Source organism: Nocardioides sp. SR21 (assembly GCF_022761125.1).
In the GTDB taxonomy this organism is placed as follows: Bacteria; Actinomycetota; Actinomycetes; order Propionibacteriales; family Nocardioidaceae; genus Nocardioides.
The window spans coordinates 1-57,671 of the sequence record NZ_JAKWJR010000009.1 but is presented as its reverse complement, the minus strand read 5'-3'; the positions used below and the strand labels follow the sequence as shown (position 1 = coordinate 57,671).

Here is a 57,671-nt window from a genome sequence, read left to right as displayed (position 1 = left end):
TCCGGTTGACGTCGCGCACGTGGCAGGCGTACTCGAGGGTCGACCAGGTCGCCGGGTCCGGCCGGACCGCGGCGTCGCCGAGGGTGAGGACCGCCTGCCAGGTCCGGGCGTTCTCACGCACGACCGTGGCGATGCCGTCCCGCGTGACCGTCGTGGCCTCGAACCCGCACTCCGGGCAGGGCTCGCTCAGGACCCAGGTCCAGTCCTTGTCGTCAGGAACGATCGCGGTCTCGCTGGTCATGGCGTCATCCTGTCAGCCGGTCCCGGACGGTCGCGCGCGAGTTCTCGCCAGCCTGCGTCGAGATGGCGCCACGCCTACACGCCGGTGAGGCGTCGCACGGCGGCGAGCCCGTCGGGTGTGCCGGGCCAGTGCCGCTCCAGGGTCTCGGGGCCGAGGCGGCGCGCGAGGTAGCGCAACGCGAACGCGATGACGACCACCTCGTCGGCCAGCCCGATGACCGGGATGAAGTCCGGGACGACGTCGATCGGGAGCACGACGTACGCGAGCAGGAGCCAGAGGCCGACGCGGATCCGGCGGGGTACGGCGGGGTCGGCCGCGACCCGGCGCAGCAGCCGGACAACGTCCGGCACCAGGCGGACCGCGTCGCGCAGCGACATCCGGCGGCCGGTGCGGCGCGCACCGACGTACAGCGCGACGACGAGCAGCAGCCACAGCACGAGCAGCCCGACCGCGGCCGCGACGAGGACGTCCCAGCCCATGTCAGCGGGGTCAGCGCAGGTCGGTCAGGAACGCGGCCACGTCGTCGACGCTGAGCGTCAGCTCGCGGACCCTGATCGGGTAGCCGAGGACCCGCCCCCGCGTCGTCGGCTCGATCCTGATCCGGACCAGCGGGCCGGATGCGTTGTTGACCAGCCACCGGCCGCGCCAGCCGTGCGCGCCGATGCTGTGGCGGCGCCACGGGACCGAGTCGACGGCCTGGATCGCGCCGCGCGGGACCGCGACCCGGAAGGACCAGCCGAGCGAGACGACCAGGACCGCGCGGGTGACGTCGATGCGCGGGCGGACGAACAGGAGCGTGAGCAGCACGCGGATGACGGGGTTGCCCCGGGGCATGCGGTGGCTGCTCATGGCAGCAGCAGCTTGTCGAGGCGGCGGCGGGCGATGAGCAGGCCGACGACACCCATCACGACCAGGTAGACGACCGAAACCAGCGACGCCCACGAGACCGTCCCGGTCGTGAGCTCGCGGCACAGCACGACGCCACGGTAGAGCGGGGTCACCTCGACGACCCAGCGCGCGACCGCCGGCAGCGCATCGATCGGGAAGAACGTCGCCGAGAACAGGAACAGCGGCATCAGCGCGAGCGTCACCCACTCGAAGTCCTGCCAGCTGCGCATGTACGTCGTCAGCGCCATGCCGAGCGCGCCGAAGCCGAGCCCGATCAGCAGCGAGGCGGGTACGGCGAGGACCGCCCACCACGACGACACCAGGCCCATCGCGACCATCACGACGAGGAAGCCCGCGGAGTAGATGCCACCGCGCAGCAGCGACCAGGTGAGCTCACCGCGCGCGATGTCCATCGTGGTCAGCGGGGTGGCCAGCATCTGGTCGAACAGCTTGTTGTACTTCAGCTTGAAGAAGAAGTTGAAGGTGCTGTCGAGCACCGAGCCGTTCATCGCCGATGCGGCGAGCATGCCCGGCGCGACGAACTCGGCGTACGGGATCTGCTCGCCGTTGAACTCGAAGCCGGTCACCAGCGAGCCGACGCCGACGCCGATCGAGAACAGGTAGAAGACCGGCTCCAGGAAGCCGGAGGCGAAGATGTACCAGGCGCGGCGGTAGGCCAGGTAGTTGCGGTAGACGAGCAGCCCGGTGGCCTCGCCGGCGGCGAGCGGGCGCGCGGCGGCGCGGGTGGCGGAGGTGGCGACGACGCTCATGAGGACATCCGCTTCGTGAGGCGACGTACGGCCCAGAACCAGCCGGCGATCGCGAGCGCGGCGAGGTAGGCCACGTGCACGAGGGCGGTGGTCAGGTCGACCGTGTCGAGGGTGAGCATCCGGGTCAGGTCGACGCCGTGCCAGAGCGGGGTGACCTTCGCGAACACCTCCATCGGGCGGTCGAGGTTCTCGATCGGGAAGAACGCCCCGGAGAACAGGAACAGCGGGATCATCCCGAGCCGGAACACCAGCGAGAACGGCGACTCGTCCTTGAGCCCGGCCGAGAACGCGTAGATCGGGGTCGCGAACGCCAGGGCGACGAGGAACTGCACGAGGAACGCGAGCACCGCGCCCCACACGGTCGAGAAGACGCCGAACGGCGCCATCACGAGCGTGAAGACCCCGCACGTCAGGCCGACGCGGAACAGCACGAAGCCGAGGTGGCCGAGGATCACCTCGCGCACGCTGAGGGGCGTGGCGGTCATCCCGAAGTAGGTCTTCTGCCACTTGATCATGCCCATGACCGGGTAGGTCACCTCGCCGAAGACCGTCTGCATCGCCTGCGCGGCGAGCAGCCCGGGCGCGATGAAGACGAGGTACGACGACGCCCCTTCGAGCTGCGCCGGGTCGTCGGTGACGTAGTCGCCGAGCAGCACGCCCATCGCGAGCACGTAGAAGAGCGGCGTGACGAACGAGGAGATCGCCGAGCCCTTCCAGGTGCGGCGGTAGACGGTCGCCCAGTAGTCGACCAGCCGGGTGGCGCCGGCGAAGGGGTTGGCGGGCGCGGTCGCCCGGTGATCGAGCTTGTCGAGATCCATCAGTCCACCAGCGTCCGGCCGGTCAGCCGCAGGAAGACGTCCTCCAGCGTGGAGCGGCGTACCAGCGTGGCGGCGGGCTGGAGCCCGCGCTCGTGGACCTTGGCGATGGTCTCCTCGCCGTCGCTGGTGTAGAGGAGGAGCCGGTCCGGCAGGATCTCGACGCGGTCGGCGAGGTCCTCGACCTTGCCGGCGTGCTGCTCGTTCTCGCCTACCCCGAAGCGCAGCTCGGCGACCTCGCGGGTGGAGTGCTCGGCGATCAGCGCGGCGGGCGAGCCCTCGGCGACGATCACGCCCTTGTCCATGACGACCAGGCGGTCGGTCAGCTGCTCGGCCTCGTCCATGTAGTGCGTGGTGAGCACCAGCGTCACGCCCTGCTGCTTGAGCCGGAACAGCCGGTCCCACACCACGTGCCGCGCCTGCGGGTCGAGGCCGGTCGTCGGCTCGTCGAGCAGCAGGACCTCGGGCCGGTTGATCAGGCTGCGCGCGATCGTCAGTCGGCGCTTCATGCCGCCGGAGAGGTCCTCGACACTGGCGTTCGCCTTCTCGGTCAGCTGGACGAACTCCAGGAGCTCGTCGACGCGCTCCTTGACCTCCTTGCGCGGCAGCCCGAAGTAGCGGCCGTAGACGAAGAGGTTGTCGCGCACCGTGATCTCGGTGTCGAGGGTGTCCTCCTGCGGGCACACGCCGATGCGCGCCCGGATCTGCGGGCCGTCGGTGGCGGGGTCCATGCCGAGGATCCGCAGCGTGCCGTCGGTCACCGGCGAGACCGCCGCGACCATCCGCATCGTGCTCGATTTGCCGGCGCCGTTCGGGCCCAGGAAGCCGAACGCCTCGCCGCGGCGCACGTCGACGTCGATGCCGCGCACGGCCTCGAAGCTTCCGAACGACTTGCGCAGCCCCGAGGCATAGATCATCGAGTCTTGGTCCACAGCAACGTCCACGAGGTGGAACCCTATGCCGGACCACCGACAGGCTCATCTGGTTTGCTCCTCGCATGACGCGCACCTCAGCCCGGTCGGGCTCCCCGTTCGAGTCCACCATCGGCTTCAGCCGCGCGGTCCGCGTCGGCAACACGGTCGCCGTCAGCGGTACTGCGCCGGTGTGGCCGGACGGCAGCTGCGACCCGGATCCCGCCGCCCAGGCTCGGCGCTGCTGGGAGATCATGCTGACCGCGCTCGAGGAGCTCGGCGGGTCGGTGTCCGACGTCATCCGCACCCGGCAGTACCTCGTCGATCCGGCGGACGCCGACGCCGTCGGCCTGGTCCACGGCGACGTCTTCCAGGGTGTCCAGCCGGCCAGCACCATGGTCGTCGTCAAGGAGCTCCTCGACCCGCGCTGGAAGGTCGAGATGGAGCTCGACGCGGTGATCCCGTGAGCAAGCCGGTCCTCGAGGGCATCACCGTCCTCGCCGACGACGTCGCCGGGCTCGCCGCGTTCTACCGCGACGCCGTCGGGCTGGTGCCCGAGGTCGTCGAGGAGCAGTACGTCGCGTTCGGCGGCGAGGGCATCCGCTTCGCGATCTTCTCCCGCCCGGGCATGGGACCCAACACCCACGACCACCCCGACTACCGGTCGCCACGCACCGGCCAGGCGTTCGAGCTGAACTTCCAGTGCGCCAGCCCGGGCGAGGTCGACGCTCGCTTCGCCCTGCTCGCGTCGCGCGGCGCCACCCCGGTCGCCGCCCCGGTCGAGACCGACTGGGGCCACTACGCCGGGTTCTTCGCCGATCCCGAGGGCAACATCCACTCCCTGTTCGCGGTCCTCGACGACTGACCACGTTGAATCGGTACTTTCCGTCCGTTCAATCGGGACTTCCGGTCACGCGGTCGGCAGAAACTCCCGATTCAAGGGACGGAAACTCACGATTCGACCGTCAGAAGTCCCGACCCACCATGGACGATGGAGGCATGCGCCGCCGTACCCCTGCCCTCGTCGCCCTGCTCGTCGCGGCCACGACGCTCGTCCCCGGCACCGCGACCGCTGGTACCGCGACGGTCGGCATCGCGACGGCCGGAACGGCGACAGCCGGCGCCGAGACCGTCCACCTGCGGCTGCGCGCGGCGATCAAGCAGCTCGACGTCGCGGCCGAGAAGCCGGCCGGCTACGACCGCGACGAGTTCAAGCACTGGGTGGACGCGGACGACGACTGCCAGGAAACCCGCGAGGAGGTGCTGGTCGCGGAGTCGCAGGTTCCGCTGGGCGGCTGCACCGTGACCACCGGCGGGTGGTTCTCCTACTACGACCACCTCACCTGGACGCAGTCCTCGGACGTGGACATCGACCACATGGTGCCGCTCAAGGAGGCCTGGGACTCGGGTGCCCACGCCTGGGACGACGACGCCCGCGAGCGCTATGCCAACGACCTCGGTGACCCGCGCTCGCTCGTCGCGGTCACCGACAACGAGAACCAGTCGAAGTCCGACCGCGACCCGGCGGAGTGGCTGCCGGACTTCGAGGTGTGCCGGTACGTCGCGGAGTGGGCGGCGGTGAAGACCCGGTGGGGACTCAGCGTCGACCGCACCGAGAAGCGCACGCTGCGCGGTCTCGCCGGCGACTGCCCCAACCGGTGGCTGACGGTCGGAATCGCCTGACGACCTGACTGTCGGTGCCGTGAGCAAGGATGGTCGGGTGACCCACCCGCTCGACGCGTTCAGCGAGCCGACGCGCACCTGGTTCGGTGCGGCGTTCGCCGAGCCGACCCCTGCCCAGGCCGGCGCCTGGGCGGCGATCGGCGCCGGCCGGCACGCGCTGGTGGTCGCGCCGACCGGGTCGGGCAAGACGCTGAGCGCGTTCCTCTGGAGCCTCGACAGGCTGCTCTCCGGCGAGCGCCCGAAGGACAAGCAGAAGCGCACCCGGGTCCTCTACATCTCCCCGCTCAAGGCGCTCGGCGTCGACGTCGAGCGCAACCTGCGCGCGCCGCTCGCCGGCATCCGGCACACCGCCGACCGCCTCGGCACACCTGTCCCGGAGCTGAGCGTCGGCGTCCGCTCCGGCGACACCCCCGCCGCCGACCGGCGCAAGCTGATCACCAGCCCGCCCGACATCCTGATCACCACGCCCGAGTCGCTGTTCCTGATGCTCACCAGCCAGGCTCGCGAGAGCCTCCGCGGGGTCGAGACCGTGATCGTCGACGAGGTGCACGCGGTCGCGGGCGGCAAGCGCGGCGCCCACCTCGCAGTGACCCTCGAGCGCCTCGATGCGCTGCTCGACCGCCCCGTCCAGCGCATCGGCCTGTCCGCGACGGTCCGCCCCCTCGAGGAGGTCGCCCGCTTCCTCGGCGGCAGCGCGCCGGTGGAGATCGTGGCGCCGCCGAGCGAGAAGGAGTGGGACCTCAAGGTCGTCGTTCCCGTCGAGGACATGACCGCCCCGGAGGAGTACGACGAGGACGACGGCGACCCGCAGCGCTCGCAGAGCATCTGGCCGCACGTCGAGGAGCGGGTCGTCGACCTGATCGAGCAGCACCGCTCGACGATCGTGTTCGCGAACTCCCGGCGCCTCGCGGAGCGCCTGACCGCGCGGCTCAACGAGATCGCGACGAACCGCGCCGAAGGGGTGTCGACCGGCTCGACCGACGGATCGCCCCCGGCCGAGGTGATGGCGCAGTCCGGCCAGTCCCACGGCGCCGCCGCGGTGATCGCGAAGGCGCACCACGGCTCGGTGTCGAAGGAGCAGCGCGCGCTGATCGAGGACGACCTCAAGCGCGGCCGGCTGCCCTGCGTGGTCGCGACCAGCAGCCTCGAGCTCGGCATCGACATGGGCGCGGTCGACCTGGTCGTGCAGATCGAGTCGCCGCCCAGCGTCGCCAGCGCCCTACAGCGCGTCGGTCGCGCCGGTCACCAGGTCGGCGAGGTCTCCCGCGGGGTGCTCTTCCCGAAGCACCGCGGCGACCTCGCCCAGACCGCGGTCGCGGTCGGGCGGATGCGCACCGGCGCGATCGAGTCGCTGCGCGTGCCGACCAACCCGCTCGACGTGCTCGCCCAGCAGGTCGTGGCCGCCACCGCTCTCGACGCGTGGTCCGTCGACGACCTGTTCGACCTCGTGAAGCGCAGCGCGCCGTTCACGAACCTCCCCCGCAGCGCGTACGACGCCACCCTCGACCTGCTCAGCGGCCGCTACCCCTCCGACGAGTTCGCCGAGCTCCGCCCCCGCATCGTCTGGGACCGGGTCACCGGCACCCTCACCGGCCGCCCCGGCGCCCAGCGGCTCGCGGTCACGAGCGGCGGGACGATCCCCGACCGCGGGCTCTTCGGCGTGTTCCTCGTCGGCGGCGAGGGCCCGGGGCGCCGCGTCGGTGAGCTCGACGAGGAGATGGTCTACGAGTCCCGCGTCGGCGACATCTTCGCGCTGGGCGCCACCAGCTGGCGGATCGAGGACATCACCCACGACCGCGTGCTCGTCACGCCCGCGCCCGGCATCCCCGGCCGGCTGCCGTTCTGGAAGGGCGACGCGCTCGGCCGCCCGGCCGAGCTCGGCCAGGCGATCGGTGCGTTCACCCGCGAGCTCGGCGCCCTGCCCCGCGAGCGAGCCCAGGCCCGGGCCCAGGAGGACGGCCTCGACGAGTGGGCCGCCGGCAACCTCGTCGCGTACCTCCACGAGCAGCTCGACGCCACCAACCTGCTCCCCAGCGACCAGACGCTGGTGGTCGAGCGGTTCCGCGACGAGCTCGGCGACTGGCGGCTGGTGGTGCACTCGCCGTACGGCACCCCCGTCCACGCGCCGTGGGCGCTGGCGATCAACGCCCGGCTGCGCGAGCGGTACGGCGTCGACGGCCAGGCCGTCGCCTCCGACGACGGCATCGTGGTCCGCATCCCCGACACCGACGCGGAGCCGCCCGCCGGCGACGTGATCGTGTTCGAGCCCGACGAGATCGAGTCGGTGGTGACCGACGAGGTCGGCGGGTCGGCGCTGTTCGCCGCCCGGTTCCGCGAGTGCGCGGCCCGGGCGCTGCTGCTCCCCCGCCGCGACCCCGGTCGCCGTTCGCCGCTGTGGCAGCAGCGCCAGCGCTCGGCGGTGCTGCTCGAGGTCGCCTCGAAGTACCCGTCCTTCCCGATCGTCCTCGAGGCCGTGCGCGAGTGCCTCCAGGACGTCTACGACCTGCCGGCGCTGGTCGCGCTGATGCGCGGCGTGGACCGGCGCGAGGTCCAGGTCGTCGACGTCTCGACCACGCAGCCGTCGCCGTTCGCGCGGAGCATGCTGTTCGGCTACGTCGCCCAGTTCATGTACGAAGGCGACTCCCCCATCGCCGAGCGTCGGGCCGCCGCCCTGTCGCTCGACCAAGGCCTGCTCGCCGAGCTGCTCGGTCGCGCCGAGCTGCGCGAGCTGCTCGACCCCGACGTGCTCGCCGAGGTGGAGGCCGAGCTCCAGCGCACCGCACCGGACCGGAAGGCCCGCGACGCCGAGGGCGTCGCCGACCTGCTCCGGCTCCTCGGGCCCCTGACGAACGACGAGATCGCGGCCCGCTCGCTCACCGCCGATCTCGCCCCCCTGGTGACGAGCCGCCGGGTCGTCGAGGTCCGGATGGCCGGCGAGGAGCGCTGGGCCGCGATCGAGGACGTCGGCCGACTCCGCGACGGGCTCGGCGTCCCGGTCCCGCCCGGGACCCCCGACGCGTTCACCGACCCGGTCGACGACCCGCTGGCCGACCTGGTCGCCCGCTTCGCGCGCACCCATGGCCCGTTCACCACCGACGACGTCGCCGCGAGGCTCGGCCTCGGCGCGGCCGTGGTCCGGCACACCCTGCAGCGGTTGGCCTCCCAGGGGCGGGTGCTCGACGGCGAGTTCCGGCCGTCCGGCTCGGGCACGGAGTGGTGCGACGCCGAGGTGCTCCGCAAGCTGCGCCGGCGCTCGCTGGCCAAGCTGCGCCAGGAGATCGAGCCGGTCGAGCCGGACACCCTGGGCCGGTTCATCCCGGCCTGGCAGCACGTCGGCGGGAAGCACCGCGGCATCGACGGCGTGCTCACCGTGATCGACCAGCTCGCCGGCTGTGCCGTCCCGGCGAGCGCGCTCGAGCCGCTGGTGCTGGCCAGCCGGGTCCGCGACTACGAGCCGTCGTACCTCGACGAGCTCACCGCCTCCGGCGAGGTCATCTGGGCCGGGCACGCCGCACTGCCCGGCTCCGACGGCTGGGTGTCGCTGCACCTCGCCGACCAGGCCCACCTGACCCTCCCCGATCCCGTGCCCTTCGAGCACTCGGAGCTCCACCAGGCGGTGCTCGACGCCCTGGCGCCCGGCGGCGCGTGGTTCTTCCGCCAGCTGTCCGACTCGGTCGGCTCGACCGACGACCGCGCTCTCTCGGCCGCTCTCTGGGAGCTGGTGTGGGCGGGCCGGATCAGCAACGACACGCTCACCCCGCTGCGCGCGCTGACCCGCAGCGGCACCCCCGCCCACCGCACCCGCCGCCCGCCGCCGCGGCTCGGCCGCCGCCCGGGCAGCGGGGTCGCCCGCACCGGTCCACCGGAGACCGCCGGCCGCTGGGCGCTGCTGCCCGAGGTCGACACCGACACCACCCGGCGGGCGCACGCCTTCGCCGAGCGGCTCCTCGACCGGCACGGCGTGGTGACGCGCGGCGCGGTCATGAACGAGCGCGTCCCCGGTGGCTTCGCCGCGGTCTACAAGGTGCTCTCCGCCTTCGAGGACTCCGGGCGCTGCCGCCGCGGCTACTTCGTCGCCGGCCTCGGCGCCGCCCAGTTCGGCACCGCCGGGGCGGTCGACCGGCTGCGCACGTTCTCCGAGGTGCCGGCGGGCGCGAAGCCGGCCGCGCTCGCGCTGGCGGCCACCGACCCGGCCAACCCCTACGGCGCCGCCCTCCCCTGGCCCGAGACCAGCGGGCACCGGCCCGGACGCAAGGCCGGGTCGATCGTCGTCCTGGTCGACGGCGAGCTGACGATGTACGTCGAGCGCGGCGGCCGCACGCTCCTGACCTGGACCGAGGACCCCGACCTGCTCGGTCCCTCGGCCGCGTCGCTCGCCGAGGCCGCCCGGCGCGGCAGCCTCGGCCGGATGACGGTCGAGAAGGCCGACGGCGAGCAGCTGCTCGGCTCCGGCCCGACCCCGCTGCGCGAGGCGCTGCAGGCGGCCGGCTTCGTGGCGACGCCGAAGGGCCTGCGGCTCAGGACCGCCCCGTGATGAGGCGACGTGCCTGAGGGCGACGCCGTACGCCGCACGGCGCGGCGGCTCGCACGGGTGCTGGACGGCCGGGTGCTGACCCGCACCGACTTCCGGGTCCCGCAGCACGCCACCGCCGACCTCGCCGGCGCGACCGTGCTCGAGACCGTGTCGCGTGGCAAGCACCTGCTCACCCGGCTCGACACCGCCGACGGACCCGTCACGCTGCACACCCACCTGAAGATGGAGGGGTCGTGGCGGACGTTCGAGCGCAGCGGGCGGTGGAACCCGCGCTCCCACGAGATCAGGGTGGTGCTCGAGACCGACGGGCCGACCGCGGTCGGCTACCGGCTCGGGATCGTCGAGCTGCTGCCGACCTCTCGGGAGGGCGACACGGTGGGCCACCTGGGGCCGGACCTGCTCGGTCCCGACTGGGACGAGGACGAAGCACTGCGCCGGCTGCGCGACCACGCCGACGAGCCGGTCTTCGAGGCGCTGCGCGACCAGACCAGCCTGGCGGGCATCGGCACCATCTACGCGGCCGAGGTGCTGTTCGTCATGGGCGTGGCGCCGACGACCCGGGTCGGTGACGTGCCGGACCTGCCCCGGATGCTGCGCCGGGTGCGCCAGATGCTCGACCAGGACTGGTCGCGGTCCAACCGGATGTGGGTCTACCGGCAGCGGCTGTGCCGGCGCTGCGGCACGCAGGTGCGGGTGGACCAGCTCGGCCCGCCCGGCATGGAGCGGCCGGCGTACTGGTGCCCGTCCTGCCAGGCGTGACTCAGGCGGCGGAGTTGACGACGCTCGCGGGCGCCGCGACCGGAAGCCGGGTGAGGCCGGCGGCGGCCTCCTCGAGCGCCACCGCGCTGGACACGTCGCGCAGCACCTCGGAGAGCGGCACGTCGAGGGCCGAGCACAGCGAGGCGAGCAGCTCCGAGGAGGCTTCCTTCTGGCCGCGCTCGATCTCGGAGATGTAGCCCAGGCTGACCCGGGCGTCGGCGGAGAGCTCGCGCAGGGTCATGCCGCGCTGCATCCGCAGGTCACGGAGCACGTCGCCGAGAAGTCGACGAAACAGCACCATGCGCGTCCCCCTTCGAGATCGAATCTCCGAGTTGTCCTGCCCCAACGCTACCGGAGCGAGGAATCTTCCCGACGCAAGACCGCCTCGAACGCCTCGAACGCCTCGCGACAGGTGCGGTCCTGGATCTGACCGCGCTTGCCCGTCAGCTCCAGCGCCACGACCTCGAGGAGCCCTGGTCCGGCAATGCCGACGAACACCGTGCCCGGCGGCTTTCCTTCCTGATCGGCAGGTCCGGCGACTCCTGTAGTCGAAATGCCGTACGTCGCCCCCATGACCGCCCGCACGCCCGAGGCCATCGCCTTGGCGCACTCCGGCGAGACGACGCCGTGCCGCTCGATGATGCCCTGCTCGACGTCGAGCACCGAGGCCTTGACCTCGGTCGCGTAGCTGACCACGCCCCCGAGGTACGTCTCCGACGCACCAGGAACGTCGGTCAGCGCCACCGCCAGCCGGCCACCCGTGAGGGACTCGGCCGTCGCGACGGTGCTCCCGCCGGCCCGCAGCAGCAGGTGGACACGCTTGAGCAGGTCGGTCACCTGGGCAAGGCTAGCCCGTGCCCGGGTGACCGTCGTGCCTACTTCTTCCTGCCCTTGTTGGACACCACGTGGAGGGTGTACTCCGCCGTCGCCGACGTCGTCCGGTCGTCACCGCCGTAGCTGACGGCGATGACCTTCTCACCGGTCCGCTGGAACTGGTCCAGCTTGAACACGGCCCGACCACGGTCGTCGATCCGCACCGTCTGGCGACCCTGTCCCGGGACGTCGATGGTGACCTTGCCGCCCGGGGTGAAGCCGTCGGCGCCGACCTTGACGACGAGCTGGGCCCGCGTCTTGTCGACCTTGACCTTCCCCGGGGTGTGCGAGACCGCCAGGACCGGCTCGGCCTTCGACACCTTCACCGACGTCGAGGCCCTCGAGTCGGCGACCTGGTCGTCGCCGGAGTAGCTGACGCGGATCGGCTTCGTCCCGGGCTTCGCGAACGGTCCGACGACGAACGACGCACCGCCGTCGACGAGCGACTTCGAGACCTGGTTGCCGTTCACCGTGAGGGTGACCGTGCCGGTCGGCGTGACGTCGTCCGCGGAGACGGACACACTCACCGTCGCCGTTCCCTTCGCCACCACGACCTGGCCGGGCTCGACCGTCACCGAGGTCGTCGACGGCGTCAGGCTCCCGTCGCCCTCGAACACCTCCACCTCGAGGCTGGCCCCCGACGGGTCGCTGTCCTCGTCTCCGAGGTACGACGCCGTCAGCGTGTGCGTGCCCACCGCGAGCGCCCCGGCCGGGATCGTGATCGTCGCGCTCGCCTGGGCCACCTGGGCGCGCTTGCCCGCGGCACCGGACAGCTGGCCGGTGCCGATCAGGGTGCCGCCCTCGCGCAGCTCGACGGTCCCGGTCACCGGAGGAGCTCCGGTCACCGTGATGGTGTACGACGCCGCGACCTCGATGTCGATGACGGACGGCCCGCTCACCGACGTGGTCGTCTCGGTGTCCTCGACCGGCGGGGCCGTGACGGTCACCGTGCAGGTCGTGGTCGACGAGGCGTGGCCCCCGTCACCGAGGTAGTCCACCGTCAGGGTGTGCGTGCCCACGACCAGCGCCGTGCCGTCGATCGCGATCGACGCGCTGCCACCGGTCAGGGTGCCGCTGCCGAGCAGGGTCGCGCCGGCGCGGACCTGGACCGCACCGGCAGCCGAGGCCGGCGTCACGGACACCTGAGCCGACCACCCGGTGCCGAAGGTGACCGCAGGACAGGTCGCCGCGACGGTCGTGGGAGACGGCGAGGAACCGGTGACCGTGACCGAGACCGTCGACGTGGAGGCCGCGTGGGTGGCGTCCCCGGCGTAGTTCACCGTCAGCGAGTGCGTACCGATCGGGAGCGCGTTGCCGGCGATCGAGACCGAGCCCGTCCCGCCACCGAGGGTCGCCGTACCGAGCGAGCTCGCGCCGTTCAGGACCTCGACCTGGCCCGTTGCGGTGGCCGGGGACACCGTCACCTGGGACGTCCACGACGTCCCGACCTGGAACGTGCCGCCGGTCCCGGAGACGGTCGTGCCGCGCTTGTTGACGGTCACGTCGAACGTGTCGCTGGAGGACTCGTGGCCGCCGTCACCGGCGTACGTCACCGTGAGGGTGTGGGTGCCCGGCTGCAGCGCCGTACCGCCGATCGCGACAGTGGCTCCGCCGTCGGTCAAGGTTGCGGTGCCCAGGGACGTCGCCCCGTCCAGCACCTCCACCTCGCCGGTGGCGGTGTCCGGGTCGACCGTGACCACGGCTCCCCAGCTCGTGCCGTACGTCGCCGGTCCCCCGGTGGCGGAGACCGAGGTCTCGGCCGCCACCACGGTGACCGTGGTCGTGGTCGAGCCGGACGCGGTCTCGCTGTCTCCGGAGTAGGCGATCGTCACGGTCTTGTCGCCGGCGGTCGAGAACGGTCCGACGCTGAGGGTCGCCGCCCCGCCGGCCAGGGTCGCCGAGTCGACCTCGACGCCGCCGACGGAGGCCGTCACGGTGCCGCTCGGGTCACCCGTGGCGGCCGAACCGACCGTCACGGTGATGTCGGACGTGCCGCTGTGAGCGGTGACCGACGCCGGGGTCGGCGTGGCCTCGATCGTGGCCGCGGCCTTCTCGACCGTGACCGTGACCGTGCCCTCCGAGCCGCTGTGGGTCGCGTCGCCGGAGTAGGCGAGCGTCAGCTCGTGGTCGCCCACCGACAGGCCGGCGGCGAACGGGATCGAGCCCGCGCCGTCGCTCAGCGTGGTCTGCCCGAGCTGGGTCTCACCGTCCAGGAGCGTGACGGTGCCCGTGGCCCCGGCAGGGTCGACGGCGACGGGGACGTTGCCGCCCGCGCCGTAGCCGACGGTCTGGTCGTCACCTGTCACCGTCGTGTCCGTGCGCCCGTCGCTGGTCTTCACGGGCACCTTGATCTCGGTGCCGGTGTTGTTGCCGACGAGGGTGAAGACGGTCGTGCCGTCCGGGACCTCCGGCACGGTGACGGTCACCGCCGCCTTGCCGAAGTTGTCGAACAGCTCGGTGCTGAGGTCGTTGTTGACGGTGAACGGACCGCCCACCGCGACATCGCCGAGCATCAACGTGACCTGGGTGTCCACGTCGTCGCCGACCCCGGTCATCGCCAGGGAGGAGGCGTTGAACGCCAAGGCGTCACCCGGCTCGTACACCGACGGCGCGCCACCCGGGAAGGCGATGCCCACCTGGTGCTGCCCGTAGTCGACCTCGAGAAGCTTCTCGCCGTGCTTGCCGAACGCGTCGAGGTACTCGACGACGGCCTGCAGGTCGGTGAACCCGGTGTCCTGGACGTTCTCGCCCTCGGCGAGCTCCCAGAAGTTGTCGCCGGCCCCGGCCAGGAAGGACGTCGCCGACACTCGGTACGTCGCCTCGCGGTCGAGCGGAGCGCCGTCGAGCCACATCCCGGTGATCCGCGAGCCCTCCGGCTTGGACGCGTCGAACGTCGACGTGAAGCCCGCGGACGTGCCCAGTCGCAGGAACGGACGCGACGGGATGTTGCCGTCGGCGTCGCGCTGCCACTGCTGCTCCAGGAGCTCCTCGATCTGGGCGCCCGTGAGGTCCATCGTCACCAGCGTGTTCGCGAACGGCTGGGTGTTCGCCGCCTGCCGGTAGGTCACCTCGCGCAGGTCGACGCCGTTGCCCAGCAGGTCGGCGCGCAGGCCGCCCGGGTTCATGAACCCGATGTCGGCGCCGGTCTTCCAGCGCTGCATCTCGGCGATCAGGTTGCCCAGCGTGGACTCGGCCCCGCGGCTCTCCGAGATCTGGCCGTCGTCCCCCGTGCGGCGCGCGCGCATGAACGGCCCGTCGGTGTCGCCGAGGACCTTCGCGCCCTCGGTCTCGGCGAACGCGACCGCGGCGTCCACGATGACCTGGGTGTCCGGGTCGGCGTCGTAGTCCTTGAGCTGGAGCACGGTCTGCCGGATGTTGACCAGGTCCCCGTCGCCGGGGGCGAACTCGAACTGCAGCCGGTTGAGGTTGGCGCCGTACTGGCCGGCCGAGACCACCGGACGCTCGGTGACAGCGCGGCCCTCGGTCTCCCAAGCCGGCACCGGCACCCGGTGGTTGTAGGCGAGGTGGGTGTGGCCGGAGACGATCGCGTCGACGTTCTCGTTGGCACCCGCCACGATCTTGCCGAATGTCGAGTCGTCGGTCACCGCGGCGTACGCCGTGCTGGCCGCGCCCTCGTGCACCAGCTCGATCACCAGGTCGGCCGAGACTCCCTCGTCACAGCCGTCCGGGCCCTTGAGCTCGTCGGCGTGCTCATTGACCGCGTCCACGATGCTCGTCACGACGATGTCCTCGATGGCCGACGCCGAGACGAGGGTGTCCAGGTCCTCGGTGACCGCCCCGACGAAGCCGACGACGCGGCCGTTCGGCAGGGTCTCGCACCAGGTCTCGGGCAGCGCCGGGTCGCCGGCCTCGTGCCCGTGCTCGGTGTCCTTGAACTCGACGTTCGCGCCGAGGTACTCCCAGCTCGTCAGCGGCATCACCCGGGTGACCAGGTCGTTGTACCCCTTGTCGAACTCGTGGTTGCCGACCGACGACACCTCGAGCCCTGCCTCGTTGAGCGAAGCGATGGTCGGCTCGTCGTTCTGGAGGAACGACTCGAACGTCGACGCGCCGATCAGGTCACCGGCCGCCGCGAAGATCGTGTTGGCGTTCTCGAGGCGCAGCTCCTTGACCGCTCCGGCCATCGAGGCGGCACCGGCCGCTGCGCTGCCGGGGTCGTCGACCAGCCGGCCGTGGAAGTCGTTGGTGGCCAGGATCTGCACGGTGTCGACGTCCGGGTCCGCCGTGAGCTCGCCGACGTCGATGCCGATGATCTCCGGGTTGTGGTCGGAGCTGCGGAACGGGTTGACCGAGTAGAGGTTGGTCGCGTTCGCGTTGAAGCGGCTGTACTCGTAGTACACCGACTCCCCCGCGTTGATGCTCCAGACGTCCTCACCCGTCACCATCCCGAGCGCGGCCGGGTTGGCGAAGACGTGGTCGAGCGAGCCCGCGAGGCCGCCGAAGCTGTAGGTCGTCTCCCCGTTGGTCGGCTGCAGGTTCTTGTACCCCGCTGCCTCGATCACCTGGACCGGGTCCTCCTCGGAGTAGGAGTTGAAGTCACCGGTGAAGAAGACCGGGGCGATGTTCTTGTCCGCGGAGACCTGGTTGGCGAAGGCCACCAGGGCAGCGGCCTGGCGCTTCCGGTCGCCGTTGTAGAAGCCCGCGCCGTCACCCTGGTCGACGTTGTCGCCGTTGACCGTCGCCGGAGCGGTCGGACCGCCCTTGGACTTGAAGTGGTTCACGATGACGATGAAGGCGTCCTCGCGGCCGCCGCCCAGCGGCTTGAACGACTGGGCGAGCGGCTCCCGCGCGTTGCGGAAGGGCGCGGAGTTGACCAGCACCTGCGACCGGCCGACGGTCTCGACCTTGCTCGGGTTGTAGATGAACGCCGAGCGGATCGCGTCCTGCTCGGCGACCGTCGGCAGCGCCTCCGGGCGCGGCGACACGACGTAGGCCCACCGGTCACCGACGTACGCCGGATGGTTCGTCGCCCAGTGCTCGTTCAGCTTGAGCACCAGCCGCTTCAGCGCGTCGTCGCGGTCCTTGTCGGCACCGTTGGGGCCGTCGATGGCCGCGTCGTAGAGCTTGATCGAGTTCTCGACCTCCTCCAGCGACATCACGTCGGCGTCGATGGCGTTGATCGCCTCGAGCTCCTTGGCCTCCTGCCGCAGGAAGTTCGCCTCGTTGGCGGCACCGCGCGGGCCGAGCAGCTGGACCTTCAGACCGGTCAGCGGATCGATCGCGTCCTGGATGCAGGTGTCGTTGCTGATCCGCGCCGCAGTTCCGGTCGCTGGCGGCACCGGTCCGCGGTCGGTGTAGAACGAGCAGCGACGCGGGTTGGTGAGGCTGAAGGCGGACGTGTCCGAGCCGGTCGCGTTTCCGTCGCTCGCCGCCCACGCCTCGCCGTAGGTGTTGAAGTAGTTGAGCATGTTGAACGTGGCGATCTTGAGGTCGCCGTCGTCGCCGAGCACGTCCGCCGGCGCGTCCGTCCGGGTGTTCTCGATGGCGACGCGGTCCTGGCCGTCCTCGCCTGCAGCGACCTTGGTCTGCGGCTGGAGGCGCCAGAAGTCGAAGTCGAAGCGCAGCACGACCGGCTTGGGGAAGGTCACCGGCGCACCCACCCGCACCGGATGGGTCGGAGTCAGCCACGGGAACGACTGGTCCTCGAACGTGTTGGAGGAGTAGTCGATGTCCGCACCGTCGTCGAGGATCAGCTGGTGCGCCAGGTTGTAGGCCTGCCGCGCGGCGAGACCGGTGGCGTCCGACTGGTCGATGGTCTCGGTCGGGATCATGAGCGGGATGTCGCTCTCGGCGGCCAGACCGATCTCACCCTGCATCGCGAAGCCGCGGCTGCCGCTCTGGGTGAACGGGCTGCCGTCGTACGAGTCGGTGACGGTGTAGTCGCCGGTGGGCTGGAACAGCTCGCCCTCGACCTCCTCACGCGCTTCCTCCAGGTCAGCACCCTTCAGACAGTCCGTGCCCGGCAGGGCGCAGTCGGTCCCTGGAACGACGTCGTTGGGGATCACAGCAGGCTGCGCCGTCGCCAGGACGGTGATGGTGTTGGCGGCGGTCGAGGCGTTGAGCTGGGTCGAACCGAAACGCTCCCCTGCCACGCCGCGCACCTCGACGGTCGCGCCGATCGCCGGTGCGGTCTTGCTTCCCGAGAACACGAAGATCGCGTCCGAGGCACCCGGGGTGTCGTAGTCGACTCCCTCCTCGCCGCCGGTCTGCAGGAAGAAGCCGGCGAGGTTGCCATCGCCGCTCGGGTACCGCGCCGTGACCACGCCCTGGGTGATGACCGTCTTGCCGTTCTCGGGCGTGGTGGCGCTGTTGCCCTGGATCTGGGCAATCGTTCGCTGCTGCGGCGCCGGATCCACGGTGATGGTGAACTCGACCGTCGAGGTGCCTGCCGTCGGCGTCGCGGAGTCGGTGACCGTCGCGGACACCGTCGAGGTGCCGACCACGGTCGGGGTGCCGCCGACCACGCCGTCGCTGGTCTCGGTGATGCCGGTGGGCAGGCTTGTGACGTTCCAGCTGTACGGCGGGGTGCCGCCGCTGGCCTGCAGCGTGATGTTTGGGATCGCAGTGTCGACGAAGGTTGTCATGTCGGCGGGATCGGTGGCTGCCAGCGGCACCGGGTCGCCGCCTTCGATGGTGCTCGAGTTCAGGGGGCTGGGCGTTTGCGCCGTGAAGTCGGCGGCGTTGTTGTTGCTGTCAGCGTGGTTGGTGCGGGAGTACGAATGCGCGACGTCGCTGCTCGCCGTGATCTTCGTGCCCTCGTAGGTGGCGCCGGTGCCGACCGCGTCGATGACACTCGGGTTGGTCGCCAGGTTGCCCGTCCCGGTGAAACCGCTGACCGTAGAGAGGATCATGACGCCGTTGAGGCCGGCGGTGCCGGAGACGTCGAACGTGAGCGTCTGGTCGGGCGCAGGGGTGAGGGGCTTCGGCGGCGTCGAGACGGCTCCAGCGCCCGCAACCAGGAAGTAGCCGTGCGCCGGAATGGTGCCCGTCAGTGCTTCGGACTTCACACCGCCATCGGTCGCATTCCTCTTGATGAGGTACAGCTGGGGGCTGGCCAGGTTGATCGCGGTGGAGGTCGGGTTGAAGAGCTCGACGTAGCGAGAGTCATACACCCGGCCGCCGGATCCGCCGCCGGCATACACCTCGTTGATGACCAGTCCGGTTCCGTCGGCGTTGGCCTGCGCCGGGGACGACGGGACGAGGAGCAGCGAGCTCGCGACGAGGGTGACGGCCGCGGCCGGACCCACCAGTCGCTTCCAGGAATTGCGCATGTCAGACGTCTCCAGGGCAGGGTTCGATGCGGGTTCGGGCTGGCGCCATCGAATCGCCCAAGGCGGAGGGCCAGGTCGCCGCTCGAGGCAGCGGGGCACTCCGGGGAAACCAAGCGCGATGCAAGATGCTCTCTCGGCCGAGATCCGAGATGCAGGGAACCTAACCCTGAAACGATCGTCTCAGGAAGAGAATCCGACAACATCGTGTAACAACTCGGCGAATATTTCGGCTCGGGGCTCAAGTCAGCGGCGGGGCCTGCCGATGGACAGGCCCCGCCGCAGACGGTCGATCGCTAGGTCAGAACAGCTTGATCACCCGGACCGCGGCCGTGGTGCTCGACGGCTCCGTCGCCTCGTCCCCGGCGTAGGCGACCTGGACCTGGTAGGTGCCAGCAGTGCGGAACGTGCCGAGGTTGACCGCGGCGTAGCCCTGCCGCAGCGCGACGACGCGCGACTTGCCGTCCCACGTCACCGTGACGCTCCCCGTCGGCGTGACGTCGCCCTCGGCCTGGACCTGCACGACGAGCAGCACGGGCAGGATCTTGGCGAGCGTCACCGGCGGCAGCGCGTAGGCGGTGACGCTCGACGCGGCCTTGGCGGGCGTGCCGGCGTCCACCCCGACGATCACGGGGTCGTGGTCCGACGAGCGGTAGGGACCCTCTTGGTAGAAGTCGGTCGCGTGGTAGTTGAAGCGGCTGTACTCCATCGCCACGGACTCGACCGCGTTGATGTTCCAGACGTCGGCGCCGGTGAACCGCTCCAACGCCGAGGCGTTCGCCAGGACGTGGTCGAGCGAGCCGGACAGGCCGGAGAACGAGTAGGAGTACTCGTCGTTGCCCGAGGCGACCTCGAGGTTGGTGTAGCCCTCGTCGTACAGGAGCCGCATCGGGTCCTCCTGGGCGTAGGAGTTGAAGTCGCCCATCAGGAAGACGTCCTCGACGTCACCCTGGATCGTCGGGACCCAGTCGGCCAGCGCCTGCGCCTGCCGCGTGCGCGACTCGTTCGACGTGCCCTGACCATCACCGGCGTCGACGTCGCCCGGCCAGGGGCCGACCGAGCCCTTCGACTTGAAGTGGTTGACGACGACGAGGAACGGGTCACCACCGTCCCGCGGGCTGAAGGCCTGGGCGATCGGCTCCCGCGCGTTGCCGAAGGCCTGGTCGTCGCCGCTCTGCGAGCCGAGCGCACGCGCCTCGCCGACCCGCTCGACCGCGGCCGGCTTGTAGATGATCGCGTTGGTGATCACGTCCATGCCGTCCGCGGGCAGCTCGGACGACGACGGGTTCGCCGCCCAGGTGCCGGCACCCGCCTCGGCGTTGAGGGCCGCGACGAGCGCGTTGACGGCCTCGTCGGGAGCCTCGCCGAGCTGGCGCGAGTTCTCGATCTCCATCAGGCCGACCACGTCGGCACCGAGCGCATTGATCGCGTCGACGATCTTGGCCTGCTGGCGGGCGAGGTCCTGCGGGTCCCAGGCACCCCGGAAGTCACACCCGTCCCGGACCGTGTTGCCGTCGTCGTCACGGTCGTAGAACGCCAGGCAGCCGCCGTCCGGGACGTTGTCGTCGTCGGGGTCGCCGAGGCTGGTGAAGTAGTTGAGCACGTTGAACGACGCGATCCGGACCACCGGGTCACCCTCGGCCGAGATCAGGTCCTCGTCGGGGGTCGCCGTGCGCGTGTTCTCGAACGTCGCCGGAGCAGCCGCGTTGTCCGGCCCGACGACCTGCTCCACCGGCTGGAACCGGTAGGTCGGGGCGCTCGGGCTACCACCCTCGGTCAGGATCACCGGGTCCTGGAAGGTGCCCGTGGCTCCCACCCGGACCGGGTCCTCGTTCGAGATGTACGGCGGGGTCAGGTGGCCGTTGAAGAGGCACGGCGCCGGCCGCGGGCTGCACGTGGTGGCGCTGCTCGACGAGGCGATGAAGTTGGTCGAGGAGCCGTCGTCGAGCGTGATCGCGCGCGCCAGGTTGTCCGCCGCCTGGGCCGCGGCCTCGGGCGAGCCCGGCGCGCCGACCTGCGTCGGCTGGATCAGCGGCTGGTCCCCCACGGCCAGCCCGAGCTCGCCGTACTGGTTGGTCGCGAAGTTGTTCGACACCGTGAACTCGCCCTGGGGCGCGAACAGCATGCCCTCGAGGCTCTCCTTCTCGGCGTCGGTGTCCGGCCAGGCGGTCACCGCCGGGGTCGGCGCCGCCACCGCCTCGCCCAGCTCCACGATGCTGCCGGCGTTCGGGATCGTGATCTGCGTGGCGCCGGCGAACTCGCTGACGGCGCCGGTGACCTGCACGTGGTCACCTCGGGCGACGGTCACCGGGATCGTGCCCTGGTAGACGAAGATGCCGTCGGACGCCGTGTGGGTCGCCAGGTCGACCGCCCCGCCGGTCCCGGGGGTCTGGAGGTAGAACCCGTTCAGGCCGCCGGCGGGGTACGCCGCCGTCACGACGCCGCTGGTCCGCTGGGTGCCGGTCAGGGCCGCGGTCTCACCGGTTCCTTGGATCTCGGCGATCGGCACGGTCTCCAGCGCGGTGACGGCGAACGCGAACTCGGCTGCGGCCGAGTCGCCCGCAGCGTCCGTGACGGTCGCCGTGACGGCGTAGTCGCCCGCAGTCGTGGGCGTGCCCGACACGACGCCGTCCTCGCCCACCTCGATGCCGGGCGGCACTCCGGTGGCCGACCATGTGTAGGGAGCCTCGCCGCCGGTCGCCGCCAGCGTGAATCCGGTGATCGGCTCGCCCACGAGGCCGGTCTTGTCGCCGGGGTCCGCGGCGCCGAGCTCGGCCGGCTCGCCATCGTCGGTGTAGCCGTTCGGCACGCCCTTGGTGTTCGCGGCGGGAGCCGCCCACGTGTCGTCGGCGCCGCGCTGCAGCGACTGGCCGACGGGGGTGGTGTCGGGCTCCAGCACCCCGATGTCGGTGGCCGTCTGGCCACTCGCGGGACCGTTCGTCGCAGTCAGGGGGCCTTCGTAGGAGAGGAACTCCACCACGGTGCCGTTGTTCACCAGGGCCAGCCCGTCCGGCGCGCCGTTCTGGATCCCGTTCGCCGGGTAGTCCACGACCGCGGTGCCCCAGCCGTCCTGCTGATCCGCGACCACGCCCGCGAGGGCGTCGGTGTCGTACGACGCACCGGTGGCGCCGTTGTAGAGCACCACCTGGTAGCCCGTGAGGTCGGTGCCGGCCGGCGCCGTCACCTCGACGAACTCGCCGCTGTCGGTGCTGACGTTGTCGTAGTGCAGCTCGCTGATGAACACGCCCGTGGCGGCGTTCGCAGGAGCGGGCGGAGCGAGGGCGAGGCCTGTGACCGCCACGGCGAGACCGGCGAGAGTCGCCAGCACCCGTCGCGACGCCCGAGAAGACGTGGACATGGTGGAGTCCTTCCGAGAATGCAGTTGTGGGGGGAACCGCGTCGGGGCCCGCCTTGCGGCGGGCCCCGACGTGGGTGCTACTTCTTGACGACCTTGATCGTCACCGAAGTGCTTGACGGCTCGGTCTCAGCGTTGCCGAGGTACTTCACCTTCACCGTCTTCTTCCCGGTGCTGGTGAACTTCTTCAACGTCACGCTCGCCTTGCCGTTCGCCAGCGTGGCCTTGTAGGTGTTGCCACCCACGCTGATCTCGACCTTGCCGGCCGCGGGCTCACCGGCCGCCTTCACCGTGACCTTGACGGTCGCCTTCGTCTTGTTGACGACCACCTTGTCCGGGCTGACGGTCGCCGTCGTCTTCGACGTCGCGCTCGCAGCACCGACCGTGAACGGCACGGTGACGACCGTGCCCGTCGTCGCACCGGTGAGGGTCAGGGTGTGCTCCCCCACCGCCAGGTCGTCCGGCAGCGCGACGCTGACCGAGGCGGTGCCGGACTCGTCGTACGGCGTTCCCTCCGCGACCGTGTTGTCCACCGGCGTGGTGCCGACGTCCGTGCCGTCGAGCTCGATGGCCAGCTCGGTGTCCTGGTCGTCGCCCGCACCGGTCATCGCCAGGGACGACACGTCGAAGGCCAGCGTCGATCCCGGCGCGTACGTGGCCGGCGCACCCGTCGGGAACTCGACCCCGACGGCGTGCTGCGCGAAGTCGACGGGCAGCGGAGACGTCTCGGTGCCGAACTCCGCGAGGTAGTCGACCATCGCCTCGAGGTCGATCTTGCCGGTGTCGCGGCGACCGGTCCCGTTGGCGAACTCGAAGAAGTTGTCGCCGCCGGTGGAGAGGAACGAGTTGACCGTGACCGAGTAGGACTCGGTCGGCGAGATCGGCTCATCGTCGAGCCACATCCCGGTGACCTTCTTCGCGGTGGGGTCGTACGTGTACCGGAAGCCGGCGGAGGTGCCCAGTCGCAGGAACGGGCGGGAGGAGCCCTCCGGCTGCCACTGCTGCTCGAGCACGGTCTGGATCTGCGCACCCGTCAGCTGCATGTTGACCAGCGTGTTGGCGAACGGCTGGACGTCGGCCGCCTGCTTGTAGGTGAGGTCGGAGGGGTAGCTCTCCGGCGTGCTGCCCACCATGTCCTTGCGGAGACCGCCGGGGTTCATGAAGGCGATCTGCGCCCCGCCTGCGGTCTCCGACTCGGTCGCCCAGCGCTGGACCTCGGCGACCAGGTTCCCCAGGGTGGACTCGCCGCCCCGGTTCTCCTCGCTGCCGCCGCCGACCTTGCCGCGCGCGGCGCGCTTGAAGCCGTCAGCGATCTCGCCGAGCTTGGCGGCGCCCTTGACCTCGGCGTCCGCGACGGCGGCGTCGACGATGGGCTTGACCGTCGCATCGGCCGGGTAGACCGGCGCGAAGACCGCGCTCGAGGTGCCGCACGCCGAGACGCACTCGGTCAGCGACACCAGGTTCTGGGAGATGTTGAGGATCTTGTTGTCGTCGGGCGAGATCGTGAACCCGAGCCGGTTCAGGTTGTAGCCGTACTGCCCGGCGGAGACCACGGGGCGCTCCTTGACCGGGTGGTTCGCGTCGCCCTGCCAGGCGGCGACCGGGAACTTGCAGTTGTAGGCCAGGTGCGTGTGCCCGGACACGATCGCGTCGACGTTGGCGTTGGCGCCGGTCACGATGCTGCCGAAGTCGGAGGTCGGGTCGTCGTCCATCGTGTCGCAGTTGGTCGAGGGCGCACCCTCGTGGACCAGCATCACGACCGCGTCGACTCCGTCGGCCTTGAGCGCGTCGGCCTCGGTGTTGACCGAGTCGACGATGTCGGTGACCTCGATGTCCTCGATCCCGGCCGGCGTGACCAGCTCGGGGAGGTGCTCGGTGACCGCGCCCACGAAGCCCACCTTGACCTCGTTGGCCGCGCCCTCGTTGAAGGTCCGCACGAAGGTCGGCTCGAGAGCGGGGTCCGTGGTGTCCTTCATGACGACGTTCGCCGCGATGTACTCCCACTCGGCGCCGCCGAAGGGGTTCGTGGTGGCGTCGTAGGGCGCCATGACGCGGTTGACGAGGTCGTCGTACCCCTTGTCGAACTCGTGGTTGCCCGCAGCGGACACCTCGAGGCCGGCTGCGTTCAGGGCGTCGATCGTCGGCTTGTCCTGGTTGATGAACGACTCGAAGGTCGAGGCGCCGATCAGGTCACCGGCCGCCGCGAACACGGTGTTCGGCCAGGTCTCCCTCATCTGGTTCACCGCGCCGGCCATCACGGCCGCTCCGGCCTCGACGCCGTTCGACTTGATGCGGCCGTGGAAGTCGTTGGTGGCGACGACGTTGACGTAGACGTTGGGTGTCGCCGACTGCGCCGGGGCGCCGATCAGCGTGGTGGACGTCGCGACGACGGCGAGCCCGGTGGTGGCGACGAGGGAGCGTACGCCCCTACGTGCCCGAGAGATGGGAGGCACTGGAAGACCTTTCGGCGAAACGAGCAACGGTCGCCAAAACCTAACCCCGAAACAGCCGTCTCAGGCAAGAGCTTCGCTGAACCAGATGTTGCGACCGCCCAGACTTTTGCCGAACGATCAGGAACGCAGGGCCTTGCGCTGCTTCCAGACGTCGCGGAAGAACTCGTAGCCGGACCACAGTGTGAGCGCGACCGCGATCGCCAGGCACGCCTGCGCGAGGTAGAACACGACCTCCCCCGGCGTCTGCAGCCAGTCGGCGAGGTCCGGGTCGCGCAGCGGCAGGCACAGCGTCGCCAGGGCGATGGCCTGGAAGGTCGTCTTGAGCTTGCCGAGGTCCTTGGCCGCGATCACGACCTTCTTGAGCACCGACAGCCGGAGCAGCGTGACGCTCCACTCGCGCAGCAGCACCACGATCGTGACCCACCACCAGATGTCGCCGACGATCGAGAGGCCGATGAAGGCCATGCCGGTGACCGCCTTGTCGGCGATCGGGTCGGCGATCTTGCCGAAGTTCGTGATCAGGTTGTGCTTGCGCGCGAGGTCGCCGTCGATCTTGTCGGTGATCATCGCGGCCACGAAGATCGCGAACGAGACGCAGCGCCAGGTGATCGACTCGCCGCCGTCGATGAGCAGCGCCCACGCGAAGAACGGCACCGACGCGATGCGCAGCGTGGTGAGGACGTTCGGGACGTTCCAGTTGCTGGGCTTCGTCTCGACGGTGTCCATCACAGCTCCCGAGCGTAGAGGTCCGCGCCCTCGGCATCGACGACCGCCGCACGGACGAGATCACCGACCCGGGCGTCCGAGTCCACGAGGTACGTCGAGCCGTCGACCTCCGGGCCCTGGTGGGCAGCGCGGCCCTCGACCTCACCGTCCTCGACCCGCTCGACCAGGACGTCGACGTGCTCACCGACCCGCTCGAGCGCGCGCTGGGACGTCAGCTCCTCCACCAGCGCGGACACGTGCTCGGCGCGCGCCCGCACCTCGTCCTCGTCCAGCTTGCCGTCGTACGTCGCCGCCTCGGTGCCGTCCTCGTCGGAGTAGCCGAACACGCCGGTCACGTCGAGCCGCGCCGCGACCAGGAAGTCACACAGGGTCTCGAGGTCCTGCTCGGTCTCCCCCGGGAACCCGACGATCACGTTGCTGCGCACGCCGGCGGCGGGCGCGAAGCCGCGGATCTGCTCGAGCAGCGCCAGGAAGCTCTCGGGGTCGCCGAAGCGGCGCATCCGGCGCAGCAGCGGCCCGCTGGCGTGCTGGAAGGAGAGGTCGAAGTACGGCGTGACGCCGGGGGTGCTCGCGATCGCCTCCACCAGGCCGGGCCGGGTCTCGGCGGGCTGCAGGTAGGAGACCCGGACCCGCTCGACGCCGTCGACGGCGACCAGCTCGGGCAGCATCGTCTCCAGCAGGCGCAGGTCACCGAGGTCCTTGCCGTACGACGTGGAGTTCTCGCTCACGAGGAACAGCTCACGCACCCCCTGGGTGCCCAGCCACTGGGCCTCCTGCAGCACGTCGCTCGGGCGGCGGCTGACGAACGAGCCGCGGAAGGCCGGGATCGCGCAGAACGAGCAGCGCCGGTCGCAGCCGCTGGCCAGCTTCAGCGAGGCGGTCGGGCCGGAGTCGAGCCGGCGGCGCAGCGACGCCGGGCCGGACGCGTGCCCGGGCACGGCGGCGGTCGACAGCGACCGCTCGACCGGCGAGATCGGGAGCAGCCGGCGGCGGTCCTGAGGGGTGTGCGCCTCGTGGGTCTCGCCCGCGATGATCGAGCGCAGCCGGGCCGAGATGTCCGGGTAGTCGTCGAAGCCGAGCACCGCATCGGCCTCGGGCAGCGACTCCGCGAGCTCCTTGCCGTACCGCTCGGCCATGCAGCCGACCGCGACGACGGCCTGGGTGCGACCAGTGTCCTTGAGGTCGGCGGCCGCGAGCAGCGTGTCGACGGAGTCCTTCTTGGCCGACTCGACGAACCCGCAGGTGTTGACCACCACGGTGTCGGCGTCGGCCGGGTCGTCGACGAGGAGGAAGCCGTCCGCCTCGAGCCGGCCGGCGAGCTCCTCGGAGTCGACCTCGTTGCGGGCACATCCGAGGGTGACCATGGCCACCGACAGCAGGTTCTGGGAAGTCATAACCGATCGAGTATCCCAACCCACCCTGCGCTGGGCCTAAACGGCTACTCCGGGCCGGCGAACGTGTTCGACGCCGGCTGGCCCTCGGTGCCGAGCGGACCCTGGTCCTTGCCGTCGATCGTCACGCCGAGCGAGCCGTCCGACGACTGCACCTGCACCGGCGGCGTCGCCTTGATGGTGCGGGTGTCGCCGTACGCCAGGTCGCCGTTGAACACGACCTGGCCGGTGCCGTCGTGGACCACCACGTGCGCGCCACCGGTGGACGCGTCGAGCAGCACCGGGACCGGCGGGCCGAGCTTGGCCGGGCTGGACGGCGAGCCGTTGAGCACCGGGCGCTCGTCGAGCTGGATCGGGCTGTCCATGATCAGCCGGGCGATCGACCAGGCGAGCACGACAGCCATCACGGCTGCGACCAGCACCGACCAGTTCGGGCCGCCGCGGGTGCCGCGGATCGGACCGTCGGCGTGGGTCGCGAGCTCGGCCTCGAACACCCGACGGGCGTCGATGGGGGCGTCGGCGTACAGCTCGTCGTACGACGCCAGCAGCGGCGCGGCGTCCACGCCGACCACGCGGGCGAGGGTGCGCAGGTGGCCGCGGGCGTAGAAGTCACCGCCGCAGGGCGCGAAGTCGTCGGCCTCGATCGACTCGATGACGTGCGGCCGGATCCGGGTGCGCTCGGCCAGCTGGTCGACGGTGAGGTTCAGGCGGACGCGGGCCGCGGCCAGCTCGGAGCCGATCACCGGGTCCGCCACCGGCTGGACGAGCAGGTCCTCGTCGGCCGACCAGCGCAGCTCGCTCGCCTCGGGCAGCTCCGGCCTGATCTCGGCCTCGGCGTCCGCGTGGTCGAGGGCGTACGCCGCCGCCCCGTCGAACCGGACCTCGGCGCGGGTGCCGGTCACCGGCTCGCGCAGCGGGAGCGGCGTCGCGGAGGCGACGATCGGGAGCGCCTGCGTCGGCTCGGGCTCGTCGTGCTCGCTCTCCAGCACCGGCTCGTCGGCACGGTGCCGCAGGGTCAGGCGGTCGGCGAGGAAGCCGATCCCCCGGGCCAGCGTGGGGCGGGGGTCGTGCAGCACCGGGTGCTCCGAGGCGTCCCCGTCCTGCTCCTGCTCCCAGGACTGGTCCTCGTGCTCGTGGTGCTCGTCGTACTCGTCGGCGTACTCATCGGCGGCCTCGTCGTGCTCTGCGACGATCTCCACGACCCGGCCGGGCTCGCCGGCCAGGTCCTCGAGCGCGGCGGTCAGGTCACCGTCCGCGCCGACCACCCGGGTGGCCAGCGACAGCCGCACCGAGCGGACCTCGGCGTCCTCGTCGACCGGTACGAGCGTCACGCGGCCGTCGCGGAGCAGTCCGTGGCGCGGCTCGTGCTCGACGCACTCGATCTCGCGCCAGGGCAGGCCGTGCCAGGTCCGGCCGCTGCGCAGCCGGACCCCGTGCTCGTCCACGACGAGCAGCGGCACCCGCGCGTCGACGAGTGACTGGAGGTGGGCGGCCGCGATGGCGCCCGTCACGAGCACCAACGCCCACTCCAGCCACCCGCCGTCGCCGATCGCGCGCGCGAGGTACGCGATCGAGACGATCGAGGCGACGCCGCCGACAGCCGCCGCCAGGCGGGCGTCGGTGCGGATCTCGACCGACCCGAGCTCGTGGGTGGTCTCCTGCACGTCTGCACTGAGGTTGCTCACATCTCCCCCTGGAGGGTTGCGATCACGGCATCGATCTCGTCGGGCTTGACCAGGACGTCGCGTGCCTTGGACCCCTCGCTCGGCCCGACGACGCCGCGGCTCTCGAGGATGTCCATCAGCCGTCCGGCCTTCGCGAAGCCGACCCGGAGCTTGCGCTGCAGCATCGAGGTCGAGCCGAACTGCGTGGACACCACGAGCTCGACGGCCTGGATGACCAGGTCCATGTCGTCGCCGATGTCGTCGTCCAGCTCGCGCTTGGCGGCCGCCGGTGCGGTGACGTCCTCGCGGTACGTCGGCTCCAGCTGCCCCTTGCAGTGCTTGACCACCGTGGCGATCTCGGCCTCGGTGACCCAGGAGCCCTGGATACGCGCGGGCTTCGAGGCACCCATCGGCAGGAACAGCCCGTCACCCTGGCCGACCAGCTTCTCCGCACCCGGCTGGTCGAGGATGACCCGGCTGTCGGCGAGGCTCGAGGTCGCGAACGCCAGCCGCGACGGCACGTTGGCCTTGATCAGGCCGGTGACGACGTCGACCGACGGACGCTGGGTCGCGAGCACCAGGTGGATGCCCGCGGCCCGGGCCAGCTGGGTGATCCGGACGACCGCGTCCTCGACGTCGCGCGGGGCGACCATCATCAGGTCGGCGAGCTCGTCGACGATCACCAGCAGGTACGGGTACGGCGTGAGCTCGCGCTCGCTGCCCGGTGGCACCTGCACCTTGCCGGCGCGCACCGCCTTGTTGAAGTCGTCGACGTGGCGGAAGCCGAAGTTCGCGAGGTCGTCGTAGCGCAGGTCCATCTCGCGCACGACCCACGCCAGCGCCTCGGCGGCCTTCTTCGGGTTCGTGATGATCGGGGTGATCAGGTGCGGGACGCCCTCGTAGGCGTTCAGCTCGACCCGCTTGGGGTCGACCATGATCATCCGCACCTCGTCGGGCGTGGAGCGCATCAGGATCGACGTGATCATCGAGTTGATGAACGACGACTTTCCGGAGCCGGTCGCGCCCGCGACCAGCAGGTGCGGCATCTTCGCGAGGTTGGCGACCACGAAGCCGCCCTCCACGTCCTTGCCGAGCCCGGCCACCATCGGGTGGTGGTCGGAGCGCGCGGTGTTCGACCGGAGCACGTCGCCGAGGGAGACGATCTCCTTGTCCAGGTTGGGGATCTCGATGCCGATCGCGGACTTGCCGGGGATCGGGCTGAGGATCCGGACGTCGGCCGAGGCGACGGCGTACGCGATGTTCTTCGACAGCGCGGTGACCTTCTCGACCTTGACCGCCGGCCCGAGCTCGACCTCGTAGCGGGTGACCGTCGGGCCGCGGGTGTAGCCCGTGACCTGCGCGTCGATGCCGAACTCCTCCATCACCTGGGTGAGTCGCTCGACCACGTCGTCGCTGGCCTTCGAGCGGGCCTTGTGCGGCGAGCCGGGCTTGAGGGTCTCGTTCGGCGGCAGGGAGTACGCGACGTCGCCGGACAGCGCGAGCTGCTCGACGCGCGGCGGGAGCGGGGTGTGCGGCGGCGGCTCGAGCTCGACCTTCTCCTCGACGACCTCCGCCACGACCGGAGCGGCGACCTCGGTCGGGGCGTCGGGCGCGAAGATGTCGAGGCCGTCGTCGGTGGTCTCGAGACGCTTCTTGCGCTTGCGCAGCTCACGGTCGGCGAGGACCGGGCTGTCGTACGCCGGGTCGCCCATCTCGGGATCGATGTCGTCAGGGTTGACCGTCTTGCGCTTGCGGCTGCTCTTGACCGCCGGGATCGCCTGCGTGGCGTCCGGGTCCTCGTCCTCGTCGTCGTGGCCGCGGGTCAGTCCGAGCTTCTCCGGCACCTGGTAGAGCGGCGTACCGGTGATGATGAGGACGCCGAAGAACGAGAGCAGCGTGAGCAGCGGGACCACGACCCACGGCGACCGGAGCAGGTCGAGCAGCAGGCTGGCGACGACGTAGCCGATCGCACCGCCGGCGGTGCGCAGGTCGGTGGTGTCCCCCAGCACCGGTTGCGGGTTGTCCGCCGCGATCTGCACGAGGCCGAGCAGGCCGAACGAGAGCGATGCCCAGCCGACGACCTGGCGACCGGCCGGCCCGGCGTTCTCGGGGTTGCGCATGGTGCGCCAGCCGACGTACACGAGCGCCAGCGGCACGAGGAAGCCGACCTTGCCGACCGAGCCCTCGACGACCGTGCGGGCGGCGTCCATGACGGCGCCCGGCAGCTGCCACCAGACCGCGGCGGCCACGATGATCGCGCCGCCGATGAGGAACAGCCCGGCGCCGTCGCGGCGGTGCTCGGGCTCGAGCTCCTCCGCGGAGTGACCGATGCCGCGCGCCAGGGCGCCGAGGCCGTGCGCGATGCCGAGCCAGATCGCGGACACGCCGCGCCACAGCGCGGCGAAGGTGCGCGCGATCGGCCCGGGGCCGTTGCGCACCGCGCGCGGAGCGGGCCGGCGGGCGGCCGGCTTGCGCGCTGCGGGCTTGCGCTTGGTGGTCGACTTCTTCGGGGCAGGCTTGCGCCGGGGGCTGGTACTCCGGGATCGGGTGCTCGAGCTCGCCCTGGATGTGCTCCGTGACGTGCTCTTGCTCCGCGACCCCGGCGGGGAAGACGTACGGGTCGCCATGCTGTCCACCCTAGGCGTCGGTCACTCCCGTCACACGCATCACAGGAGTGCGTGTCTCGGCGCGTGTCTCCCCGCGTCCCCCCGGGCGTGGCCCGGCCACCCTTCCGGATGAAAGACCTGCGGAGGGCCGTGCGGAGGGTTCCGCGAATTCTCCCGCGTCTCTGGACCTGGACCGCGATGTGTTCCTAGGGTGCCCGAGATGGCCTCGCTTCTCGTGGACGGGCCGCACCGATCTCGGAGGAATAGTGAAACTGTTCAGTACAGGTGTCAGCCTCGCACTCGTGGCTGCCGGGCTGGCGGCGATCCCCGCACTCCAGGCCCAGGCGGCGAGCACGCCGATCAAGACGGACCGCTCCGTCGCCCAGCGCATGGAGGCCGAAGCCTCCGACGGCGCACGGTTCAAGACCGACCGCACGACCGGCAAGGTCGGGTTCGTCCGGGCCGCCGGCCAGGGCGACCTGATGCCCTCGAAGCAGGCCGAGGACCGCGCCGGCGCGGCCGCCAAGGCCACGGCGTACGTCGGCAAGTACGCCGCCGCGTTCGGCGCCAGCGCCGAGCAGCTCACCCAGGTCGGCGTCACCGCCACCGACCTGGGCTGGACCGTTCGCTACGACCAGAGCTACCAGGGCGTGCCGGTCTTCGGCGCCCGGCTGCTCGCGAACCTCGACCAGGACGGCGACCTGACCTCGGTCAACGGCTTCGTCGCCCCGGACGTGGACCTCAGCGTCTCCCCGCGGTTCTCCCAGGCCGAAGCCGCGGCCCGCGCGGTCTCCGCGGTCACGGCGAACCCGCCCGGCGCCGACGGCAACGCGGACGTCACCGGCATCAAGGCCGCCTCGACCACGCTCAGCGTCTACCGGCTGGGCGCGATCCGTGGCCAGAAGGGCGACAACATCCTCGCCTGGGTCGTCGAGGTGACCAACCAGAAGAACGTGCGCGACATGGTCTTCATCGACGCGAACACCGGCAAGGTCGTCAACCGCTACTCGATGATCGCCCACGCCCTGGACCGCGAGGTCTACGAGGAGTCCCCCGACCCGGCCGACCTGGTCTGGCAGGAGGGTGACGCGTTCCCCGGCACGCTCAACCAGTCCCAACAGGACCTGGTGGAGGGCACCGGCGAGGCGTACTGGCTGTTCAAGAACACCTTCGGCCGCGACTCCTTCGACAACAATGGCTCGACGATGAAGACGGTCAACAACGACCCGACCATCGAGTGCCCGAACGCCAACTGGAACGGCGTCACCACCAACTACTGCACCGACGTCACCTCCGACGACACCGTCGCCCACGAGTGGGGCCACGCCTACACCGAGCACACCTCCGGCCTGATCTACCAGTGGCAGTCCGGCGCGATGAACGAGGCGTTCTCCGACATCTGGGGCGAGACGGTCGACATCGTCAACGACCGCTACAACGAGACCCCTGACGGCGCCCGCGTCGAGGGCCAGTGCTCGCAGTTCACCCGCGGCAGCATCAGCGCGGTGATCAACTCCCCCGCCGGCGCCGCCGGACCGTGTGAGGCGGCAGCAGCGTCGTACGGCCCGGTCTTCGACAAGACCGGCGTGACCACCGACGTCGTGGTGGGCATCGACCCGGCCGACGGCAGCGGACCGTCGACGACCGACGGCTGCTCGGCGTTCACGAACGCCGCCGCGATCGCCGGCAAGTTCGTGTACGTCGACCGCGGCACCTGTGCCCAGGCAGACAAGGCCACGAATGCTGAGGCGGCAGGCGCGACCGGGATCGTCATGGGCAACAACACGGCCGACCCCCCGTCCGGCCCGGTGGGTACCGCCGACATCTACGGCCTCATGGTCGACTTGGCGAGCGGCGACAAGATCAAGGCTGCCGGGACCGTCAACATGACGATCAAGGACAACGACGAGGCCACCAAGGACAACTCCTACCGCTGGCTGTCCGGCGAGGGTGACCCGGCCTTCGGCGGCGCGATCCGCGACATGTGGACGCCCACCTGCTACGGCGACCCGGGCAAGGTCTCGGACGCCGAGTACTGGTGCTCCCCCGATGACGGTGGCGGCGTCCACTCGAACTCCGGCGTCGTGAACCACACCTTCGCGCTGCTGGTCGACGGCAGCACGTCCAACGGCGTCACGGTGGCCTCGATCGGCCTCGACAAGGCCGCCAACGTGTTCTGGCGGGCGCAGTCGTCGTACCTCACCCCGACGTCGCGCTTCCCCGACCTCGCCACCGCCCTCACCACGGGCTGCAACGACCTCGTGGGTCAGCCGATCAACGCGGTCTCGATCGACCCGAACACCGTCACCGCAGCCGACCCGATCACGGCCGAGGACTGCGCCGCGGTCCTCGCCGCGACCCAGGCGACGGAGCTGAACACCGAGCCGACGCAGTGCAACTTCAAGCCGATGTTCGGCCAGAAGCCGCCGTCGCTGTGCGGCAACAAGTTCAAGACCAAGACGGTCTGGAAGGAGACCTTCGAGAACGGTCTGGGCAAGTGGAGCAAGTCGCAGAAGATCGTCTTCCCGGGCGGCATCGCCGAGCCGTGGAAGGTCGCCTCGGACCTCCCGGACGGCCATGGCTCGAAGGCGGCGTACGGCCCGGCTCCCGACGAGGGTGCCTGCTCCAACGGTGCGAACGACTTCTCCAGCACCAACGGCATCACCACCCCGCAGGTGAAGCTCCCGGGTGGCGGCACGCAGAAGCTGTCCTTCCAGCACTACGTCGCCACCGAGACCGGCTACGACGGCGGCACGGTGAAGATCAGCGTCAACGGCAAGGCGTTCAAGGTCGTGCCGGCCTCGGCGTACCTCTACAACAAGCCGCTCCAGCTCGCCTCGACGGCCGAGGGCAACACCAACCCGCTCGCCGGCCAGCCCGGCTTCACGGGCACCGACGGCGGCCTGCCCACCGGCTCGTGGGGCACGTCGATCATCGACCTGAAGAAGGCCGGCGCGAAGCCCGGCCAGAAGGTCAAGATCCGGTTCGAGATCGGCCGTGACGGCTGTGGCGGCAACGACGGCTGGTACGTCGACAACGTCAAGGTCTCCAACTGCGTGAAGAAGGGCAAGCACCACCGCGCGACCCTGGGTCGCCAGGGCTGATCAGCACCGGGTCGGCGCAGTCCTCACCCGAGGGCTGCGCCGACTTCGGCATTTCAGGGGGTGCCGGTGGTCGAGCTCGTCGAGACCCCTGGGCCCGAGCGCCGACCTCGGCCCTTCGGGGATGTCGGTGGTCGAGCTCGTCGAGACCCCTGGGCCCGAGCGCCGACTTCCGCCCTCCGGGGATGCCGGTGGTCGAGCTCGTCGAGACCCCTGGGCCCGAGCGCCGACTTCCGCCCTCCGGGGGTGCCGGTGGTCGAGCCCGTCGAGACCCCTGAGCCCGAGCGCCGACTTCCGCCCTCCGGGGGGTGCCGGTGGTCGAGCCCATCGAGACCCCTGGGCCCGAGCGCCGACTTCGGCCCTCCGGAGGTGCCGGTGGTCGAGCCCGTCGAGACCCCTGAGCCCGAGCGCCGACTTCGGCCCTCCGGGGGTGCCGGTGGTCGAGCCCGTCGAGACCCCTGGGCCCGAGCGCCCGCCTGTGCGACTGGTGTCTCGATACGCGCCAACACGCCTTCGCAAGCTCAGGCGTGGGCGCTACTCGACCCCTTCGGCCGACGCCGCCGCCTCGTGCCTCGGCGTCGGCTGGCCTCAGGCCTCGATGACCACCGGGATGATCATCGGCCGGCGGCGGTGGGTGTTGCTGACCCAGCGGCCGATGACGCGACGGACCGTCTGCTGCAGCTGGTACGAGTCGGTGTTGCCCTCGGCGATCGCCTTGTCGAGGGCATCGATGATCGGCTGCTTGACCTCGTCGAAGGTCGAGCCGTCGAGGGCGTTGCCGCGGGCGTGGATCTCGGGGCCGGCGGACACCTTGCCGCTGACCGAGTCGACGACCACGATCACCGAGATGAAGCCCTCCTCACCGAGGATCAGCCGGTCCTTGAGGTCGGACTCAGTGACGTCGCCGACCGAGGAGCCGTCGACGAACACGTAGCCGCAGTCGACCTTGCCGGCGACCGCGGCGACGCCGTCGACCAGGTCGACGACCACGCCGTCCTCAGCGATCACGACGTTCTCGACGCCGGTCGCGCGGGCGAGCGCGGCGTTCGCGAGCATGTGCCGGATCTCGCCGTGCACCGGCAGCACGTTGCGCGGCCGCACGATGTTGTAGCAGTAGAGCAGCTCGCCGGCGCTGGCGTGGCCGGAGACGTGCACGAGCGCGTTGCCCTTGTGCACGACGCGGGCGCCCCAGCGGGCCAGGCCGTTGATGACGCGGTACACGGCGTTCTCGTTGCCCGGGATCAGGCTCGAGGCGAGCAGGACGGTGTCGCCCTCCTCGATGTGCACGAAGTTGTGGTTGCGCTGCGCGATCCGCGACAGCGCACTCATCGGCTCGCCCTGCGACCCGGTCGAGATCAGCACCTGGCGCTCCGCCGGCAGGTCCGCGAGGTCCTTGGTGTCGACCAGCACGCCCGGCGGGACCTTGAGGTAGCCGAGGTCGCGGGCGATCGCCATGTTGCGGACCATCGAGCGGCCGACGTACGCGACCTGGCGCTCGTGGGCGTACGCCGCGTCGAGCACCTGCTGGACGCGGTGCACGTGGGAGGCGAAGCAGGCGACGATGATCCGCTGCGAGGAGTCGCGGAAGACCTGGTCGATCACCGGGGTGATCGACTTCTCCGCCGGCGTGAAACCGGGGGTCTCGGCGTTGGTCGAGTCGGTGAGGAACAGGTCGACGCCCTCCTCCCCCAGCCGCGCGAACGCCCGCAGGTCAGTGATCCGCCCGTCCAGCGGGAGCTGGTCCATCTTGAAGTCGCCGGTGTGCAGCACCAGGCCGGCGCCGGTGCGGATCGCGACCGCGAGCGCGTCCGGGATCGAGTGGTTGACCGCGACGAACTCGAGCTCGAAGGGCCCGAACGTGATCCGCTCGCCCTCCTTCACCACGTGGTGGACGGTCTCCTTGAGGCGGTGCTCGCGCAGCTTGCTGCCGAGCAGCGCCAGGGTGAGCTCGGAGCCGACCAGCGGGATGTTGCCGCGCTCGCGTAGGAGGTACGGCGTCGCGCCGATGTGGTCCTCGTGCCCGTGGGTGAGCACCAGCGCCTCGACGTCGTCGAGGCGGTCACGGATGGAGGCCCAGTCGGGCAGGATCAGGTCGATGCCGGGCTGGTGGTCCTCCGGGAACAGCACGCCGCAGTCGACGATCAGCAGGCGGCCGTCGTACTCGAAGACGGTCATGTTGCGGCCGACCTCGCCGAGGCCGCCCAGGGGGGTGACCCGGAGACCTCCCTTCGGCAGCTCGACCGGCGCGGAGAGCTCGGGATGCGGGTGACTCAAGAGATGTCCTTTGTCTACAGGAGGCCCGACGCGGACAGGCCGGCGCGCAGGGCGGCCACCTCGTCGTCATCGAGCTCGGAGAGCGGGGAGCGGACCCGCCGGTTGTCGATCACGCCCAGCAGCTCGAGCGCCGCCTTGGCCGTCGTCGCGCCGTAGTTGGGCACGCCCATCACGGCCTCGAACGCCGGGGTGAGCCGCTGGTAGGTCTCCAGCGCGCCGGCGTGGTCGCCGGCGAGGAACGTGTCGATCATCGAGGCGATCTCCTTGCCGGCCGCGTGACCGACGACGGAGACCAGGCCGCACGCGCCGTGCGCGAGGTAGCCGAGCGTGTTGGCGTCGTCACCGGAGTAGACGGCGTACCCGAGCCGCACGAGCTTCGCGGTGCGGGCGATGTCGCCGGTCGCGTCCTTGATGGCGACGACGCTGTCCCAGCCGGCCATCACCTCGTAGGACTCGAGCGCGATCACGCTGCCGGTGCGGCCGGGGACGTCGTACATCATCACCGGGATCTCCGCGGCGTCGACGACCTGCCGGAAGTGCGCGAGCATGCCGCGCTGGCCGGGCTTGTTGTAGTACGGCGAGACCAGCAGCACGCCGTCGGCGCCGCGCTCGCGGGCCTGCTTCGCGAGGTACGTCGACGTGAGGGTGTCGTTGGTGCCGACACCCGCTACGAGCTTCACGTCGGGGCCGACCGCGTCGCGGACGGCGGCGAGGATCTCGCCGTCCTCCTCCTTGAGCGTGGTCGGCGACTCGCCGGTGGTGCCGGAGACGACCAGGCCGTCGTGGCCGTGGGCGACCAGGTGCTTGGCCACCTTCTGGACTCCGTCGAGGTCGAGGCTCCCGTCGACGGCGAACGGGGTCGCCATCGCGGTGAGCATGCGTCCGAACGGAGCAGCAGGCGCGGTCGTCATGGGACCCAGGTTAGTGCGTCAGCCCGCTCACGCGACGTGCGGCATGACCTCGCGCGCCACGAGGCGCAGGTGATCGAGGTCCGCGAGGTCGAGCACCTGGAGGTAGATCCGCTCCGCGCCGAGGGCGGCGTACCGCCCGATCTTGTCGACGACCTCCTCGGGCGTGCCGGCCAGGCCGTTCTCCCGCAGCTCCGCCTTCTCGCGGCCGATCGCGGCCGCCCTGCGGTCGATCTCCGCCTCGTCGGCCCCGACGCACAGGACCAGCGCGTTCGACCAGCGCATCGTCTGCGGGTCGCGACCCTCCTGCTCGCAGGCCTCCCGCACCCGGGCGAACTGCGCCTTCGTGGTCTCCTCGTCGACGAACGGCAGGTTGAACTCGTCGGCGTAGCGCGCGGCGAGCTCCGGGGTGCGCTTCTTGCCGAGCCCGCCGATGAGCACCGGCGGCTTCGGCTGCACCGGCTTCGGGAGGCCGGGGCTGTCGGCCACCTGGTAGTGCGCGCCGTCGTGGGTGAAGCCGCCGTCGGTGGCCCACAGGCCGGTGATGATCGCGAGCTGCTCCTCGAACCGGTCGAACCGCTCCCCCGTGCCCGGGAACGGGATGCCGTACTTCGTGTGCTCGGCCTCGAACCAGCCGGCACCGATGCCGAGCTCGACGCGACCGCCACTCATCTGGTCGACGTTCGCGACCGAGATCGCCAGCGGGCCCGGCAGCCGGAACGTCGCGCTGGTCATCATCGTGCCGAGCCGGATCGTGCTGGTCTCCCGCGCGATCCCGGCCAGCGTGATCCACGCGTCCGACGGGCCGGGCAGTCCCTCGGTGCCCATGCCGAGGTAGTGGTCGGAGCGGAAGAACGCCCCGAAGCCGAGGCGCTCGGCCTCCTGGGCGACGGCCACCAGGTCGTCGTACGTGGCACCTTGCTGGGGTTCGGTGAAGACGCGGAGCTCCATGGCTCCACCCTGTCAGGCGCGACAAGAGCCGTGCCGGTCGGGCCGTCGATGCGAGGAATGGTCACCAACCGCAGGTGGGAGCGTGCCCAATCTGCGGTTGGTGACCATTCCGCACGCCATCCCGGGCCCGTGCCGGCGGAACGTCAGCGGGCTGCGGCCACCCGCGCACCGGCCACCTGACGCCCGCGCACCGGCGACGAATGGTCACCAACCGCACCTGGGAGCGTGCCCAACCTGCGGTTGGTGACCATTCCGCACCACCCAGCAGGCCGCTACAACCGCGTGGACGCCCGCTCCAGCCAGACCCGCTCGTAGCCGTCGAAGTGCTCGCGGTCGGTCTCCAGCCACGCGTTGCGGTCGAAGTCCGGGTAGAACACGTCGCCCTCCGGCTCGAGCGGCACCTCGCTGAGGATCTGCTCCGACGCGAGCGGCATCGCCTCGGCGTACACCTGGGCGCCGCCGACGACGATCACCTCGCCCTCGTACGACGCCGCCTTGCCGAGCGCGTCGAGGAACGTGTGCGCCACCAGCACGCCCTCCGCCGACCACGACCGGTCGCGGGTGAGGACGATCGTGGTGCGGCCGGGAAGGGGGCGGCCGATCGACTCGTAGGTCGTGCGCCCCATCACCAGGACGTGACCCATCGTGAGCGCCTTGAACTCGGCCTGCTCGCCGGGGATCCTCCACGGGATGTCGGGCCCGTTGCCGATGACGCCGTTCCTGGCCACCGCGGCCACGAGGATGATGCGCTTCATACGGCGATGGGCGCCTTGATCCCGGGGTGCGGGTCGTAGCCCTCGACCGCGATGTGCTCGAGGTCGAACGCGTCGAGCGCGGTCACCGACGTGTCGAGCACCAGGGTCGGCAGCGGCCGCGGGTCGCGGGTGAGCTGGAGCCGCGCCTGGTCGAGGTGGTTGGAGTACAGGTGCGCGTCGCCGAGCGTGTGCACGAAGTCGCCGACCTCGAGGTCGGTGACCTGGGCGACCATGTGCGTCAGCAGGGCGTACGACGCGATGTTGAACGGCACGCCCAGGAAGATGTCGGCCGAGCGCTGGTAGAGCTGGCAGCTCAGCTTCCCGTCCGCCACGTAGAACTGGAACATCGTGTGGCACGGCGCGAGCGCCATGTCCGGGATGTCCGCGACGTTCCAGGCCGACACGATGTGGCGGCGCGAGTCGGGGTTGGTGCGGATCTGCTCGACGACCTGCGCGATCTGGTCGACGTGCCGGCCGTCCGGGGTCGGCCAGGAGCGCCACTGGTAGCCGTAGACCGGTCCGAGGTCGCCGTTCTCGTCGGCCCACTCGTCCCAGATCGTGATGCCGCGGTCCTGCAGCCACTTCACGTTCGTGTCGCCGCGCAGGAACCACAGCAGCTCGCCGAACACCGAGCGCGTGTGGATCTTCTTCGTCGTCACCAGTGGGAAGCCGGCGGCGAGGTCGAAGCGCATCTGGTGGCCGAACACCGAGCGGGTGCCGGTCCCGGTGCGGTCGCTCTTCTCCACACCGTCGTCGAGGACCCGCTGGAGGAGATCGAGGTACTGCTGCACGTCTCCGACCCTAGTCCTCAGATGTCCACGGAGCCGGCAACGGTCGTGCGCGTCTCACCGCCGACCCAGATCTGGCCGTCGACCAGCTCCACGTGCACGCGCCCGGCCCGCTGGAGGACGGTTCCCTGCGAGGCGACGTACGACGTGGGCAGCGTGCGGCCGGCCAGCCACTGGCCGACGCCGGCGTTGAGCGAGCCGGTGACCGGGTCCTCCGGCATGCCGTACCCGGGGCAGAACGCGCGGAGCTCGGCAGCCAGCGGACCGTCGGCGTACGGGCCGACGACGCCGATCTTCAGGTCGCCGAACGACGCCCAGTCCGGCTCGAGGCCGAGCACGGTCTCGGCGTCGCGGAGCAGCACGCCGACCCAGCCGGGGCCGTTGTCGATCCACGCGGTCTCGACGATCTGGTCGCGCGTGATCGCGAGCGCGGTCGCGATCACGTCGACGTCCTCGTCGGACACCGGACCGGACCGCGTCAGCGGCGGTGCGGCGAACGACAGCGTGGCCCCGCGCCGGATGCGCACGAGGCCGGCGCCGCACTCCTGCACGAGGTCCTCGCCGGCCGGCGCTCCCCCGGCCTCGAGCCAGGCGTGCGCGCTGCCCAGGGTCGGGTGGCCGGCGAACGGCAGCTCGCCACCGGGAGTCCAGATCCGCAGCCGGTAGTCGGCCTCGGGCGTGGACGGCCGGAGCAGGAAGGTGGTCTCCGAGAGGTTGGTCCAGCGGGCGAACGCCGCCATCTCCTCGTCCGTGACGTCGTCCGCGTCGTGCACGACGGCGACCGGGTTGCCGAGCATCGGCTGGGCGGAGAACACGTCGACCTGGCTGAAGCGCATGCCGCAATCCTGCCCCACGGACCGAGCTCGGCAGTCCAGCTCAGTGGGCGAGCAGCGGGTCCTCGTCGACCTGCGCGAGCGGGAGGACGTCGGTGCACTCCATCGGCTGCTGGGTCGTCGCGAGCTCGCAGGTGCGGAGCACGACCAGCGGCCGGTCGTCACCCTCGAGGTCCGGCCCGGCCCCGTAGTCCTCGGCGCGGATCACCAGGTAGTCGATCGTGCCGTCCGGCCCGAACGACGCGTCGAGGACCAGCTCGTCGCCGGCGACCCCGGTCTCCAGCCGTTCGCCGGAGCGGGCGTCGTACAGCAGCGGGGCGAAGGGGCCGTCCTCCTGCCCGGGCGGGCGCGCCACCACGAGATTGCCGCCCGGGGCGAACTCGGCGGAGACGCCGGGGCGGACGAAGTCCACGTTGAAGAACGGCTGCACCATGTCGATCCGCGGGCCCAGGGCGTACGCCCGGGTCGCGGACTCGACGTCGAGCAGGACCGTGGGCCCGAGGAGCTCCACCCGCCCGGTGAGCGGGTCCCAGCCATAGCTCTCGCCGCCGGCGACGTAGTAGACGCGGTTCTGGTCGAGCGCGACCGCGCGCGAACCGGGCGGCACGGTCACCCGGGCGACGTCCTCCCCCGTCGCGACGTCGTGCACGACCATCTCGGGGTTGTCGCTGGGTCCGCCCACCCAGGCCGCCCAGCCGCGCTCGTCTGAGGCGACGATCCGGGACCCGAAGCCCTTGGTGCCGAGGCGGCTCAGCTCGCCGTTCGGCCCGACGCGGACGAGCACCCGGTCGGCGCCGGCGTAGATGACCCCGCCGCCGACCTCCACCAGGTCGTCGACCTGCGGGACCTCGACGGTCACGTTCTGCAGGTGCACCAGCCCGTTGCCGTACCACGCCTGGTCGATCGGGTTCTTCGCCTTCTCCACCTTCGGCTCGTTCGGCTCGGGCCCCGGCTCCGGGCGGGTCGCGAGCCAGGTCAGCCCCGCGACCACCAGCACGCCGGCGGCGGTGGAGGCGACCGCGATCCGGCCGCGGCGGCGGCGTACCGCCTGGGCCCGACGGACGATCTCGTCGTACGGCGGCAGCGACACCTCGATGGTCTCCCGGGCGATCCGGTAGTCGACCTCGGAGAACCGGCCGCGCTCGGCCCCGGGCGCGCGCTCGAGCACGTCGGCGACCTGCTCGTCGTCGAGCTCGGCGACGTACCGGAGGACGCGCTGCTCACGCTGGGCCGCGGTCAGGGTGGCGAGCTCGGCCTCGATCTCGCGGCGGAGCAGGACGTCGTCGGTCTCCTCCTCCGCCACCGGCTCCTCGGCCGGCACCTCGCCGTGCCGCAGCCGGTGGTGCCAGCCGTCGAGCACCGTGGCGTAGACGTGGACGTCGATGTCGTCGCTCTCGCGGACCCGGTCGTACGACGGGTAGCAGCGCACCAGCCCGGCCACCGCGAGCTCCTCGGCCTCGCGGCGCGGGCAGCCGATCAGGACGAGCGAACGGACCAGCGACGGCCAGCGCGCCGCCAGGTAGCCGGTGAAGTCCGCGTCGTTCCGCATCGGTGACTACTCATGCAACGACATCGGGCCGTAGACGCGGCGGTCGTGCTCGAACAGGACGACGGCGTCGACGCCCTCGGCGGCCAGGTCCGACCACGTCTCGCCGACCCACGACTCGGCGTCGGCCTGGCTCGCGAACCGCTGCTCGGCGAGGTCGCCGACCACGGTTACCTCCTCGCCGGAGGCGTCCTCCAGGCGCCAGAACCACGGGCGCTCCGACGGTGACGGCGGGCGGAACGTGGGCTGCTCGGGCAGGTTCATCTCAGGCCTCCCGTACGGACGGGTCGAGGAACGGCGGCTTCACCAGCTGGAAGATCTCGCGACGGCCGCGGATGTCGACGCCGACCTCGGCGTCCGGGTCCACGAACGACGGCAGCAGGGCCAGCCCGATGCCCTTCTTCAGCGTCGGCGAGAACGTGCCCGACGTGATCTCCCCGAGGAGCACGTCGGCTGTCAGGCTCACGCTCATGTGGGGGCGCGGGATGCCGCGCCCGGTGGCGACCAGGCCACGCAGGACCCGCTTCGGCCCCTCGGCACGCTCGGCGGTGAGGACGTCGCGTCCCCAGAACGCGTCCTTCTTCCAGCCGACCGCCCAGCCCAGCCGCGCCTCGTTCGGGGTGACGTCGAGCGAGATCTCCTGGCCGTGCAGCGGGTAGCCCATCTCGGTGCGCAGCGTGTCGCGGGCGCCGAGGCCGCAGGCGAGGATGCCGTGCTGCTCCCCCGCCGCCAGCAGCGCGTCCCAGAGCGCCACCGCGACGGCGTTCGGCGCGACGACCTCGTAGCCCCGCTCACCGGTGTAGCCGGTACGGCAGACCACGACGGTCTCGCCCTCGAAGTCGGCCTCGGCGAACGACATGTACTCGTGGTCGATCGGCAGCCCGACGGCCGCGAGGGTCTCGTCGGACCTGGGGCCCTGGACCGCGAGCACGACGTAGTCGCGGTGCTGGTTGGTGACGGTGACGCCGTCGGGCGCCCCGGCGTCGAGCCGGCGGACGACCTCGGCGGTGTTGGCGGCGTTCGGGATGAGGAACACCCGCTCGTCGTCGTACAGGTAGGCGATCAGGTCGTCGACCACGCCGCCGGTCGCGTCGTCGCAGCACAGCGTGTACTGAGCCTTGCCGGGCTCGATCCGGCCGAGGTCGTTGGTGAGGGTCCGGTTCACGAAGTCCGCGGCGCCCGGGCCGGCGACGGTCGCCTTGCCGAGGTGGCTGACGTCGAAGATCCCGACCGCCTCACGGACCGCCGTGTGCTCCTTGACGACGCCCGTGGAGTACTCGAGCGGCATCGACCAGCCGCCGAACGCGGCGAACTTCGCTCCGAGGGCCTCGTGACGGTCGTGGAGCGGGGATCGGAGCAGGTCGGACATGGCGGCGAACTTACCCGACTATCCTGCGCTGGTGACGACCTACACCCTGCGCAGCGCCAGCCCCGCCAAGACTCGGAGCGACGCCGTTGTCGTCGGGGTCGTGCAGTCGTCGAAGGGGCCCGCTCTCGCCGACGGCGGAGAGGACGTCGCCCAGGCGTACGGCCGCAAGCTGCGGCCGCTGCTGTCGAGCCTGGGTGTGACCGGCAAGGCCGGCGAGGTCGTGAAGCTGCCGACCGGGGGGACGCTGTCGTCGCCGCTGCTGGTGCTGGTCGGGCTCGGCAAGGAGCCGACCGCGAACGCGGTCCGCAAGGCCGCCGGTGTCGCCTCCCGCGGGGTCAGCAACGCCGCCTCGGTCGCGCTGGCGCTGCCGGGCGACTCCCCCGAGCTGGTGCGCGCGGTGGTCGAGGGCTACCTGCTCGGCGGCTACGCGTTCACGACGTACAAGAAGAACGGCAGCTCGGATCGCCCGAACGACGTGGTCGTGCTGAGCTCCGGCGCGCGCCGCAAGGAGGTCACGACCGCGTTCGAGGACGCGCAGCTCGTCGCCCGCGCGGTGGCCGGGACGCGCGACTGGGTGAACACGCCGCCGGGCGACCTCACCCCGCCGAAGTTCGCCGACGCCGTCACCGCGGCGACCAAGGAGCGGACGAAGGGCAAGGGCGCGCCGAAGATCTCGATCCGCGTGCTCGACGACGCCGAGCTCACCGACCTCGGCTGCGGCGGCATCCTCGGCGTCGGCGCCGGCTCGTCCGCGCCGCCGCGGCTGGTCGAGCTGACCTACGCGCCCAAGGGCGCGACCAAGCACCTGGCGCTGGTCGGCAAGGGCATCACGTTCGACTCCGGCGGCCTGACGATCAAGCCCGCGCAGGGCATGGGCGAGATGAAGTCCGACATGGCGGGCGCCGCCGCCGTCGTGCAGGCGACGTACGCGATCGCGGCGCTGGGCCTGCCCATCAAGGTCAGCACGTTCGCCCCGATGGCCGAGAACATGGTGTCCGGCTCGGCGCTGCGGCCCGGCGACGTGCTGCGGATGTACGGCGGCACCACGGTCGAGATCCAGAACACCGACGCCGAGGGCCGGCTGATCCTCGCCGACGCGCTGGTCCGCGCGACCGAGCAGAAGCCCGACGTGATCCTCGACGTCGCCACCCTCACCGGGCACATGGTCGTCGCGCTCGGCGACCGCGTCGCCGGCGTGATGGGCAGCGAGGACATCGTCGCCGACGTGCTCGCGGCCGCCGCGAGCGCCGGCGAGGAGATGTGGCCGATGCCGATCCCCGAGGGGATGAACGACCGGATCCACAGCAGCAAGATCGCGGACCTCTCGCAGCACGACTGGATCCGCTGGGGCGGCGGCCTGTTCGCGGCGGCGTTCCTGCGCGAGTTCACCGCCGGCGTCCCGTGGGCCCACCTCGACATCGCCGGCCCGTCGTTCAACTCCGGCGGCCCCTGGGGCCACGTCACCGCCGGCGGCACCGGCGTCGCGGTGTCGACGCTCGTGGAGTACGCGCGGACCTTCGCTGAGTCCTGAGGGCGTCGGCCGGAGCGGGTCGTCGTCGCAGTTTCACCATGTGATGCAGTCGAACCTGCACTTCACATGGTGTGCAGGCCATGAGAAGTGCGGGTTCATCTCCATCACATGGTGAACCGGCAGCGGCCCGACACCACCCGACGACCTACAGCCCCTGCTGCTTCTTGCGGCGGTTGTAATCGCGCATCCGCTGCGGGATGCCCACGACGGCGGCGTCGTACGACGGGATCTGGCCGCGGTTGCAGAAGTCGTGCGCCCAGTTCACCGACGGCACGCGGCGGCGGGTCCACTCGCCGTCGTGCGCGACCAGGAGCAGTGTCACGTCGCTGACCGCGGTACGGGGCTCGACGAACCCCTCGACGCCGCGGCGCTCCGCGACCCAGGACTGCAGGTGCTCCAGGTCGACCGAGTCGGCAGCACGCACCCGGGTCGACCCGGTGCGCGTTGCGTCCTTGGCGGGGCCTCGCATCTTGGTCCCCGAGCTGCGCCGGAACCGGTCCATCCACGACATGGGGACAAGTGTGCCTTGCGGACCTACCGGAGCGTAGGAACCTCGGTGTGGACACGTTGAGTGGAAGTGCAAGGATGGCCCCGTGGCCGATCCCGACTTCGACGTACTCATCCTCGGTGCCGGCTCCGGCGGCTATGCGTGCGCCCTCCGCGCCGCTCAGCTCGGGCTGACCGTCGGACTGGTGGAGAAGGGCAACCTCGGAGGCACCTGCCTCCACGTCGGCTGCATCCCCACGAAGGCGCTGCTGCACGCCGCCGAGGTCGCCGACCAGACCCGCGAGTCCGAGCAGTTCGGCGTGAAGGCCAGCCTCGAGGGCATCGACATGCCCGGCGTGAACGCCTACAAGGACGGCGTCGTCTCCCGGCTCTTCAAGGGCCTCACCGGCCTGATCAAGGGCCGCGGCATCACCGTGATCGAGGGCGCCGGCAAGCTGACCGGCCCCCGTGAGGTGACCGTGGACGGCAAGGCCTACACCGGCAGGAACGTCGTGCTGGCGTCCGGCTCCTACTCCCGCAGCCTGCCCGGCCTCGAGGTGGACGGCGAGCGGGTCATCACCTCCGAGCACGCGCTCAAGCTCGAGCGCGTCCCCGCATCGGTGGTCGTGCTCGGCGGCGGCGTGATCGGCTGCGAGTTCGCCAGCGTGTGGCGCAGCTTCGGCTCCGAGGTCACCATCGTCGAGGCGCTGCCGCGGCTGATGGCCGCCGAGGACGAGTCGTCGTCCAAGGTGCTCGAGCGCGCGTTCCGCAAGCGCGGCATCAGGTTCAAGACCGCCACCCCGTTCCAGAGCGTCAAGACGACCGACTCCGGCGTCGCCGTGACCGTCGAGGGCGGCGAGGTGATCGAGGCCGAGCTGCTGCTCGTCGCGGTCGGCCGCGGCCCGGTCACCGAGGGCCTCGGGTACGACGAGCAGGGCGTGACCATGGAGCGCGGCTTCGTGCTCGCCGACGAGTACTGCCGCACCAACCTCGAGGGCGTGTACGCCGTCGGCGACATCGTCCCGGGCCTGCAGCTCGCGCACCGCGGGTTCCAGCAGGGCATCCTCGTCGCCGAGCGCATCGCCGGCCTCGACCCGACGCCGATCGACGAGGACGGCATCCCGCGGGTCACCTACTCCCACCCCGAGCTGGCCTCCGTGGGCCTCGACGAGGCGAAGGCCGCGGCGACGTACGGCGCCGAGAACATCGAGGCGCTGACCTACGACCTCGGCGGCAACGGCAAGAGCCAGATCCTCAAGACGCAGGGCTTCGTGAAGCTCATCCGCCGCAAGGACGGGCCGATCGTCGGTGTGCACATGGTCGGCGATCGCGTCGGCGAGCTCATCGGCGAGGCCCAGTTGATCTACAACTGGGAGGGGTACCCCGAAGACGTGGCACCCCTCGTGCACGCGCACCCGACCCAGAACGAAGCACTTGGCGAAGCGCACCTCGCGCTCGCCGGCAAGCCCCTCCACGCACACGCCTGATCGAGAATCGAAGGAAGCCCATGGCCACCGAAGTCACCCTGCCGGCACTCGGCGAGTCCGTCACCGAAGGCACCGTCACCCGCTGGCTCAAGCAGGTCGGCGACACGGTGGCCGTCGACGAGGCGCTGCTCGAGGTCTCCACCGACAAGGTCGACACCGAGATCCCCTCCCCCGTCGCCGGCACCCTGCTGGAGATCAAGGCGAACGAGGACGACACCGTCGAGGTCGGCGCGGTCCTCGCGCTGATCGGTGACGAGGGCGAGGGTGGCGGCTCGCAGGAGTCCGCCGAGGAGTCGGCGCCCCAGGAGGAGCAGCAGGAGGAGTCGCAGCCGGAGCCCGAGGAGCAGAAGGCCGAGGAGCCCGCTGCCGCCGAGGAGCCCGCGCCCGCCGCGGAGGAGGCCGAGAAGCCGGCTGCCGAGGCGAAGCCGTCCGGTGGCGGCGGTTCGGGTACGTCGGTGACGCTGCCCGCGCTCGGCGAGTCCGTGACCGAGGGCACCGTGACCCGCTGGCTGAAGTCGGTCGGCGACGAGGTGGCCGTCGACGAGGCGCTGCTCGAGGTCTCGACCGACAAGGTCGACACCGAGATCCCCTCCCCGGTCGCCGGCACGCTGCTGGAGATCAAGGTCGAGGAGGACGAGACCGTCGAGGTCGGCGCCGAGCTGGCCGTGATCGGCGACAAGGGTGCCGCGCCCGCGCAGGAGGCCCCGAAGCAGGAGCCGAAGCAGGAGGCCCCGAAGGAGGAGCCGAAGGCCGAGGAGAAGCAGCCCGAGCCGGAGCCCGAGAAGGCGCCCGAGCCCGAGCCGGAGCAGCCGAAGGCCGAGGAGAAGGCACCCGAGCCGGCCCCCGCCGCTCCGCAGCAGACGCAGCAGTCGCAGCAGCCCGAGCAGCCCGTCGGCGGTGGCGACGGCCCCGGCTACGTGACCCCGCTGGTGCGCAAGCTGGCCAGCCAGCACGGCGTGGACCTGGCCGGCGTGACCGGCACCGGTGTCGGCGGCCGCATCCGCAAGCAGGACGTGCTCGACGCGGCCGCGAAGCCCGCTGCCGCTCCCGCGGCTCCGGCCGCTGCCCCGGCCGCCGCCTCGTCGGCCCCGGCCGCCCCGGCGACGCCGTCCCCGCTGCGTGGCAAGACCGAGAAGATCTCGCGGCTGCGCAAGATCATCGCGAGCCGGATGGTCGAGTCGCTGCAGACCTCGGCCCAGCTCACCCAGGTCGTCGAGGTCGACGTGACCGCGATCGCGCGGCTGCGTGAGGCGCACAAGGCCGACTTCCTGGCCCGCGAGGGCGTGAAGCTGTCGTACCTGCCGTTCTTCGCGAAGGCCGCGATCGACTCGCTCAAGGAGCACCCGGCCCTCAACGCCACCCTCGACACCGAGGCCGGCGAGGTGACCTACTTCGACCGCGAGCACGTCGCGTTCGCCGTGGACACCGAGAAGGGCCTGCTCACCCCGGTCGTCAAGGACGCCGGTGACCTCTCGATCGCCGGGCTGGCGAAGAAGATCGCCGACGTCGCCGAGCGCACCCGCACCAACAAGATCGGCCCGGACGAGCTGTCCGGCGGCACGTTCACGATCACCAACCTCGGCTCGGTCGGCGCCCTCTGGGACACCCCGATCATCAACAAGCCGCAGGTCGCGATCCTCGGCCCCGGCACGGTCGTGAAGCGGCCCGTGGTCATCGACGACCCGAACCTCGGCGAGACGATCGCGGTGCGCCACATGGTGTACCTCGCACTCACCTACGACCACCAGCTGGTCGACGGCGCCGACGCCGGCCGCTTCCTGCAGGCGGTCAAGAAGCGCCTGGAGTCCGGCCAGTTCGAGCTCTGACCTCCGACTGACCCGAAGTCGTCCGCCTCTGGCTGGCTCTACGCCCGCCTGAGGCGGACGACTCGGCATTTGCGGGCGTGACAGGGTGGACACATGAGCCTCAACGTCGTGATCGCCGGGGCCTCCGGATTCCTGGGCAGCCACCTCGCCGAGGAGCTGGCCGGCCGCGGGCACTCCGTGGTGGCGCTGGTACGCCGGCCGACGTCCGCGCCGGACGAGTCGACGTGGGATCCCTACGCCGGTGCCTACGACCGCGACACCATCGAGCGCGCGGACGTGGTCGTGAACCTCGCCGGCTCCCCCACGATCGGCAACCCGCACTCGAAGACCTGGGCCCGCAACCTGCGGACCAGCCGGATCACCACCACCCGCGTGCTCGCGGAGGCGATCGCGGGCAGTGACCGGAAGCCGGCGTACCTCGCCGGCAACGCGATCGCGTGGTACGGCGACCACGGCTCCCAGGTCGTCACGGAAGCGAGCGGCAGCGACGGCTCCAGCATGCTCACGGAGGTCACCCGCGAGTGGCAGAGCGCGACCCTGCCGGCGGTCGAGGCGGGCGCCCGGGTCTGCCTGCTGCGCACCGCGCCGGTGATGGACAAGCGCGGGGCGCCGCTCAAGCAGCTGCGGCTCCTCACGAAGCTCGGGCTCGGTGCCCGGCTGGGCAGCGGCCGGCAGCACATGGCGATGATCTCGCTGCGCGACTGGGTCGGTGGCGTCGCCCACCTGGCCGAGACCCAGGATGTGAGCGGGCCGGTCAACCTGTGCAGCCCGGAGACCCCGACGAACGCCGAGTTCACGGCGGCGCTCGCCCGCGCGCTCCAGCGCCGGGCGTTCCTCGCCGTACCCGAGTTCGCCATCCGGCTCGGCGCCGGCTCGCTCGCCCCCGAGGCGCTGGGGTCGCTGAACCTGCGCCCGGCCGTGCTCGAGGACTCCGGCTACTGGTTCCGCGACCGCACCGTCCACGAGGTCGTGCGCACCGGCCTCAGCTGACGCCCGCCACCCGCCACTCGCCCTCGACCACCCGCAGGGTGACCACGTGCCGGGTCGGGAGGTCGGCCGGCAGCAGCGCGCCGCCCACGAGGCGGTCGACCACGTCGAGCACGAGCAGGTGCGGCGTACGACGGCGCACGTCGACCGAGAGCAGCTGCATCTCCATCCCCTCGACGCGCAGGCCGCGTTCGCGCCACGCGCGCAGCATCGCCGCGTCGGCGCGCCCCGCGGCCGACCCGGTGACGTACAACGAGCGCAGCCCGGCGACGTCGCCCGCCGCCCAGGCCTCGGCTCGCCGCTCGTCCCAGGCGTGCAGGACGTCGACGGGGGTCAGGGCGAGGAGGAGTTCGGGGAGCACCCTCACCGGATACCCCGATCCGCGCGGGTGCCGGGATTCATCCACAGGGCTGGCACACTCGGCCAGATGCTCAGCCGTCGCACGCTCCTGCTCGGAGGCACCGCAGCGGGCGCCGTCGCCGTCGCCGGCGCCGGGATCGGCGTCGAGCAGGGCGTCCTGCCCGGCCGCCCGTGGGCGCAGGCGCACCTCGGCCTCAACGGCGAGGACGGCGTGATCCCGCGCGACGTCGAGCCGGTGCTCGCAGTGCGGCACACCTTCCGGTCCGCTCAGATGGGTGGTCAGGTCCCGTTCATGCTGCTCCACCCGCCGGACTCCGGACGGCCGCTGCCGGTCGTCGTGGCCCTGCACGGCCTCGGACAGCACCACGACACCGTGAACGACGAGATCGGGCTGGGTGCGTTCCTCGCCCAGGCGATCGACCGGGGCGTCCCGCCGTTCGCCATCGCGGTGCCCGAGGGCGGCACGTCGTACTGGCACCCACAGCCCGACGGCGACACGGGCGCGATGGTGACCGACGAGCTCCTCCCGGAGCTCACCGGCCTCGGCGTCGACGTCTCGCGGATCGGCCTGCTCGGGTGGTCGATGGGCGGGTACGGCGCCTTGCGGCTGGCCGGCGTGCTCGGTCCCGAGCGGGTCGGCGCGGTCGTCGCGGCGAGCCCGGCGATCTGGAGTGACCCGGACGACGCGTCCACCACCGGGTTCGCCGACGCCGACGAGTACCGCGAGTACAGCGTGGTCGGCCACCAGGACGAGCTCGACGGCATCCCGGTGCGCGTCGACTGCGGCACCGGTGACCCGTTCTACCGCGACGTGGAGGACTACGTGGAGGACTTCCCGGACGACGCCGACCTGACGAGCACGTTCGAGCCCGGTGCCCACGACGGCGGCTACTGGGCCCGCATGCTCCCCGCCCAGCTGGCGTTCCTGGGCGAGCGCGTAGGCTCGACATCGTGAACTTCGAGGAGTCGGGCCTGGTCGACTACGTCGCCGCCTGGGAGCTCCAGCGCGACGTGCACCAGCGCGTTGTCGACGGAGCCCAGCCGGACACCACGCTGCTGCTCGAGCACCCGCCGGTGTTCACCGCCGGCAAGCGCACCGAGCCCCACGAGCGGCCGGCCGACCCGGGCGGCGCGGACGTGATCGACGTCGACCGCGGCGGCAAGATCACCTTCCACGGCCCCGGCCAGCTGGTCGGTTACCCGATCGTCACGCTGCCCGACCACGTCAAGGTCGTCGACTACGTACGCCGGGTAGAGGAGGCGCTGATCCAGGTCTGCGCCGACCTCGGCGTGACCACGGCCCGCGTCCCGGGCCGCAGCGGGGTCTGGCTGCGCGCCGACGAGAAGGGGCCCGAGCGCAAGGTCGCCGCGATCGGCATCCGCGTGAGCCGCGGCGTCACCATGCACGGCTTCGCGATCAACTGCGACGTGGACCTCGGCTGGTACGACCGGTTCGTGCCCTGCGGCATCGCCGACGCCGGCGTGACCTCGCTGAGCCGCGAGCTCGGCCGCGACGTGACCGTCGCCGAGGTGACGCCGTACGTCGAGAAGCACCTCACCGAGTACCTCGCCTGGGCGCCGTACGACGCCACCCCCGACTACGAGCCGCGGCCGGACCCGGCCCGGGGCCCGCGGATCGAGCTGCTCACCCCGTGACCTGCGCCCGGTAGTGCTCCTGCATGGCCGGGTAGTAGTCACGCTCGAAGTCGACCTCGGCGGGGTCGCCGCCGCTCTCGGCGCGCACCAGCCGGTCGAGGTAGTACTCCCAGCCGGGGCCGACGTTCTCCGCCTCGGCGCCGTCGACGGCGGGCTGGGTGAACACCAGCGTCGTCACGCCGTCCGCCTCGGACAGGTCGAGCTCGAGCTGCCACGACTGGCCGCCGGCGTGGGTCGTCACCGCGAGCCGGCGCGGCGGGTCGCACTCACGGATGTCCACCTCCTCGCCGGCGTCGTCCGGGTCGCCGCCCTCGAAGAGCATCCGGAAGTGCACCCGCCTCGTGGCGGAGTCGCCGGTCCACGTCCCGATCCACCGCGCCATCCGCTCCGGCTCGGTGACCGCGGCCCAGACGTCGTCGATCGGCGCCCGGAAGGTGCGCTCGATGACGAGGTGCAGGACGCCGTCGCGGGTCTCGATGCGGCCGGTCGGCTGGGTCATGCGGTCTCCTCGGTCGGGGTCGAGCGGCGGCGCTCGCGGGTGGTACGGCGCACCTCGGTGTCGAGGGCGTCGAGGGCCTGCGTGGTCAGCGGTGCCTTCCGGCGCAGCCCGGCGACGTACGCCGCGACCGGGTCGAGCCCGTCGCGGCGCAGGGCGTAGTGGCGCTCGCGGCCGCGGTCCTCGGCGACGACCAGCCCGGCCTCGGCGAGGATCCGCAGGTGCCGGCTGACCGCCGGGCGCGAGATCGGGCGGGCGCCGGCCAGGTCGACCACGCGCGCCGGGCCGGAGGCGAGCTGGGCCAGGAGCTCGCGGCGTACCGGGTCGGCCAGCGCAGCGAAGGCATCCACGCAGATAGGTAACCATTCTGTTACCGATCACGCAAGGCCCGCCTCTCCCGGCGCGTGCTGCGCGGCGTGCAACCTTTTCGGTGCTTGGGTCGTCAGACGCGTACCTGACCGGGAAGGACGTCGATGAGTGATCTCGTGATCGAGACCAACGGGCTGCGCAAGGAGTTCAACGGCAGGCGCGGCCTCCGCGTCGCCGTCGCCGACCTCGACCTGGCCGTGCCGGTCGGCGGGGTGCACGGGTTCCTCGGCCCCAACGGCTCCGGGAAGACCACGACCATCCGGATGCTGCTCGGACTCGCGCACGCGACCGCCGGCACGATGCGGCTCTTCGGCGAGCCCGTCCCCCACCGGCTGCCGGCCGTGATCGGCCGCGTCGGCGCGGTGGTCGAGAGCCCGAAGTTCTCCCCCAACTTCACCGGCCGCCAGAACCTGCTGCTCCTCGCGCGGGCGATCGGCGCACGCGACGCGCGGGTCGATGCCGCCATCGAGACCGTCGGCCTCACGGGCCGCGACCGGGACCGGTACAAGTCCTACTCGCTCGGCATGAAGCAGCGCCTCGCGATCGCCGCCACGCTGCTCAAGGACCCGGCGCTGCTGATCCTCGACGAGCCGACGAACGGCCTCGATCCGGCCGGCATCCGCGAGATCCGCGACACCATCCTCGGCCTCGGCGAGGCCGGCGTGACCGTGCTCCTGAGCTCGCACATCCTCGCCGAGGTGCAGCAGGTGTGCACGTCGGCCACGATCATCGGCCAGGGTCGGATGCTCGCCTCGGGTCGCGTGGACGACCTCGTCGGGTCGAGCACGTCGTACCGCGTCGCCGTACCCGACCCGGACGCCGCGCGGCGGGTGCTCGACACCGCCGGCTTCCACCTCTCCGACGACCTGCTCGTCGAGACCGACCGTCCCGCCGACGTCACCCAGGCGCTCGGGGCCGCCGGGATCTGGCTGAGCGAGCTGACGCCGGTACGACGTGACCTCGAGTCGGTCTTCCTCGAGCTGACGTCCGGCACCGACCTGGGCGGCGCCACGCTCGGCGGCGCGCACGCGGACGAGGTGGCCTGATGCTGCGTCTGGTCGGGGTCGAGCTGACGCGGCTGCGCTGGCGGCGGGCGGTCCTGCTCCTCGTGGCGGCCTCCTTCGTGCTGGCCGTCGTCGTCTTCGGGTTCGTCGTCCATGGCACCCGCCCCCTCTCCCCCGAGGAGCGCCAGAACGGCTACTGGCGGTCGACGCTGAGTCTCATCGGCGAGCGCGAGGGCGGCTCCGGGTTCGGCCTCGCGGTCGTGCTCGCCCTCCTCTTCGTCCTGGTCGGCACGACGTTCGCCGGCCACGACTGGAACACCGGCTCGATGAGCAACCAGCTGCTCGCCGAGCCCCGCAGGGCCCGCGTGTGGTTCGCCAAGGCGGCGGTGGTCGCGGCGGCGGCGTTCGTCGTGACGCTGGTCGTCCTCACCCTCTACTGGTCGGGCCTCTGGGCGGTCGCCGTGCAGCGCGACATCAACATCCGCGACCACGCGGTCCCGGCGGCGTACAAGCAGGGCGTTCTCGCTGCGATCCTGGCCGCCGGCGCGACCATCACCGGGTACGCGCTGACGATGCTCTTCCGCAGCACGGTCGCCACCCTCGGCGTCCTGATCGGCGTGCTCGTGGGCGGCGCGATCCTGTGGAACGCGATCGGCATCGACAACCCCGGCCTGTCGCCGTTCACGAACGTCGAGGCGTTCCTGGTGGGGTCGTCCACGTCGTACGACTGGGACTGCGCGCCGATGGTGTCCAGGCGAGGCGAGGTCGGCTACGAGGACCCGTGCACCACCGTGGTCACCCGCGCCGACTCCGTCCCCTACCTCGCGGCCATCGTGGTCGTCACGAGCGCCGCGTCGCTGGTGGCGTTCCGCCGTCGCGACGTCCCCTGACGCGCCTCAGTGGTGCGTGGCCTCGAAGCCCTCGGGGGCGCGGTCGAGGAAGCTCGTCACCGAGCTGATCCGACCGTCGCCGTCGAGCTCGAGCACGTCCGTGCCGGTCGCGAACGACTCCTCGTCCCCCACGACGATCTCCCACTGGAAGCGCATCCGGTCGTGGTGCCGCTCGGGCACCCGGCGGGCCACCAGCCGGGCGGTCGGCACGTGACTGGTGAACTCCTGACGGAAGCCGATCATCGCCCGCGCGCCGGTCAGCACGCCGATGGGCGCGTGGTACTCGACGCCGTCGACGAAGGTCAGCGCGGCCAGCCGCTGCTGGTCCTCGTCGGTGGAGGCGTTCCAGAAGGCGGTGTAGCGGTCCGCGATCTCGAGGTCCGACATGGTGGTGCTCCTCTCGTTGGATGGAGGAGCAGCGTGGACCTCGGGCCGGAGCGGTGTCGATGACGTCGGAGGTCATTGCGGGGGCGCAACTCCCCCGGCAGCCTGGGCGCATGACCGCCCCTCTCGAGGCCGACCCGGTCGGTGCGCAGGTACGCCGCTGGCGCGAGCGCAGGCGGCGCTCGCAGCTCGACCTGTCCCTGGCTGCGGACGTGTCCACGCGGCACCTCAGCTACGTCGAGACCGGACGCTCCCGGCCGAGCCCGACGCTGATCGAGCGGCTCTGCGACGAGCTCGACGTACCGCTCCGGGAGCGCAACCGGCTCCACCTCGCGGCCGGCTACGCGCCGCCTCACCCGCAGCGCGGGTTCGTCGACCTCGGCGCCGCGCGGACCGCGATCGACGCGGTCCTCACCGGCCTCGAGCCACACCCCGCGCTGGCCGTCGACGCCCACTGGAACCTGGTCGCCGCCAACCGCGCGGCGCGCGCCTTCTTCGACGACCTGCCGGCCGAGCTGCTGACGCCGCCGGTCAACGTGCTGCGCGCGACGCTGCACCCCGACGGCCTGGCCGCGCGGATCCGCAACCTCGCCGAGTGGCGCGGGGTCGTGCTGGGCCGGGTACGCCGCCAGCTCGACCGCACCGGGGACCCGGCGCTGGCGGAGCTCCTCACCGAGCTGCGGGACTACCCCGCCCCGCCCGGCCACGAGGACACCGGCGCGGCGACGGCGAGTCACCCGCTCGTCGTACCCCTCCGGCTCGCCGCCGGCGAGGGCGAGCTGGCCTTCTCGTACACGACCACGGTCTTCGGCTCCCCGCGCGACGTCACGCTGGACGAGATCGCGATCGAGGCCTTCCTGCCCGCCGACGAACGGACCGCGGCGGCCCTGCGCGACGCCTCCTGATCCCGAATCGGCGGGTCACCGGGCCGCGCGTAGAGTTGGGGCCGTGACGCAAGCTCCCGCCCCAGAAGGCCGAAAGCTGCTCCGACTCGAAGTGCGCAACGCGGAGACCCCGATCGAGCGCAAGCCCGAGTGGATCAAGACCCGCGCGAAGATGGGTCCGGAGTACAAGCACCTCCAGAGCCTGGTGAAGTCCGAGGGACTCCACACCGTGTGCCAGGAGGCCGGCTGTCCCAACATCTTCGAGTGCTGGGAGGACCGCGAGGCGACGTTCCTCATCGGCGGCGACCAGTGCACCCGGCGCTGCGACTTCTGCCAGATCGACACGGGCAAGCCGCAGCCGCTGGACCGTGACGAGCCCCGCCGGGTCGCCGAGTCCGTGCAGACCATGGGCCTGCGCTACGCCACCATCACCGGCGTCGCGCGCGACGACCTCGAGGACGGCGGCGCCTGGCTGTACGCCGAGACCGTGCGCGCCATCCACGAGCTGAACCCCGACACCGGCGTCGAGAACCTCATCCCGGACTTCAACGGCAAGCCGGAGCTGCTGCGCGAGGTGTTCGAGTCGCGGCCCGAGGTGCTCGCCCACAACGTCGAGACGGTCCCCCGCATCTTCAAGCGGATCCGCCCTGCGTTCCGCTACGAGCGCTCGCTCGACGTGATCACCCAGGCCCGCGACTTCGGCCTCGTCACCAAGTCGAACCTGATCCTCGGCATGGGCGAGACCCGCGAGGAGGTCTCGCAGGCGCTGCGCGACCTGCACGGCGCCGGCTGCGAGCTGATCACGATCACCCAGTACCTCCGCCCCTCGGTGCGGCACCACCCCGTCGAGCGGTGGGTCAAGCCCGAGGAGTTCGTGGAGCTCAAGGACGAGGCCGACCAGATCGGCTTCTCCGGCGTCCTGTCCGGCCCGCTGGTCCGTTCGTCGTACCGCGCCGGTCGCCTGTACCGTCAGGCCATGGACGTCCGCGAGGGCGTCGCCACCGCCTGACCCGACCCACCAGAACGAGGCACCACAGAACATGGCGAAGGAACCCAAGCCCGTCGACCCGGACCAGATGGGCCGCATGCGGCAGTTCGTCGAGACCTACCGGATGGCGCGCAAGGTCGACCGCGCCCTCCCCCTGTGGCTGCTCGGCGCCTTCGTCGTCGGCGCCGCGCTCGGCTTCGGGCTGCTGACCCTGCTCCCCGGCGACAGCACGCTGCAGTCGATCCTGCGGATCGTCTCGGCGCTGCTGTTCGGCACGCTGTTCGCGATGATCGTGTTCGGTCGCCGCGCACAGACCGCCGCCTACAAGCAGATGGACGGCCAGGCGGGCGCGGCAGCGGCCGCGCTGCGGATGCTGCGCCGGGGCTGGAAGACCGACCCGGTGGTCGCCTTCACCAAGCAGCAGGACATCGTCCACCGCGTGGTCGGCCCTCCGGGCATCGTCCTGGTCGGCGAGGGCAACCCGAACCGCCTCAAGGCGCTGATGACCAGCGAGCGTCGCAAGCACGAGCGGGTCGCCGCCGGCGTTCCGATCCACGAGGTCATGTGCGGCAACGGCGAGGGCCAGGTCCCGCTGCCGAAGCTGGTCAAGCACATCCAGAAGCTGGGCCGTCAGGTCAAGCCCGCCGAGATGACCGACATCCTCAACCGGCTCAAGGCGATCGACGCCAGCCGCCCGGCGATCCCGATGCCCAAGGGCCCGGTGCCGACGAGCATGAAGGGCATGCGCGGCAACCTGCGCGGGCGCTGACCGCTAGCTGTACCCGGCCATCAGGTTGGTAGCCGGCTGATCGGCGGGAGCCCGTCGAGTGCGCTGTGGCG

General features: G+C 71.4%; 46 protein-coding genes (1 of these 46 running past the window's edge). 17 read left to right on the top strand and 29 right to left on the bottom strand.

What is annotated here, in order from left to right:
* The 6 genes from MJ604_RS17330 to MJ604_RS17305 form a co-directional block, all read right to left on the bottom strand.
* A protein-coding gene (locus tag MJ604_RS17330; protein ID WP_243059766.1) for a methyltransferase domain-containing protein crosses the window boundary here: on the bottom strand, positions 1-241 show its beginning. 911 nt of this gene lie to the left of the window's left edge; the window shows 241 of its 1,152 coding nt (coding positions 1-241); the start codon lies at positions 239-241; its stop codon lies beyond the left edge, outside the window.
* Between the two features lie 74 nt (positions 242-315).
* Positions 316-720: a YkvA family protein gene (locus tag MJ604_RS17325; RefSeq protein WP_243059765.1), complete on the bottom strand. Its 405-nt coding sequence runs from the start codon at positions 718-720 to the stop codon at positions 316-318.
* Positions 721-730: 10 nt separating this feature from the next.
* A complete protein-coding gene (locus MJ604_RS17320) occupies positions 731-1,090 on the bottom strand; it encodes a hypothetical protein (protein WP_243059764.1) in 360 nt (119 codons plus the stop codon).
* Positions 1,087-1,899, bottom strand: coding sequence for an ABC transporter permease (locus MJ604_RS17315; protein ID WP_243059763.1), 813 nt, complete (start codon positions 1,897-1,899; stop codon positions 1,087-1,089). The genes MJ604_RS17320 and MJ604_RS17315 overlap by 4 nt, the downstream gene beginning before the upstream one ends.
* On the bottom strand, positions 1,896-2,717 hold the full coding sequence (locus tag MJ604_RS17310; protein ID WP_243059762.1) for an ABC transporter permease: 822 nt from the start codon (positions 2,715-2,717) through the stop codon (positions 1,896-1,898). Before MJ604_RS17310 ends, MJ604_RS17315 begins: the two co-directional genes overlap by 4 nt.
* On the bottom strand, positions 2,717-3,631 hold the full coding sequence (locus MJ604_RS17305) for an ABC transporter ATP-binding protein (RefSeq protein ID WP_243059761.1): 915 nt from the start codon (positions 3,629-3,631) through the stop codon (positions 2,717-2,719). The genes MJ604_RS17310 and MJ604_RS17305 overlap by 1 nt, the downstream gene beginning before the upstream one ends.
* 80 nt (positions 3,632-3,711) lie before the next feature.
* Here MJ604_RS17305 and MJ604_RS17300 point away from each other — a divergent pair, with 80 nt between their 5' ends.
* The 5 genes from MJ604_RS17300 (at position 3,712) to MJ604_RS17280 (ending at position 10,601) form a co-directional block, all read left to right on the top strand.
* On the top strand, positions 3,712-4,092 hold the full coding sequence (locus tag MJ604_RS17300; RefSeq protein WP_243059760.1) for a RidA family protein: 381 nt from the start codon (positions 3,712-3,714) through the stop codon (positions 4,090-4,092).
* Positions 4,089-4,490 carry a VOC family protein gene (locus MJ604_RS17295; RefSeq protein WP_243059759.1) on the top strand — a complete coding sequence of 134 codons (402 nt, stop codon included), beginning with the start codon at positions 4,089-4,091 and terminating at the stop codon, positions 4,488-4,490. Before MJ604_RS17300 ends, MJ604_RS17295 begins: the two co-directional genes overlap by 4 nt.
* Positions 4,491-4,624: 134 nt before the next feature.
* The gene (locus MJ604_RS17290; protein WP_243059758.1) at positions 4,625-5,308 is read left to right on the top strand and encodes an HNH endonuclease family protein; all 684 of its coding nucleotides are present in this window, start codon (positions 4,625-4,627) and stop codon (positions 5,306-5,308) included.
* A 37-nt stretch (positions 5,309-5,345) separates the two neighbouring features.
* Positions 5,346-9,842 carry an ATP-dependent helicase gene (locus tag MJ604_RS17285; RefSeq protein WP_243059757.1) on the top strand — a complete coding sequence of 1,499 codons (4,497 nt, stop codon included), beginning with the start codon at positions 5,346-5,348 and terminating at the stop codon, positions 9,840-9,842.
* Between the two features lie 9 nt (positions 9,843-9,851).
* Positions 9,852-10,601 carry a DNA-formamidopyrimidine glycosylase family protein gene (locus tag MJ604_RS17280; protein WP_243059756.1) on the top strand — a complete coding sequence of 250 codons (750 nt, stop codon included), beginning with the start codon at positions 9,852-9,854 and terminating at the stop codon, positions 10,599-10,601.
* A gap of 1 nt (position 10,602) precedes the next feature.
* Here the strand turns inward: MJ604_RS17280 and MJ604_RS17275 are convergent, their stop codons facing one another.
* From MJ604_RS17275 to MJ604_RS17235, 9 genes are all read right to left on the bottom strand, one after another.
* Entirely contained in the window at positions 10,603-10,902 is a 300-nt protein-coding gene (locus MJ604_RS17275) for a helix-turn-helix domain-containing protein (RefSeq protein WP_243059754.1), read from the bottom strand.
* A gap of 47 nt (positions 10,903-10,949) precedes the next feature.
* Positions 10,950-11,438, bottom strand: coding sequence for a CinA family protein (locus MJ604_RS17270; protein WP_243059752.1), 489 nt, complete (start codon positions 11,436-11,438; stop codon positions 10,950-10,952).
* A 38-nt stretch (positions 11,439-11,476) separates the two neighbouring features.
* Positions 11,477-18,766 (bottom strand): ExeM/NucH family extracellular endonuclease, encoded by a 7,290-nt coding sequence (locus MJ604_RS17265; RefSeq protein ID WP_243059751.1) that lies wholly within the window; start codon positions 18,764-18,766, stop codon positions 11,477-11,479.
* A 298-nt stretch (positions 18,767-19,064) separates the two neighbouring features.
* Positions 19,065-22,121: an ExeM/NucH family extracellular endonuclease gene (locus MJ604_RS17260; protein WP_279236197.1), complete on the bottom strand. Its 3,057-nt coding sequence runs from the start codon at positions 22,119-22,121 to the stop codon at positions 19,065-19,067.
* Positions 22,122-22,198: 77 nt separating this feature from the next.
* Positions 22,199-24,571 (bottom strand): 5'-nucleotidase C-terminal domain-containing protein, encoded by a 2,373-nt coding sequence (locus MJ604_RS17255; RefSeq protein WP_243059750.1) that lies wholly within the window; start codon positions 24,569-24,571, stop codon positions 22,199-22,201.
* Positions 24,572-24,688: 117 nt separating this feature from the next.
* Positions 24,689-25,297, bottom strand: a complete 609-nt coding sequence (gene pgsA, locus MJ604_RS17250) for a CDP-diacylglycerol--glycerol-3-phosphate 3-phosphatidyltransferase (protein WP_243059990.1) — start codon at positions 25,295-25,297, stop codon at positions 24,689-24,691.
* The gene (gene rimO, locus MJ604_RS17245) at positions 25,297-26,691 is read right to left on the bottom strand and encodes a 30S ribosomal protein S12 methylthiotransferase RimO (protein ID WP_243059748.1); all 1,395 of its coding nucleotides are present in this window, start codon (positions 26,689-26,691) and stop codon (positions 25,297-25,299) included. The genes pgsA and rimO overlap by 1 nt, the downstream gene beginning before the upstream one ends.
* Positions 26,692-26,735: 44 nt before the next feature.
* Positions 26,736-28,373, bottom strand: a complete 1,638-nt coding sequence (locus tag MJ604_RS17240; RefSeq protein WP_243059747.1) for a helix-turn-helix domain-containing protein — start codon at positions 28,371-28,373, stop codon at positions 26,736-26,738.
* Entirely contained in the window at positions 28,370-30,979 is a 2,610-nt protein-coding gene (locus MJ604_RS17235) for a DNA translocase FtsK (protein ID WP_243059745.1), read from the bottom strand. The genes MJ604_RS17240 and MJ604_RS17235 overlap by 4 nt, the downstream gene beginning before the upstream one ends.
* A gap of 281 nt (positions 30,980-31,260) precedes the next feature.
* Between MJ604_RS17235 and MJ604_RS23995 the strand changes: the two genes are divergently transcribed.
* The gene (locus MJ604_RS23995; protein ID WP_308194153.1) at positions 31,261-34,062 is read left to right on the top strand and encodes a M4 family metallopeptidase; all 2,802 of its coding nucleotides are present in this window, start codon (positions 31,261-31,263) and stop codon (positions 34,060-34,062) included.
* Between the two features lie 585 nt (positions 34,063-34,647).
* On the opposite strand, the gene MJ604_RS17215 is transcribed toward MJ604_RS23995, so the two are convergent.
* The 9 genes from MJ604_RS17215 to gcvT form a co-directional block, all read right to left on the bottom strand.
* On the bottom strand, positions 34,648-36,333 hold the full coding sequence (locus MJ604_RS17215; RefSeq protein ID WP_243059743.1) for a ribonuclease J: 1,686 nt from the start codon (positions 36,331-36,333) through the stop codon (positions 34,648-34,650).
* 14 nt (positions 36,334-36,347) lie between these two features.
* A complete protein-coding gene (dapA, locus tag MJ604_RS17210) occupies positions 36,348-37,244 on the bottom strand; it encodes a 4-hydroxy-tetrahydrodipicolinate synthase (protein WP_243059741.1) in 897 nt (298 codons plus the stop codon).
* Between the two features lie 27 nt (positions 37,245-37,271).
* Positions 37,272-38,192, bottom strand: coding sequence for an LLM class F420-dependent oxidoreductase (locus MJ604_RS17205; RefSeq protein ID WP_243059740.1), 921 nt, complete (start codon positions 38,190-38,192; stop codon positions 37,272-37,274).
* 272 nt (positions 38,193-38,464) lie between these two features.
* Entirely contained in the window at positions 38,465-38,947 is a 483-nt protein-coding gene (locus MJ604_RS17200; protein ID WP_243059737.1) for a dihydrofolate reductase, read from the bottom strand.
* The gene (locus MJ604_RS17195; protein ID WP_243059736.1) at positions 38,944-39,738 is read right to left on the bottom strand and encodes a thymidylate synthase; all 795 of its coding nucleotides are present in this window, start codon (positions 39,736-39,738) and stop codon (positions 38,944-38,946) included. The genes MJ604_RS17200 and MJ604_RS17195 overlap by 4 nt, the downstream gene beginning before the upstream one ends.
* A gap of 17 nt (positions 39,739-39,755) precedes the next feature.
* Positions 39,756-40,571: a PhzF family phenazine biosynthesis protein gene (locus tag MJ604_RS17190; protein ID WP_243059734.1), complete on the bottom strand. Its 816-nt coding sequence runs from the start codon at positions 40,569-40,571 to the stop codon at positions 39,756-39,758.
* A gap of 40 nt (positions 40,572-40,611) precedes the next feature.
* Complete coding sequence (locus MJ604_RS17185) at positions 40,612-42,117, bottom strand: hypothetical protein (RefSeq protein WP_243059733.1); 1,506 nt, start codon at positions 42,115-42,117, stop codon at positions 40,612-40,614.
* 6 nt (positions 42,118-42,123) lie between these two features.
* A complete protein-coding gene (locus MJ604_RS17180) occupies positions 42,124-42,378 on the bottom strand; it encodes a hypothetical protein (RefSeq protein WP_243059731.1) in 255 nt (84 codons plus the stop codon).
* Between the two features lies 1 nt (position 42,379).
* Positions 42,380-43,483 carry a glycine cleavage system aminomethyltransferase GcvT gene (gene gcvT, locus MJ604_RS17175; protein WP_243059729.1) on the bottom strand — a complete coding sequence of 368 codons (1,104 nt, stop codon included), beginning with the start codon at positions 43,481-43,483 and terminating at the stop codon, positions 42,380-42,382.
* A gap of 31 nt (positions 43,484-43,514) precedes the next feature.
* On the opposite strand from gcvT, the gene MJ604_RS17170 reads away from it, so the two are divergent.
* On the top strand, positions 43,515-45,014 hold the full coding sequence (locus MJ604_RS17170; protein WP_243059728.1) for a leucyl aminopeptidase: 1,500 nt from the start codon (positions 43,515-43,517) through the stop codon (positions 45,012-45,014).
* 145 nt (positions 45,015-45,159) lie between these two features.
* Here the strand turns inward: MJ604_RS17170 and MJ604_RS17165 are convergent, their stop codons facing one another.
* Positions 45,160-45,525 (bottom strand): hypothetical protein, encoded by a 366-nt coding sequence (locus tag MJ604_RS17165; protein ID WP_243059726.1) that lies wholly within the window; start codon positions 45,523-45,525, stop codon positions 45,160-45,162.
* A gap of 82 nt (positions 45,526-45,607) precedes the next feature.
* On the opposite strand from MJ604_RS17165, the gene lpdA reads away from it, so the two are divergent.
* The 3 genes from lpdA (at position 45,608) to MJ604_RS17150 (ending at position 49,803) form a co-directional block, all read left to right on the top strand.
* Entirely contained in the window at positions 45,608-46,987 is a 1,380-nt protein-coding gene (gene lpdA / locus MJ604_RS17160; protein ID WP_243059725.1) for a dihydrolipoyl dehydrogenase, read from the top strand.
* Positions 46,988-47,007: 20 nt separating this feature from the next.
* The gene (gene sucB, locus MJ604_RS17155) at positions 47,008-48,813 is read left to right on the top strand and encodes a 2-oxoglutarate dehydrogenase, E2 component, dihydrolipoamide succinyltransferase (RefSeq protein ID WP_243059724.1); all 1,806 of its coding nucleotides are present in this window, start codon (positions 47,008-47,010) and stop codon (positions 48,811-48,813) included.
* Between the two features lie 93 nt (positions 48,814-48,906).
* The gene (locus MJ604_RS17150; RefSeq protein ID WP_243059723.1) at positions 48,907-49,803 is read left to right on the top strand and encodes a TIGR01777 family oxidoreductase; all 897 of its coding nucleotides are present in this window, start codon (positions 48,907-48,909) and stop codon (positions 49,801-49,803) included.
* Here MJ604_RS17150 and MJ604_RS17145 read toward each other — a convergent pair.
* A complete protein-coding gene (locus MJ604_RS17145; RefSeq protein WP_243059722.1) occupies positions 49,796-50,161 on the bottom strand; it encodes a hypothetical protein in 366 nt (121 codons plus the stop codon). The genes MJ604_RS17150 and MJ604_RS17145 overlap by 8 nt on opposite strands.
* A 66-nt stretch (positions 50,162-50,227) precedes the next feature.
* Between MJ604_RS17145 and MJ604_RS17140 the strand changes: the two genes are divergently transcribed.
* The gene (locus MJ604_RS17140) at positions 50,228-51,115 is read left to right on the top strand and encodes an alpha/beta hydrolase family protein (RefSeq protein ID WP_243059721.1); all 888 of its coding nucleotides are present in this window, start codon (positions 50,228-50,230) and stop codon (positions 51,113-51,115) included.
* Complete coding sequence (gene lipB, locus MJ604_RS17135) at positions 51,112-51,816, top strand: lipoyl(octanoyl) transferase LipB (RefSeq protein ID WP_243059720.1); 705 nt, start codon at positions 51,112-51,114, stop codon at positions 51,814-51,816. Before MJ604_RS17140 ends, lipB begins: the two co-directional genes overlap by 4 nt.
* Here lipB and MJ604_RS17130 read toward each other — a convergent pair.
* Together MJ604_RS17130 and MJ604_RS17125 are read right to left on the bottom strand one after the other, a co-directional pair.
* The gene (locus MJ604_RS17130) at positions 51,806-52,315 is read right to left on the bottom strand and encodes an SRPBCC family protein (RefSeq protein WP_243059719.1); all 510 of its coding nucleotides are present in this window, start codon (positions 52,313-52,315) and stop codon (positions 51,806-51,808) included. The genes lipB and MJ604_RS17130 overlap by 11 nt on opposite strands.
* A complete protein-coding gene (locus MJ604_RS17125; RefSeq protein ID WP_243059718.1) occupies positions 52,312-52,662 on the bottom strand; it encodes a helix-turn-helix transcriptional regulator in 351 nt (116 codons plus the stop codon). Before MJ604_RS17125 ends, MJ604_RS17130 begins: the two co-directional genes overlap by 4 nt.
* Positions 52,663-52,785: 123 nt before the next feature.
* Between MJ604_RS17125 and MJ604_RS17120 the strand changes: the two genes are divergently transcribed.
* On the top strand, positions 52,786-53,727 hold the full coding sequence (locus MJ604_RS17120) for an ATP-binding cassette domain-containing protein (RefSeq protein WP_243059717.1): 942 nt from the start codon (positions 52,786-52,788) through the stop codon (positions 53,725-53,727).
* Positions 53,727-54,575: an ABC transporter permease gene (locus MJ604_RS17115; RefSeq protein WP_243059716.1), complete on the top strand. Its 849-nt coding sequence runs from the start codon at positions 53,727-53,729 to the stop codon at positions 54,573-54,575. Before MJ604_RS17120 ends, MJ604_RS17115 begins: the two co-directional genes overlap by 1 nt.
* A 6-nt stretch (positions 54,576-54,581) precedes the next feature.
* Here MJ604_RS17115 and MJ604_RS17110 read toward each other — a convergent pair whose 3' ends face one another.
* Positions 54,582-54,962: an isomerase gene (locus MJ604_RS17110; RefSeq protein WP_243059715.1), complete on the bottom strand. Its 381-nt coding sequence runs from the start codon at positions 54,960-54,962 to the stop codon at positions 54,582-54,584.
* A 110-nt stretch (positions 54,963-55,072) separates the two neighbouring features.
* On the opposite strand from MJ604_RS17110, the gene MJ604_RS17105 reads away from it, so the two are divergent.
* Genes MJ604_RS17105 through MJ604_RS17095 form a run of 3 tightly spaced genes read left to right on the top strand, consistent with a single transcriptional unit; the run spans position 55,073 to position 57,600 of the window.
* Entirely contained in the window at positions 55,073-55,864 is a 792-nt protein-coding gene (locus tag MJ604_RS17105; protein WP_243059714.1) for a helix-turn-helix domain-containing protein, read from the top strand.
* A gap of 43 nt (positions 55,865-55,907) precedes the next feature.
* The gene (gene lipA, locus MJ604_RS17100) at positions 55,908-56,852 is read left to right on the top strand and encodes a lipoyl synthase (RefSeq protein ID WP_243059713.1); all 945 of its coding nucleotides are present in this window, start codon (positions 55,908-55,910) and stop codon (positions 56,850-56,852) included.
* Positions 56,853-56,883: 31 nt separating this feature from the next.
* Positions 56,884-57,600, top strand: a complete 717-nt coding sequence (locus tag MJ604_RS17095; protein ID WP_243059712.1) for a DUF4191 domain-containing protein — start codon at positions 56,884-56,886, stop codon at positions 57,598-57,600.
* The last annotated feature ends 71 nt before the right edge of the window (positions 57,601-57,671 follow it).

What these genes read in the sequence shown, in the direction of transcription:
- MJ604_RS17140 (WP_243059721.1), top strand. Translation starts at nt 50,228, where the DNA reads ATGCTCAGCCGTCGCACGCTCCTGCTCGGAGGCACCGCAGCGGGCGCC.
- MJ604_RS17190 (WP_243059734.1), bottom strand. Translation starts at nt 40,571, where the DNA reads ATGCGCTTCAGCCAGGTCGACGTGTTCTCCGCCCAGCCGATGCTCGGC.
- MJ604_RS17205 (WP_243059740.1), bottom strand. Translation starts at nt 38,192, where the DNA reads ATGGAGCTCCGCGTCTTCACCGAACCCCAGCAAGGTGCCACGTACGAC.
- MJ604_RS17320 (WP_243059764.1), bottom strand. Translation starts at nt 1,090, where the DNA reads ATGAGCAGCCACCGCATGCCCCGGGGCAACCCCGTCATCCGCGTGCTG.
- MJ604_RS17120 (WP_243059717.1), top strand. Translation starts at nt 52,786, where the DNA reads ATGAGTGATCTCGTGATCGAGACCAACGGGCTGCGCAAGGAGTTCAAC.
- MJ604_RS17115 (WP_243059716.1), top strand. Translation starts at nt 53,727, where the DNA reads ATGCTGCGTCTGGTCGGGGTCGAGCTGACGCGGCTGCGCTGGCGGCGG.
- MJ604_RS17265 (WP_243059751.1), bottom strand. Translation starts at nt 18,766, where the DNA reads ATGCGCAATTCCTGGAAGCGACTGGTGGGTCCGGCCGCGGCCGTCACC.
- MJ604_RS17235 (WP_243059745.1), bottom strand. Translation starts at nt 30,979, where the DNA reads ATGGCGACCCGTACGTCTTCCCCGCCGGGGTCGCGGAGCAAGAGCACG.
- gcvT (WP_243059729.1), bottom strand. Translation starts at nt 43,483, where the DNA reads ATGTCCGACCTGCTCCGATCCCCGCTCCACGACCGTCACGAGGCCCTC.
- MJ604_RS17150 (WP_243059723.1), top strand. Translation starts at nt 48,907, where the DNA reads ATGAGCCTCAACGTCGTGATCGCCGGGGCCTCCGGATTCCTGGGCAGC.
- MJ604_RS17290 (WP_243059758.1), top strand. Translation starts at nt 4,625, where the DNA reads ATGCGCCGCCGTACCCCTGCCCTCGTCGCCCTGCTCGTCGCGGCCACG.
- MJ604_RS17300 (WP_243059760.1), top strand. Translation starts at nt 3,712, where the DNA reads ATGACGCGCACCTCAGCCCGGTCGGGCTCCCCGTTCGAGTCCACCATC.
- MJ604_RS17325 (WP_243059765.1), bottom strand. Translation starts at nt 720, where the DNA reads ATGGGCTGGGACGTCCTCGTCGCGGCCGCGGTCGGGCTGCTCGTGCTG.
- pgsA (WP_243059990.1), bottom strand. Translation starts at nt 25,297, where the DNA reads ATGGACACCGTCGAGACGAAGCCCAGCAACTGGAACGTCCCGAACGTC.
- dapA (WP_243059741.1), bottom strand. Translation starts at nt 37,244, where the DNA reads ATGACGACCGCGCCTGCTGCTCCGTTCGGACGCATGCTCACCGCGATG.
- MJ604_RS17200 (WP_243059737.1), bottom strand. Translation starts at nt 38,947, where the DNA reads ATGAAGCGCATCATCCTCGTGGCCGCGGTGGCCAGGAACGGCGTCATC.
- MJ604_RS17315 (WP_243059763.1), bottom strand. Translation starts at nt 1,899, where the DNA reads ATGAGCGTCGTCGCCACCTCCGCCACCCGCGCCGCCGCGCGCCCGCTC.
- sucB (WP_243059724.1), top strand. Translation starts at nt 47,008, where the DNA reads ATGGCCACCGAAGTCACCCTGCCGGCACTCGGCGAGTCCGTCACCGAA.
- MJ604_RS17105 (WP_243059714.1), top strand. Translation starts at nt 55,073, where the DNA reads ATGACCGCCCCTCTCGAGGCCGACCCGGTCGGTGCGCAGGTACGCCGC.
- MJ604_RS17305 (WP_243059761.1), bottom strand. Translation starts at nt 3,631, where the DNA reads ATGATCTATGCCTCGGGGCTGCGCAAGTCGTTCGGAAGCTTCGAGGCC.
- MJ604_RS17260 (WP_279236197.1), bottom strand. Translation starts at nt 22,121, where the DNA reads ATGTCCACGTCTTCTCGGGCGTCGCGACGGGTGCTGGCGACTCTCGCC.
- MJ604_RS17165 (WP_243059726.1), bottom strand. Translation starts at nt 45,525, where the DNA reads ATGTCGTGGATGGACCGGTTCCGGCGCAGCTCGGGGACCAAGATGCGA.
- MJ604_RS17185 (WP_243059733.1), bottom strand. Translation starts at nt 42,117, where the DNA reads ATGCGGAACGACGCGGACTTCACCGGCTACCTGGCGGCGCGCTGGCCG.
- rimO (WP_243059748.1), bottom strand. Translation starts at nt 26,691, where the DNA reads ATGACTTCCCAGAACCTGCTGTCGGTGGCCATGGTCACCCTCGGATGT.
- MJ604_RS17310 (WP_243059762.1), bottom strand. Translation starts at nt 2,717, where the DNA reads ATGGATCTCGACAAGCTCGATCACCGGGCGACCGCGCCCGCCAACCCC.
- MJ604_RS17095 (WP_243059712.1), top strand. Translation starts at nt 56,884, where the DNA reads ATGGCGAAGGAACCCAAGCCCGTCGACCCGGACCAGATGGGCCGCATG.
- MJ604_RS17180 (WP_243059731.1), bottom strand. Translation starts at nt 42,378, where the DNA reads ATGAACCTGCCCGAGCAGCCCACGTTCCGCCCGCCGTCACCGTCGGAG.
- MJ604_RS17130 (WP_243059719.1), bottom strand. Translation starts at nt 52,315, where the DNA reads ATGACCCAGCCGACCGGCCGCATCGAGACCCGCGACGGCGTCCTGCAC.
- MJ604_RS17275 (WP_243059754.1), bottom strand. Translation starts at nt 10,902, where the DNA reads ATGGTGCTGTTTCGTCGACTTCTCGGCGACGTGCTCCGTGACCTGCGG.
- MJ604_RS17110 (WP_243059715.1), bottom strand. Translation starts at nt 54,962, where the DNA reads ATGTCGGACCTCGAGATCGCGGACCGCTACACCGCCTTCTGGAACGCC.